Consider the following 57,461-nt stretch of genomic DNA (forward strand, 5'->3'; position numbering starts at 1 on the left):
CTCCGTTGCGAAAGAGGTAGCCTGCCGCTGTCTTAGAAGCAAGCAATGACGCTGAACTTGGTACTGGCGTCGTTGTGGTGACATCACTCAGCGGCACCTGGGTCGGGTCAATGCCATGGATACGCCGCAAGTGACGTCCCATATTTTCTCTATTCACCATATTCCTGCAATGCATGCAGGCGACCCGGTCTTGGGGCTTTAGTAACTTGCTTAAAATAGGAGGACTGTACGGTGGTAACTCCGGGCGTACCTGCCGATGTGCGCAGACATCGTCGTGCACAAGAAAACGCTCGCTTACAACGTAGAAGCTACATCGGTTACATCGAGTGAAACGAATTCCTTCGCGTACCAAGTACATTGGCTTTTGCGCGTCGTCAGGTAGACGCAGCATCATCCTTGGCGGCGGTGGCAAGGCTTGCTGTTGCGGCTGAATCGCCGGCACTTCTTTCTTGACCGAACCAGAGACGCTGCGTATAGAAGCAACGCGACGCTTTGTCTTGAACTGCCGCATTACAATCCCGCCAGCCTTCAACGGCTTTGTAACGTGGCGCTCAGGCAGATAACCCGTCCCGTCACATTTGTAACAACGCTCGTTGTTACCCTGACAGCTGCATGGTCGGGTCATGTCCATCCCGCACTCCTCACCGAGTCTTCTTCCGATGATGTTATCAGATTAAAAATAAAACGGTTGAGATATCCACAAACCCAACCACGCCGATCCTATTCGAGCAGCTACAGGTTTGATCAGCAAATCAAGTGACGACGCAACGCGGGCTAATGTAGCTGAATATTCACGACCACAGCAACGGAGTCGGTCACGTATTGCGGCTTCTCTGCGTTCTAAATAGTTCGGACAATGGCGTTAAGCCATCTGTCAGCGCGGCCTGGCCGCTGATCGTCGGTCACCCACAGATCGTTGAGTTCACATCCACCAATTGTGGCCAGAATCTCATCTAGGCCCTGTTCGGTTAGGTCAGTGAATCGCCTCCCATCCTTTAGCCGAGCCGTTTCACCATACTTGAACGATACGTACATGATCCCATCCGGTGCAAGGGCATGACACAGTACGTCCATCACGGACGGCAGTCTGTCACGCTCGACGTGAAGCAAAGACGCACAGCACCAGATACCGTCGTACGTTTCCTGCAGCGGTGTGTCGAGCAGATTCTCAAACATCAGTTGCCTGACTTCGATCCCTGTGAGCGCCCTCGCGCGCCGCACCATTTCGCTGGACCCATCGAAGGCGTCGACTCGATAGCCGCGCTGCAGGAAAGCCAAGGAATCGCGTCCTGACCCACAGCCAGCATCTAAAATCCTTCCTCTCAGCCTGACGAGCGGCAGGAATCGCTCGTAGATCGGAGCCATGTCGGTGGTGACGGTATCGCCATAGAAGGCGTCAGCGTTGCGTTCGTAGAAGTCGGTGTTCCTCATTGTTCCATTCCTGACGGGGAAGCTACGAAGGTCGATGCAGACCGGTTGACGCCCTCGTCGTTGAGTAGGCTGTCGGGGAAGAGTTGCGCCGCCACGCCAATCAGCAAGTATTCCTGAAACGCCAAAAAACAGCTGCCGAACTCGGACCAGATGCTATACGAATCAGCGCTCCAGGCGGTCGCCCAGAAATAGACCGGACGCCGTAGGGTCGGCGTTGGCGCGGGCGCGTCAAGAAACAAGCGTTGAGCCCAGCGGCAGTACTTCTTTACCAGTTTGTCGCTTCCATGGCCAGTGCACGCCGCGGCGCTTAGATCTCCGATATGGTAAGCGTACCCCGACCCCCAACGGGCGAACTTTGAAGTATCCCGCTCGATGTCTCGCAAGTTCGCGGAGATGTTTCCGCCGCCCTTTCCGTACTTCCCAGCGCGGCCGATGTATAAAGGCGTGACCCGTCCCGCGTCCTGCCAGTGCATCATGTAGAGGATGCCTTCGTTGCGAGTATCTATTGACAGAGTCTTACCTACTTCTCGCACGATCAACGCCTCCATTTCCGGCGACCTTCGTAGGATCAGGCGACCGTCCTTGCCAAAGGGAACCGAAGCGGCTCTTCCGTTGTCGTCGCAGAGGAACAGCGGCACGCTAGCTTCCACGATGCGGTGTTCGGCGCAAAACCTGTCCCATAAAGCCTGCTTTTGTTCAGTCATCATATTGGTGTCGGACAAGAGAACACATTTATTACCAGCTGCACGACAGCTGAAAGACTAGATTGTAGTTGAGAAATAGTGCAAGCTAGACTCTTTACTTCTGCCTCGGCTATCGGCAATGCCATCACACGACGACTTTTCCGCCACCGATTACTGGAAGGCCCTGATCCTGTACGGCTTGAACCAGGCGACCTATAAGATAGCCCTGGGCAAAACACTACTTTCCCTGAGCGCCCAAGGATACAACCGGGTGTCGTGGGACATCCTCGCGAGCGAATTTTTCGAACTTTACCGTTCCCGCCTAGACGTGGCCGATCCGTTGCCTCAGCAGGCAACGCCTGGAAGACGAACCGCAATGGAAAGAATTGTCGCGAACTTCCGACTACGAAACGACATAGACACGGCGGTCGGCACGGTACAGGCCGATGCGTTTGATGACGTCATTCCACGCTTTCATAACCTCGCTGGAATCGAAAGCATCCAAGGAAAATTTTATCGGTTCGAGTTCGGACGAACACTCGAACTGACCGACGAGCTGCATATGGTTAGGGAAAAGCAAACCGACGCGCTGCACGCCGAGTTGGACGCGCGCTGGGGCTTGCTTGAGGGCGCGTTCCTGATCGCGACCGGTGAGCAGCGGCTTGCTAACGACGTGCGTTCGATCTATCTGGACGGCGCATATAAGAGAAGAACCTTGACTGGGAATATACCGTTTCTACAGGGCTACCAAGGAAATACCTGCTTCTATTGTGGTCTCGATCTACGCGCCGAAGACATCGATGTGGACCATGTCCTGCCGCGTCAAGTGCTCCAGCACGACGAGATATGGAACCTTGTTCTCGCGCACCGGGCCTGCAACATACGCAAGCTGGACCGCCTAGTCGGCGCGCATTTCATCCGAAAACTCATCGGCAGGAATGAGAACATCATGGGGAGTAACCACCCTTGGAAGAAGCGAATCGCTGATATGCTTGGATCTTCGCCAACCGCACGTGCGAAGAAACTGCACTGGCATTACGAGAATGTGAAAATGGTACTCGGCACGAACTATTGGGGAGGATCGGAGGGGTACAATCCGCAGACGGATCCCTTCTACCAAAGACTTATCACACGACTGAATAATCGCGGTTAGCTGCTTAAGGAAACCAAGATCCTCTCCTCGCTCGGCCTTGAACGTTGACAGCAGCCAGACTATATTTTTGCAGCATCCGGCAAGAGTGGACGCGGTGATTACGCTGACCAAATCCCGCCGTTACGACAAGCGTGAGCAGGTTTAAGGTGCGAAAATCTCATGCTGTGAGGGAGTCAGGAATCGCCGGAACAACGCCGACCACGTGCGTTCGCGCGAATCCTCGAATCCTATCGAAATCCCAGAACTCTACAACTCTGTCCGTAAGGTCAATTACAACGCGAGGTTCGTCAACCGTTCCTAGTACTCGGCAATATCCTCCAATACGTAGCGCTCCCCCCACGCGAGCTCCGCTTGACCAAAGATCCCCAAACTGAAGATGGCGCTTTAGCCAGGTGCTCGCACGCGTAGCAGCCTCTGGGGTACGATGAACAGTGAGCGAAATACTTCGCTCCAATTCCGCGCGAGCGGCCGATTGCGCGACAACGGGCGGAATCAACTTTAAGAAAATTGCATTGGCACAAAGCTTGGCTTTACGCTCACTTGCATCCCAAACTATCCTAACCTGTTCAGATAGCTCCTCTCCGAGGTCCCACGCGAGCCAAAGAAGAAGCACTTTCAACTGAACGCCTTCTTCAGTATCACAGCCCGTTGCGCGGTCGACTTCATCAAGCATGTGGAAGGTCGATCCAAGGAGGTATTTAAGGGCCTCATCTAACAAATAGCGCCGATCACGCACATCTACCAGAAGATGCCCTGCTGCTCTCCAGCGAGGTGTTTTATCAAGATGACGGAGCTCGCGCACGAGAGCTAGGACTGCAATCAGTTGTAATACAGCTGAAGCTCTTCGGTCAGTATCCTTCGACGCTAACTTCAGCTGATCAACCATACGTCTCGTTAATGCTCTCGCGCGACGGGAAACAGCGAGCGCAACTTCCCGATCACTCAGGGTCGTTCCCGGCAGAGCAGGCTCAGCCATTCTATTTTCCTCATCACCGTCAGCTCCTACCTGCTCTTCCTCCGTCCGGCCTGATGTGTCAGTTCCTGGAGCCGTAGTATTCAACCCTTCCGACAACCGGCGCAAAAGCACATCGATCAAGTAAGCAAGATCTCCAGATTTCAAGACTCGAACCTTTTTTTTCTCCTTCGGCATATCGGCGACACTAATAGCTAGAGTTTCTAGGTCTGAGTCCGTCTTAAGTCGGGAAGGTGTGGCCTTGTGCTCTCGCAGTCCCCGCTGAACTTCCTGGAACGCTTCTTCAGAAAATATCACACGCTCAACAGAAGCGATTACTTTTGAAATGTCGCCTTCACCTGATCCAAGACCGCTCAACGCGGCTCGAATCTGATGCTGCCGGGTAGATTGTGCGAGTGCTGAGATGATCTGCGGGTGGTGGATCATGGCGCGCGCGACGATTAGATCCCCCGAGTAAAGCAAACAAGACCGAACGCGATCTACGCCACCTGTAGTTATACCGATGAGTTCCTCTCCAGCCTTCTGATAACATTTTACCGTTTCAACCAGCTGCATATCACCACAAAAAAGATCTACCCGATCGATTGTGGGTTTTGTTCCTCGACATGAAATCTGTATCTTCCCGGTTTCGGAACATGCGGTTCCAGTCCACATCGGTGCCGAAGGTGATTCCGACAGCCTCACCTCGGTAGAGCTTCGTTCCACAATTGCATCAAAAACACCAGGATCTACCTCTGCAAGGCCAAAAATACGATCTAACCCGATCCCAGCCGCAGCTTCACGAGCGCCCGCGCCAATGCGTAACAAGACTGCTTCGACATTGGACGACGTCGCTGGCCCGATCCATGCTGGGCGACTAGGATTTGCGCTGCCGCTTACGAATGCGCTATTTTCATCTCCGCAATCGAAATAGATCGCCTTCGCATGTAAGTAACCTTTCTCTACAGGCCACATATGCCGTGTATCCACATAGCGTGCGCCACTGGAAACAGGTTTAGCTAGCAACTGCACCGACTGGGGATCGATACCGACGACTACCTCTGCCGTTGGCCAACGCCTTGTAAGTTCTCCTACCAGCGCTAGTTCCTTGTCAAAAAATGCGCCAATAACGCTTATTCTTCTAACACTCGCCGAAATCTTATTTGATATTTGGTCAAGCAACGGTAGGCCAAACGGAGTATGCGTCAACGCGAATACATCTGCCGATGGCTTAACTTTCGACGCTAAAGGCTCGATGAATTTTGCGAGAGATAAAGCCGCCTCAATTAGAGCATCAGAGGTCTTCCCACGCTCCATCTCGATCCATTGACGCGTCATACTCCAAGCGTCGCTAAGCAGCGCGGCACCCTCGGAGTCTTTGGCCCCTGCGATCTCTATCCAGTTGGTTATTTCACGGTTGTAGCCGAATCCCGATAGTGTCAGATTGTGGCTGCCTATCAAAACAGAAGCCTTCTTAGGACCGACAAGGATACAAAGTTTGGGGTGAAACGCCCCTGGTGCGGCTATCGGAAGCAAAGTGTAAGCATGTCCCGCGAGCCTTGGGCGTGTGGCCTCGCTTCTCCAAGAGACTGAGCATTGCGAACGATCCATCAACACAACGTTATGTCTACAACCGGAACCTACCAGTTTTCGTAGCAATACCTCTTCATAAAATGGGAGAGTTGCGTTAAATGTCGTGATCAACGACGCTTCGTAACCACCTCGCTTGATTACGTTGAAAATTGAAATAGGCTCAGACACTAGCTTCCTTCATCAGGCTCATGCCTATCGGAGATACACGCGTCTGGAGGTTTGGAGTCGAGCTGTCCCGTGTCAACGCACCGATGTCGCGCAGAATTTGAACCGCCTGACGGAAACGTGGCGTAGTGTTCGCAGGAGGCGGTATAACTCCGACAACTTCTAACCCACGTTCAGACGGCCGCATGTGAAAGGTAGAGCGCCCAGTTTGTCTCAGCTTACGTAAAGCAACGCGCAGATGCGTGTTTAAGCACCAAGTAATCAAATCAGAGACAACCTGTGAAAAGGTCATCGGCCTCCACGTGACAATACGTGCCCTGAAGCTTATCAAGTTTATTGGATAATCAGTTAAGGCATCGAGAGGAATTGCAAGGCCCTCATAAGGCGACAATGTTACATCATCCCGGCAGGACAATAAGGCAAGTAAACGCACCGAAAGTTCAATTAAAATTTCAGTGTCGCCACCGCGCGTCCAGCTCGTCATCATTTGCAGCGCAACCTGAAATTCGTGCGCCTCATCTTCCCAGGAACCAATTGGCGGAGCAGTCACCGCTAGATGATCGATATAATCGCCAAATGTTTCGATCTCGAGCTTGCTAGCAATGGCCATCACCGTAGCACTAGTTGAAAATTCTTCAGCAAAATTTTCGACCGAGGAATAGGTCGTCTTATTAGAAACGTCTTGCGGTTCCAATATACGAAGTGCAAGTCCAAGGACCGTTTGGCATGCGACGGAAAGCAGATCATTTCGCTCGTAAATCGACCAGCAAGCGAGTGTCGACCTCAGAGAATCTGGCAGCGGCCACGTAATACCGGCAGGAAGCTTTCCCGAATATGTGCACGCGCGAAAAACTGTCTCTGTCAAGTCTTGCCCCTTCCCGAGACAGAACGCTAAGTTTAATATTAGCCCCAGTGACTGTTTGCGTTGCTGCCCCTCGTGACCGTACACGTTATTGCGATCAAAATATAGGTCGGTAAGCGTCTGGCACTCGTCAACACTCTGCAACAATTGGCATGCACAAAATGCATCCAGCGCATCCAGATCAGCGAGCGAAACAATATCGCATTCAATCACATCCCAGAAGTGAGCTGCCGGTACGTTTGCATTGACGTGTTCTGCCAACGGGGCACCGAATTCCTTTGTGTACTTAATCCATGGCTTAGCTGACGCATCCATCAGGTTTAGGTTACTCAAAGTGCCGGCGTAATACTGCCCTAGGCCACCCATTGGATTCTTGAAGTATCTTGACGGCGACTCGTGTGCGGTATATTCGGAAAGGTGCAACGAGTGGCCTGCCTGAAGTAGGTCCAACGCCTGCACTAGTTGGTTCCGACCAACCATAGCAATGCCGTGTCGCTCGTTGTCGTGATCAGTGAGTCGAGCGTGACGCTCTGAAATCAAAGTGAACAGACAGTCGGCCCGTCGGAAAAATTCGACGAATTGCAGATGGTCGTTTTTAGGGTAGCGCTGGTCGAACGCCCAGACGATCCAAGGATAGAGCGAATAGTAGCGCGCCCGATCGGTGACGTTTGTAATTCCCGGCAACAATTGACTGTAGATTAGGACACAAGGTGCTTGTGTTCCAAGATGATCCAGGCCACCAATGGACATTGGTGGCTTCACCCATCCTGTTTCAATCTTCAAAAATCCTCCGAAAATCTTAATGTCATCGATGGGGGCAAAGCGGACAGCAGTCTAGAAGACATATTTTACGCTTGAAGGTTGCATTTTGGAACCAAACCTTCGAGTACGTGTTTCTTAGCCGCTCAAGACGTTGCATATCTACAAATGGAGCTAGGCATCATTGATGTGGATTGTTGTCGGTCCAAGAATTGATACCTTCAGATGACTCATCGGCCTTCGCTTTTGGAACCATTGACGTAGAGGGACAGCGCCCATGATTCGTGGGGTGCCGTTCGTGTTGGCTGTGCGGTTGATGTGACCCGTAACAGCAAGCTTCTCTCGTCCGCAATAGATCGTAATCTTCGCTGTGTCAGGGCCGAAGTACCTGTCGCAGTTGAGCGGGACGTTGAAGAAGCCGGTCCGGTGATAGGTGTTCTGTAGGGTTAGAACGAAGTAGGGAGCAGCTTCCAGGGTCTTCGATTCAGGGTTTGGCGTGTTCTTGTGCGGACGAGTCTCCGCTACAGGCGTCAGCAGGTGAACCGTCGGCTCTGGCCTAGTCTGAATTGCCTGTGCTGCTGGGTTGGCTTCCGTGCTGGTCACTACAAAAGTATGCTGCCTTGGCGGATTCAGCTCGGCAAGCTGCTGGGCTACCTCATGTACTTGCGCCTCAAGCTTGGCCTCCCCGCTTGTATCGGGGGGATTCGCCTCCGTCAGAGCCTCGATCGCTGCACTCGTGCGGCCTCCATTCCACTCGGGCTTGAGGGTTTGGATAATGCTGTCTTCCAGTCCTGCCGCAAGGTTGAGATGAAAGCTCCCATAGCGAAGTAGCCCGGCGTCGGCTAGGGCAAGAATCTCTACAGGCTGACCTCGCTTAAGAAGGTCAACGATTGCGATGCGATTCCGCCAGTTCGTGCGCTGATCTACATTAGGCTTCTGATAGCCGAACATCCGACGCTGAAGGGTCTGAGTGGTCTTGCCCACATATTTGAGGGTGTTACCGGTGACGAACGCATACAGGACGTTTTGGCGATCTGCCAAGTTCTCGAGCTGAAGAAAAAGCTCATTACCTTTCAGTGACCACCGTCCTGCTCGTTGAAAGCCGATCTCGTAAAGCCGTTGCATCGCTATCCCCACCAATGTAGATTTTAAAATAGTATTTTACTATTTTATTTTAATTGATTGATGAAAAATTGTCGATTAGCTTTAGAGCTTATCGTCTAGCCCGTTTATCATGATTACTTATTCGCTACCATGATAAACGAGATTAATCATGGTAATCATTGGCAGTGCAAGATTTTTCGGATTCCCCGATGAGCGCTTCCGATGTTAATACTTTTAACTCTTTAAACTCGAAAATACGACAAAGAGATATCATGGCATATTTCCATGCGAGGGATACTGCGACACCACCCTCAGCCATATCAGGCATGCCGCTTTTTCGTGTATTCAATCGTATAACCATCAACAATATGAAATCTATGACCGCTCAAGAAAATAACTTTGCATGTGACTGGACTGTCGTTGATCACCTGCTGAGGTATAGCCCGGAAGCCTGGCAACTGGGTTATAGTTGTGCCGACAACAAACCATCCGGAACTGAGCAAGACAGACATGCCCATCCCTGACTATCAAACTTTAATGCTGCCCTTACTTCGGCTCGCATCAGACGGAGCCGACCACACCACCCGCGAAGCAGTCGAAAAACTGTCGGTCGAATTTCAGCTTACGCAAGATGAGCGAGGCCAGCTTTTGGCTAGTGGGCAACAAGCGGTGATCAACAACCGGATCGGTTGGGCAAATTCGTACCTGAAGAAAGCTGGGCTGCTTGAGTCACCCCGACGTGGCGTCCTCAAAATCACGAAACGTGGCCGACAAATTCTCGAAGAAAATCCGCAGAAAATTGACGTCAAATTTCTCGACCGTTTCCCTGAGTTTGTTGAATTTCGCGATGCGGCAAAACTTAACAAAGAGAGCACGGTTGCAGAGTCAGTAGCACCGCCTTCGCAGCAGACCCCAGAGGAAGCTCTCGAGCTGGCAAACCAAAGTATTCGTGCAAGCTTGGCGCAAGATATCCTTAGCCGCGTCCTCCTATGTTCACCGGCCTTCTTCGAACATTTGGTTGTCGAGTTGCTGGTAAAGATGGGCTACGGGGGCTCTCGCCAAGATGCTGGCGAACGTATCGGCAAAAGTGGCGATGGCGGAATTGATGGGATTATCAAAGAAGATCGCCTTGGACTGGACACTATCTACCTGCAAGCTAAGCGCTGGCAGGGCACCGTCGGCCGTCCTGAAATCCAAAAATTCGTCGGCGCCCTTCAAGGCCAACGTGCGCGAAAGGGAGTATTCATTACGACCTCATCGTACACATCAGAAGCGACTGAGTACGCGTCTAGGATCGACACCAAAGTCGTGCTCATCGACGGGAAGCAGCTTGCAAGTCTAATGATCGACTTCGATGTGGGCGTTTCTGTTGTGACGACGTACCAGGTCAAGCGCATCGACTCTGATTATTTCGAGGACAGCGACGGCTTGTAAGGGTACCGAAGAGGCCTCGAAACTTTGATTGGTGGTCCTAAGGTGGGCGGAGTTTCGCATGGGCAGCCTCGACGGACCACCAAGAAGAAGATTGCGTCAGGAAGATACCTGATGCCCCAAATTCTCCTTGTGGAGCTTCGCTGGTCCATTGGCGGTCCGTGGGGCAAGAATCATGGGTATCAAAAGGCCTGCAGGCCGCGATGGAATCAGGCTGCGGCCGGGATTTTCCTACACGTGCAGCCCTGCAAACGCTGCATCAAGGAAGAACTATACTGCTTTCGCTGAGCAATAGGATATCCTTGAAGGATGCGTTTTTACTTGGCTTGACCCAGAGGGCAGCCGTCTTGAAAATCCTTGTGTCGGTGGTTCGATTCCGCCCCGGGCCACCAAGAATTCAGCAGTAAAGCAAAGCGCCACCTTCGGGTGGCGTTTTTGTTTTGTCCTTCCCCACCGTCGCCGCCCGCCGCGGCCACCTTGACTTCCACTCCTCCGGTACTACGCTGTTCTTGTCGGCCACCCGTGACACGAGCATGTGCGGACGCAGCTTCGGCGGCCCGTGGGTGCATGTGTTTTCTGTACGCGAAGGAAAAATAGCGCGGTTCCAGAGCTATGACGATACCGCGGCAGCCGAACGGGCCTTCCTGCCCGACCAACCGGGACAGCGGACAACGAGCGCAGCGCCGCTACGTCACTGAACGCGGCAAGCGCGCAGCAACAACGCCACCTCCGGGTGGCGTTCCTGTCTTGCATGCGCGCCTTCCGACGTCGCAGGCTCCGATCCTCAATCCTTCTTCTCCCTGAATTCGCCATCGATCACCATGTCGTCGGTGTTCCGGGCAGGGGCGCGGCCGCCGAATGGGAAGACGGACGACAGCATCCGGTCGAAAATGGCCCGCCGCGCCCAGGGATAGGCGAAAAGGAAAGCCATCGCGAAACCGGTGAACGCCGCGGGCACGTAGTCGGCTCGCGCCAGGAAATGCAGCATGCACAGTGCGAGCAGGCCGGCGATGAGCGGGCGGCGCACGGCCTTGGGCAACAGGCCGACGATGCGCAGCCGGCCCTGGCTGATCGAGGGGAAGCGCGCAAACAGAACGCCCAGCAGCAGTCCCGCCACGAAGCGCCCCGTGCCAAGGTAATCGGCCAGCACGCCGACGACCAGGAAACCGGTATAGGTCAAGGTGCTGGCGAGGGCAGCCAGCAGGAGCAATGCAAGGGCAATCGCCAGCTTTGGCTTGCGCATTGCCGCGAGGATGAGGAAACGCAGGATTTGGGTACTCCGCAAATGGGTAACGAAAAAGAAGCGCTAAGTGCTCGACCGGAAATAAATGTAAATTTTGGCAAACAGAGCCGAATGCGATGCAAGGCGGCGAGTGCGCCGCAGTGCGGGCACTGCAAGCGCGCGCCAACGCAGCAGCGCGTCGGTCATGGCAGCCAAAAACACATTTATTCTTGGGCGAGTACTTAGGGAAGCACTGATTCTAGCAGCACCTCGAAAGCACCGACGTCTTCGTCACGGCGCGCCACCGGTGCGCGGCAGCGCCAGTCCCTCGGCGCGCGCCAGCTGTTCCATCGCGTCTTCGAGGACGACGCGGGCCTGGGCCGCCGCGTTCCCGAGCGCGTGGTGCAGTTCGGCGTCCGCGCTGTCGCGGGAAGCGCACTGGGCGCTGTAGCGCTCGAAGCTGCCGACCATCAATAGCAGTTCGGTCAGGTGGCGCGGGCATTCGCAGGCCAGCTTCCCGCTGTTTACGCTCAGGCGGGCCAGCGCCTCCTCGTCGAACCGGGGCGGCGCCGGCTCGCTGCGTTGCGCCGGCAGCGGAAGGCGTTGCCCGTCCAGCGCGGTACGGCACAGGGACAGCAGCTCGCCCAGTTCGGCCGGCACGCGCGCCACCACCCAGCCCTGCGCCCGCAGGGCCCGGATGGTCGCGCTCGCGCAAAACCGGTACAGCACCGTTACCGCCCTGGCCCGCACCGCGTCGCGCGCCGCGGCGATCCGCGGCAGCGCGCTCTCGTCGAGCTCGGACAACTCGACCAGCAGCACGGCGGCCTCGGCTGCGTCGGGCAGCGGCGCGACCTGCTCCAGCCGTGCGTGGCTGGCCAGGATGTCGAGCTGCAATGCCGCGTTGCCGCCCACGGCCAGCCGGTGCGCCAGGCCGATGCCGACGGCAACCACGCTGATCGGGCCGCGCGCGGCCGTGCGACCGTCCGCACCGATGCCTGCCAGTTCACGCAGCCGGTCGATGGAGTGCCCGGCCAGCTGGCCGATCGGGTGCCCCAGATCGACCAGTTGCTTCAGCAGGCGCAGACGCTGCACCTGTTCGGCCGAGTACAGGCGCTGCCCATGCGAGGAACGCTGCGGGTCGGACAAGCCGTAGCGGCGCTCCCAGACGCGCAGCGTTTCGACCGGCAGGCCGGCGAGCCGGGCCGCCGCACCGCTGCGGTAGGTGATGTCGGACAACCGCGCATTGCGGTCAGTGGATTCAAAGACCTGTTTTTCACTCATCAGATTCGCCCCAAAGATTGCGTCCCAAGATTTCCAAGGACATGACCCGATATTGAACCATCTTATTCATTCTACACCTGTTCAAACCATAGACAACACGCCGCCTGCGGACTACATTGACAACATCAACATGTACACAGCATGGGCATCGGCCCCGCCAGGGCCGCCGGCGCGGACAGGCGCTCGTCCGGCGCCACGCGGTACGCGGGGCCGATGCCCGCCCTTTCCCTCACCTTTGATAAGGAATTTTCGATGAAAAAGCTCTTGCTCGGAACCGCATTCCTGTTCGCCTTCGGCGCCGCCCAGGCCGCCGATATCGTCGACACCGCCAAGTCGGCCGGTTCGTTCGACACCCTGGTCAAGGCCGTCGAGGCGGCCGGCCTGACCGAGACCCTCAAGGGCCCGGGCCCGTTCACGGTGTTCGCCCCGAGCGACGCAGCCTTCGCCAAGGTGCCGAAGGCCAAGCTCGATGCGCTGCTGAAAGACAAGGCGGCGCTCGCCAAGGTCCTGACCTACCACGTGGTGCCGGGCAAGGTCATGGCGGCCGACGTGAAGCCGGGCGAGGTCAAGACGGTCGAGGGTGGTATGCTCAAGATCAAGACGAACGGGGGCAAGGTCATGGTCGATGGCGCCCAAGTGGTCAAGACCGATGTCGCGGCCGACAACGGCGTGATCCACGTGATCGACAAGGTCATGATGCCGAAGTAAGGCATCAGGCGGGAGCCCTCCTCCCGCCCGCCGGGTCCGCATGGACCCGGCGTTTATTTGTTCGCGTCCCGTTTGCCGGCGTCCCATTTCGATCAACACAAGCTACCCGAGTCCATGCCGCCCCCCCACATCCTGCGCACCAGCCTGCTCGCCCTGCTGTGCGGCCCGCTCCTCTGCGCCGGCACTCCTGCCGCCGCGCAAGACACCGCGCCGCCCTTGGCCACCATCGCCACGCTCGACGTGCCGCGCTACATGGGCACCTGGTATGAAATCGCCAAATACCCGAACCGCTTCCAGCGGCACTGCGCCAGCGACACGCGCGCGCAATACAGCTTGAAACCAGGTGGCGACGTGCATGTCATCAACCGTTGCCGCCGCGCCGACGGCAGCATCGACGAAGCCGTCGGCAGCGCACGCCAACCCGGCGACGCGACCTCGCCCCGCCTCCAGGTACGCTTCGCGCCACGCTGGCTCTCCTTCCTGCCTTTTGTCTGGGGAAATTATTGGGTCGTCGATCTCGATCCGGACTACCAGCTGGCCGCGGTCAGCGAGCCGAAGCGGGAATACCTGTGGATCCTGTCGCGCACCCCGACCGTAGCGCCCGCGGCCTACGCCGCCCTGCTCGAGCGGCTGGCCTACCAGGGCTTCGACCTGTCCAAACTGGCGACGACACCGCAGGGACAATAAGCGGCCCCGGCTGCCCGCGGCATTCCGACATGCGCCAACGCAAAAAATCCGAGCTGCCGTCGAAGATCTGCGCCCACTGCGCGCGTCCTTTTACCTGGCGCAAGAAATGGGAGCGCGACTGGGAGCGGGTCAAGTATTGTTCCGAACGTTGCCGCCGCAGCGCCACGCCGCGGGAGGGCGCGGCTTGATCGTCTTGAGAGCGCTCAACAAAACCTTCAGGACAAGGCGCAGCGTCGAAGGCAGTACGCGGGTACGGCGAGACGATGCGACGCAGCCATGGAGGTTTTGTCAGGCGCTCTTTGCCGCGTCGGGTGAGCGGCAAGCGCACTCGCCCTGCATGCTTTAACGCCCACCCTGCGCCTGCGCCATCTCGAGCGCCGGCAAGGTCACCGTCAGGAACGACGACACCTGGCCGATCAGGTCGGCGGCCTGCTGGCGCATCTGCCCCATCTGCAGCATCGACAGTTCCGCCTGGCGCACCGCCTGCCCGATCAATGTGCGGCGCTGGATCAGCGCGTCCAGCAAGGCCGGGTCCGGCGCGCCGCCGGCCAGCTTCGTCACGACCGCGAGCACGGCGCCATGCAGGCTCAGTTCCCGTGCCGACGCCTCCAGCTGGCGCAGGACGCGCTCGCTGTCCGTCATCAGTTGCAGCAGCTGTTCGCGCGCCGAGGTCAACGCCGGCTTGTACTGGGCAGGCGCAAGCTGGCGGCGGAACAGCCTGTCGAATACGCCCGCCGGCGCGCGCGTGCTCTCGAGCGCGGCGTCGAGCAGCGCCGGCACCGCCAGCTGCGTCAATCTCAACACCAGCTCGGTCGCGGGCTGGAGCAGCGTGGCCTGCTCCATCAACGGGGCTTCTCCCCACTGCGTGACAGGCGCCAGGCTCACCGGCAGGATGCGGCGAAACAGCGCGGCCAGGCGCCCCTGCGCTTGCGCGAACAATTCGGGATGGTCGGCCTGGGCCGTCGCCAGTGCGTCGCGCACCGCCGGGTGATCCTCGCTGTCGAACAGCGCGCGGGCCGCGGCTGGCGGGGCGGCAGGCGCCGCCGCCGGCAGGTCGTCGAAGGCCAGCGCCCTGGGCGGACTGGCGCCGGCAGGCGCAGCGGCGCCAGCCCCCTCCTCATCGAAGTCGAGCGCGCGCGGCACGGCAGGCGGCCCGGCCGCGCGCTCGACCGGAACGGCGGGCGCTTCAGGCTCCTCGCCGAAGTCGAATGCCTTGGGCGTCTGCGGTGTCATCGTACGGTGTCGTGTTCACCCGGCGACTGGCGCCGGCAGGCCGCTCGTCGGCCGGAAGCGAAAACGGCCGCTCAGACCGTGCCGCCGAGCTTGCGGATGAAGGTCGCCAGGTTCAGCTTGAAGCCGGCGCCGACGGCGTGGAAGCGCCATTCGCCATCCCTGCGGTACAGCGAGCCGAACTGCAACGCGGTCTTGTCCGAGTAGTCCTCGGTCAGGTCGTATTGCGCGATCGTCTCGCCGGTCTCGTCGTTGTAGACCTTGACGTAGGCGCCGCTGACGCGGCCGAAGTTCTGCTTGCGCGCCTCGGCGTCATGGATGGTGACCACGATCGGCATCTCCATCACCGCCGGGTCGACCCTGGCCAGGTCGACGGTGATGACCTCGTCGTCGCCATCCTTGTCGCCGGTGCGGTTGTCGCCCGAGTGCACCACCGCGCCGTCCGGCGAAGTGGTGTGGTTGTAATAGACGAAGTGGGCGTTGCTGATCATGACCGGATTGTCGTCCGCGTCCTTGCGGCACAGGAATACCGACGAATCGAGGTCGAAGGCCTGGCCTTCGGCCGCGTTGACCTTCCAGCCGAGGCCGATACGCACGCGCTTCAGGCCGGGCGCCGATTTTTCGAGGTTGATGCGGTGGCCGGTTTCGAGCATGGTCGACATGGATCTTCCTTCTATGATGAAAATGTTATTGTCGCTGGAACCGCGGCATTGTCCATTCGCGGAGCAATGGACCGCTCAGATCGGTCCCGGCGCGCCGTTCACCGAAAAGCGCGCGATCAGTTCGCGCTCCAGTTCCTGCAGTTTCGGCAACTCGTCCTTGCGACGCTGCTGGCCTTCGTTCGAAATCTGCTCGAGCTTGTCGAAGGCGGTCATCAGCTGCGTCTGCACGTGCTGGGCGGTTTCCAGGCTGACCAGGGAACGCTGCTTGGCGCGGGCCACGGTCTCTGTATTTTCCAGCAACATGTCGGCCTGGGTACGGAAGGCGGCGTCGGTCGCATCGTAGGCGGCATTGGCGACCGCCGCGCTCTGCTTGGCTTCCAGCTGCAGCAGGTAGAGCGAGAACACGTTGCGCCAGGCCGGGATCGAGACGTTGACGATGTCGGTGAAGGTATCCGTCAGCGCGCGCGCATTGTCCTGCGACAGGCGGATCTGCGGCACCATTTGCGTGGCCATCAGCATGGCGCGCTTCAGGTCGTCGATGCGCTTTTCCAGGCGTTCCAGACGACGCTTCAGCTCGGTCGCCTGCTGCGCCTCGAAGGCGTTGGCCGGCGCGGCCTGCTGCGCCACCGCCAGCCGCAGCCGCTCGGCCCAGGCCTCGCCCTTCTTCACGTCGGCGTCCAGACCCTGGTAATACGTCTCCAGGCCCTTGTACATGGCGTCGAAATCCTGGATGCGCCCGCGGTGCACGTTCGCATGGCGCGTCATCTCCGCCACCAGGGTGTCCATGCGCGACTCGACCACCTGGTACTGCGACAGCATCTTTTCCTTGACCGAGCCGAACATGCCGGCGATGCGCGACACCAGGCCGCCGGAACGCAGCTTGGCCGGGTCCAGCCCCTTGGCGGTGGCGATCAGTTCGTTCAGCTGGGCGCCGAACACGTCCGCATCCGAGGCGCGCACGGTGCCGAGCAGCTTGGCCGACACCTTGGCCACGCCGGCGCCGGTGGAACCGCCCAGGGCCTCGATGGCCTTGTCGTCGATGCCGGAGATATCGACGCGCAGCGGCGGCGCCGCGTTCGCTTGCGGCTGCAAGGCGGGCAGCGCGCCCGGCGCGGCGGCCGGATCGAGCAGGGGCGGAAAGGCGGGCGCCGGCGTCGCGGATGCTGCCTTGGCTTCCTCTTCGGCGGAGAACAGCGGTTTCATGACGATCCCTCAGGTTTGGTATAGGAATAACGGTAGCTTACCACCGGTCAATCCGGCCGAGCGAGCATCCTTCGCGCCACGGCCGGGGCCGGCTTACCACATCAGGTCGTCGGGAATTTTGTAGGCCGCGTAAGGATCGTCCGGATCCTCCTCGACCGCCTTCCTGACCTGCACCACCAGCGAGGCGTCGCGCTCGGCGATTTTCTCGGCAATCACGCGCGGCACCAGTTCGGTGGCTTCGCCCAGGCGCACGATCACCAGGCGGCCGGCCATCAGGTGCTCCTGCACCTTGGGCGACACGTGGATGCGCTCGATCTTGCCGTTATACGTGAAGTTGTAGGCGATCTCGTCCTTGCCCTTGCCCTTCTCCTGGCGGTTCTGCTGCACCATCTGGACGATCTGGGCCATGATGGCCTTCTGGGTGGCGGCGGCGTCGCGCTGGGCGTTGAGCTCGCGCGCGCGTTCGGCCTGCTTGCGCTGCATTTCCGCCGCGGCCAGCTTGGCCTCGTCGACACTCTGGGTGCCGGTGCGGCGCTCGATCTTCTGCTGCTTGCTCTTTTCCTGCTGAACCTGCTTGGCCTTGCCCTTGTTGACCAAGCCCGCCTTCAAAAATTGTTCCTGCAACGATGCCATGTGTGGCGCTCCATCAATTAACTGCCGGCCTAGCTGCCGGTATCGAACCATCCCATAGGATAGCAAACCCCAGCCCTCTCCTTGCCGCAAGCTCCGCCGACCGTTTCATCGGGCGATACGCCCGACACACTGCGCGTCACTTTCGCAACACCGTTATGCACAATGACTGACAGACGCTGCAAGTCGGGCTAAACTATTTCGCCACAGAAAATATTTTGCCTTTTGTCAAGAGGCACATTCTTGCGTATCGAAGGCAACCCGTGGCTCCCCTGACCGACATCGCGCACTGGCGCACCCACATCTTTTCGCGCCTGCTCACGATCGTGCTGGTGCTGGGCATCGCCACGGCCGTACCCAGCATCGTCATCGCCGCGCGCGAAGGCCTGTGGGCGCTGATCGCCATCGACCTGACGGCGATCGCCTGGCTGGCCGCCATCTGGCGCCGCCGCAGCCTCCCGTACAGGACGCGGGTGCTGAACTTCATGGCGATCATGTTCTTCGTCGCGACCGGCATGATGGTGAATATCGGCCAGGTCGCCCAGCTCTACCTGATTGCGCCGCCGGTCTTCGCCGCGGTCCTGCTGGGGATGCGCCCGGCGCTGGCGGCGCTGGCCCTCAGCGCCCTCATCGTCGCCGGGCTGGGCCTGGCCGGGATCGTGAAAGCGGACGTCGCCGGCCTGCCGGCCAACGACCCGTTCTCGGCCCTGCTGGTCGCCCTGAACTTCCTGTTCGTCGGCTCGCTCATCACGATGTCCTGCGCCACCCTGCTGCAGCGGCTCTCGAAATCGCTGGGCGAGCTGCGCCGCTTCGCCGATTCGCTCGAGGAAGGCCAGCATGCACTGCAGGCCGCGAACGCCGAACTGCGCCTGGTCGCCGCAGCGGTCGCCCAGCTCAAGGACAAGGTGATCATCACCCGCGCTTCGCAGCAACCCGGCGAGCTGCGTCCGATCATCTTCGCCAACGACGCATTCGTGCGCCATACGGGCTATACGCGCGAGCAACTATTCGGGTGCAGCCTGACCATCCTCGCCGGCGCCGACACCGACAAGGACGAACTGGCACGCGTCATCGGCGCCATGGACCAGTGCCAGAGCGTATCGTCGGAGCTGCTGCTGTACGCGAAATCGGGCGAGCCGTCCTGGATCGAGCTCGAGATCAACCCTTTCCTGGACGAGCAAGGCGCGCATACCCATTGGGTGCTGGTCGGGCGCGACATCGGCGAGCGCAGGAAGGCCGCCAGCGCCATCCACCGCCTGGCCTTCTACGACGTGCTCACCGGCCTGCCGAACCGCCGCCTGCTGCTGGACCGCCTCGAGACGCAACTGGCGCAGGCCCAGGCCGGCGCCGAGGGCGGCGCCCTCCTGTTCATCGACCTCGACCACTTCAAGTACGTCAACGACGCCCGCGGCCACGCCACCGGCGACGCCTTGCTGCGGCAGGCGGCGCAGCGCCTGTCCGGCCTGATGCGCGGCGAGGACATGGTCGCGCGCATCGGCGGCGACGAATTCGTCGTGCTCCTGGCCGGCCTCGGTCCGGACGAAGCCACGGTCGCCGCCGCGGCGCTGGCGCGCGCCCAGCAGATCCGCGCCGCGCTCGACGAGGACGTCGAGATCGACGGCCACCACTACAACTCCTCGGCCAGCATCGGCGTGGCCCTGCTGCCGCGCCCGGGCCAGAGCGTTGAAGACCTGCTGCGCGAGGCCGACACCGCGATGTACCGCGCCAAGGCGGGCGGACGCAACGGCGTGGCGCTGTTCGAGACCACCATGCGCGCCGAGGTCGAGCAGCGCCTGACGCTGGAACGCGATCTCGGCCTGGCGCTCGAGCGCGGCGAACTGGCGATGCATCTGCAGCTGCAGTTCGATGCCGGCGCCAGCCCGGTCGGCGCCGAGCTGCTGATGCGCTGGCGCCGGCCGGATGGCGCCATGGTGCCGCCGGACGTCTTCATTCCGGTCGCCGAAGCCACCGGCCTCATCGTCCCGCTCGGCGAATGGGCGCTGCGCCAGGCCTGCCTGGCCTGGCAAGCCCTGGATGCGGCCGGCCACGCGATGCCGGTGTCGGTCAACGTCAGCCCCTCGCAGTTCCGCCAGGCCGACTTCGTGGGCACGGTGCGGCGCGTGCTGGCCGAGACCGGCGTCCCGGCCGGGCAGCTGATTTTCGAACTGACGGAAGGCCTGGAGGTCGGCAACCGCGACGGCATCATCGCCCGCATGCGGGACCTGGCCGCGCTCGGCATCCGCTTCTCGATCGACGACTTCGGCACCGGCTACTCGAACCTGGCCTACCTGAAGCGCATGCCGCTCTACGAACTGAAGATCGACAAGAGCTTTACGCGCGACATTCCGGACGATCCGGACGGCGTCGCCATCGTGCGCACCATGCTGTCGATGGCAGCGCACCTGCGCCTGCGCGTGGTGGCCGAGGGTGTCGAGACCGAAGTGCAGGCGCGCTTCCTGGCCGAGCACGGCGCGCCGCACATGCAGGGCTACCTGTTCGCGCGGCCGCTGCCGCTGGCGGAGGTGCTCGCGCTGCTCCAAGGCAGGGGCAAGCGCCGCGCCGCATGAGACGCGAGGAAGGCATGCGCGGCAGGCACCCACGGCGCTAGCGCGCTCCGGCCTTCCGGGGCGCGGCATATACTGGCCCTGAACCAACTTCGCGAGCGCACGATGCCCCCTCACCTCGGCCTGGTCTGTATTACCGCTTCGAAAGATATCCGCTACCGCACCATCACGCGCAAGCGATTGCTGGAGCAGTCGCTCGACACCCAGCGCAAGCTGCTGGAAGACATTTTCCGCGACAACATCCAGACCTTCGACGCGGCCATGCGCTACTGCAGGCAAGCCGGGATTTCCCTGTACCGCCTGCCCTCCTCGATCTTTCCCTTCGCCGACGAACCGATCGGACGCGAGATCCTGGAAACGCTGGCCCCGGCGCTGGAGCGCTCCGGCCAGCGCGCCACCGACGCCGGCATCCGGCTGGTGATGCATCCCGACCAGTTCGTGGTGCTCAGTTCGGATTCGCCGGCGGTGGTCGAGAACAGCGTCAAGATCCTGCAGATGCACGCCGACATCATGGACTTGCTGGCGCAGCCGCGCTCGCCCTGGGCGCTGCTGGAAATCCACGGCGGCAAGGCGAACCGCGCCGACGCCCTGGTCGCCAGCATCGGCCGCCTGCCGGATGCGATCCGCTGCCGCCTCGGCCTGGAGAACGACGAGTACGCCTATGGCGCCGAGGAGATCCACGCGATCTGCCTGCGCGCCGGCGTGCCGATGGTGTTCGACGCCCATCACCACATCGTTCACGACAAGCTCGACAGCTACGAACACCCGAGCGTGGCCGCGATGCTGCTCAAGGCGCGCGCCACCTGGGCGAATCCGGCCCACCAGCTGGTGCACATCTCGAACGGGCGCGAGGGTTTCAACGATCGCCAGCATGCGGACCTGATCGCCACCATGCCCTCGTCGTACGCGCAGGCGCCCTGGATCGAGATCGAAGCCAAGTCCAAGGAAGAGGCGATCGCCGGCCTGCGGCCCTGGCTGGGCGGCCTGGCGGCGCAGGCCGGCTGAACCTACACGCTGCGCTTGACGATCACGGCTTCCAGATAGTCCGACGGCGCCACCAGAGACGCGCTGCCGGCGATGTTGTGGCGTTCCAGCAGCGCCAGGATGTCCTGTTCGAGCGTGGCCTGGCCCTGGGCGTCGAGCGCATTGAAGGCCTTTTGCACCGGCCCGTAGAAGTCGCGGAACACCTGCAGCCAGTGGGCGGGCGAGGCATAGCGCATCATGAAGCGGCGCGGCTGGACGCGCAGCTCGGCCACGCTATCCCCGAACAGCTCCTCCAAGTAAGCCTGCGTACCCCACAGCGAGGGTGACTTCACGCCGGGCGGCGGCGGCACCAGGCGGCCGATGGTCTTGAACAGTTGGCCGATCATGCTGTCGGGCGTCCAGCTCGCCAGGCCGATGCGCCCGCCGGGACGCACCACGCGCAGCAGCTCGGCGGCCGTGCGGGCGTGGTTTGGCGCGAACATCACGCCGAAGGTCGACAGCGCCACGTCGAAGGCGCCGTCGGCGAACGGCAGGTCCTCGGCGTCGGCGACACGAAAATCGACATCCAGCCCCTCGGCCTCGGCGCGCGCGCGGCCCTTGTCGAGCAGCGCCGGCACTTAGTCGGTCGAGGTGACGCGTGCGAAGCGGCGCGCCGCCGCCAGGGTCGCGTTGCCGTTGCCGGCGGCCACGTCGAGCACGGTTTCGCCGGCGCGAATGTCGGCCGCCTCGGCCAGGTCCTCGCCGACGATCTGCAAGGTGACGCCGACGACGGCGAAGTCGCCGCTGGCCCAGGTGGCCTGCTGGCGCTGCTTGATCGCAGCAAAGTCCGGCTGGACCGGCGGCGGAGCCTGGGCTGCGGGCGGCGATTGCGTTGCTTTGTCCATGGTGGCATCCTCCATCTTCGAGATTGAAGAAGGCCAGTATCGCGCGCCAGCGCAAGGCGCGGCTTGTCCCATCGTCGCCCCCGTTTGCCCGCGCGTCCTGAAAATCGATGCAGACCGATACCCTGTCCGATGTGCTGCGCTCGGTGCGCCTGCGCGGCGCGGTGTTCTACCAGCTCAGCCTGCCCGCCGACTGGTCGGTGGAGGCGCCGCCCCTGCGCGACCTGGCCGGCCTGCTGTTTCCCGACGCCGAGCACGTCATGGAATACCACGTGCTCACGCACGGCGCCGGCTGGGCCTCGGTGGCCGGCCTGGCGCCGGTGCGCCTGCTGCCGGGCGACACCGTCATCCTGCCGCACGGCGACGGCCACGTGCTCTCGAGCGACCCGGCGCAGCGCCCGGCGCGCGTCGACCCGGCCTGGGTGGCGGCCACGCGCGACGCACCCAGGCCGATCCCGATCGTGTTCCACTCGCAATACGAAATCACCTGGGGCGAAGCGCCGGACAACGCCGAGAACCGGCTCACCTGCGGCTTCCTCAGCTGCGACCGCCACCCCTTCAATCCCCTGCTCGACGCCCTGCCGCGCCTGCTGCACCTGCCCGCCGGCGGCGCCAGCGCGCGCACCGACCTGCACACCCTGGCCGTGCGCGTGGAAAGAGGCGAGCCGGGCGCCGCCGCCCTGCTGGAACGCGCCAGCGAAACCATGTTCATCGATGCCTTGCGACGCTACCTCGAACAGCTGCCGGCCGGCAGCACCGGCTGGCTGGCCGGGCTGCGCGACCCGCAGCTGGGCCGGGCGCTGGCGCTGATCCACCGCGCGCCGGCGCGGCCCTGGACCATCGACGACCTGGCGCGCGCCGCCGCCCTCTCGCGCTCGGTGTTCTGCGCCCGCTTCCTGCGCCTGCTCGGCCAGCCGCCGATGCAATACCTGGCGCGCTGGCGCATGGAAGCGGCGGCCGGCCTGCTGCGCGACAGCCGGGCCCCGGTCGCCTCGGTGGCGCTGGAAGTCGGCTACGAGTCCGAAGCGGCCTTCGCCCGCGCCTTCAAGCGCGAGGTCGGCACCTCGCCGGCGCGCTGGCGGCGCGAGCATGTTTCGGCATGAAAGAACTTTAATGCAAGAAATTATGGACTTCGCGACAGTTCGTGCTACAATGCGCCGCCTTGGCCTGGTAGCTCAGTTGGTAGAGCAGAGGATTGAAAATCCTTGTGTCGGTGGTTCGATTCCGCCCCGGGCCACCAAGAATTCGGTATCGGCAATCAACGAACGATACAAACAACATTGCCACCTTCCGGGTGGCTTTTTTGTTTCCGGGGTCGGCAGGCCCTGGACATGACCCGGGCAACCCAACCGGCAGCCCGCGGACATCACATCGGCGACCCTGGTGTGGTTTTTCATGACGGACATCGCGCGCCAAGCGTCCATTGGTACTATCTCACTGCAAGCCATCGTCCGGACAGGCAGCGCCAGCGGCGCGGCACTTGGTGCATCGACCAATCGCGTCACCTGGAGCGCCCGGCAAAGCCGTCCGCTGCTCTCTTGCGACGTTTCCGCTCCGAGGACACACATGAAATACGCTTCCCTGCATCAATTTCTGCAACACGTCGCCGACCGCAACCCTGGCCAGCCCGAATTCCTGCAGGCCGTGACCGAAGTCATGGAGAGCCTCTGGCCCTTCATCGAGCAGCATCCCCGATATGCCGAGCACGGCCTGCTGGAGCGCCTGGTCGAACCCGAGCGCGTGGTCATGTTCCGTGTCTCCTGGGTCGACGACCATGGCCAGGTGCAGGTCAACCGCGGCTACCGCATCCAGCACAGCATGGCGATCGGCCCGTATAAAGGCGGCCTGCGCTTCCACCCGTCCGTCAACCTCTCGGTCCTGAAATTCCTGGCCTTCGAGCAGACCTTCAAGAATGCCCTGACCACCCTGCCCATGGGCGGCGGCAAGGGTGGGTCCGATTTCGACCCGAAGGGCAAGAGCCCGGGCGAAGTCATGCGTTTCTGCCAGGCGTTTGTCAGCGAATTGTTCCGCCACGTCGGCGCGGACACGGACGTGCCGGCCGGCGACATCGGCGTCGGCGGCCGCGAAGTCGGCTACATGACCGGCATGATGAAAAAGCTCAGCAACCGCGCCGACTGCGTCTTCACCGGCAAGGGCTTGAGTTTCGGCGGTTCGCTGATGCGTCCCGAGGCCACCGGCTACGGCACGGTCTACTTCGCCCAGGAAATGCTCAAAACCCGCGGCCGCTCCTTCGACGGTTTGCGCGTGAGCGTCTCGGGATCGGGCAACGTCGCCCAGTACGCGGTGGAAAAGGCCATGGCCCTGGGCGCGCGGGTCGTCACGGTATCGGACTCGAGCGGCACGGTGATCGACGAGGACGGCTTCACGCCGGAGAAGCTGGCGATCCTGATGGAGGTGAAGAACCACTTGTACGGCCGCGTCGGCGACTACGCCGCGCGCACCGGCAGCCGCTTCGAGGCGGGCGTGCGCCCCTGGCATGTGCCGGTGGACGTCGCCCTGCCCTGCGCCACCCAGAACGAACTGGATGCGGACGATGCCGCGACCCTGGTCAAGAACGGCGTGCTGTGCGTGGCCGAAGGCGCCAACATGCCTTCCACCATCGAAGCGGCCAAGGCCTTCGAGGCGGCGGGCGTGCTGTATGCGCCGGGCAAGGCCAGCAACGCCGGCGGCGTCGCCACGTCCGGCCTGGAGATGAGCCAGAACGCCGAGCGCATCAGCTGGCCGGGCGCGGAAGTCGACGCCCGCCTGCTGCAGATCATGCAGGGCATCCACGCGGCCTGCCTGAAGTACGGCGCGCGCGCCGACGGCAGCGTCAGCTACGTGGACGGGGCGAATATCGCCGGCTTCGTGAAGGTGGCCGACGCCATGCTGGCCCAGGGCGTGGTCTGAACTGGGCACCAGCCATCCAGCCAAGGGATGCCGGCTTCGATGACCAGCGTGTTGCTACGCCGGCCCCGTCAAGCGTGGGCGCCCGGCGAAGCCTGCCGGGTGCACCGCTATCGATGACCTGGGCAAGCGAAGCGCCAGCCTGCCGGGACGGGCTGCTCAGGCCTGCTCGCCGGCGGGCAGGCGTTTCACCAGCAACTGGTCGATACGATAATGGTCCACGTCCACCACTTCGAAGCGCATGCCTTCGTATTCGACGCTGTCGGTGGGCTTGGGAACCTTGCGCAGCATGTACATCATGAAACCTGCCGCAGTCTCGTAGTTTTCCTCTTCCGGCAAGGATTTCAGGTCCAGCATGCGCTTCATGTCGGACGTGGGCGTGCTGCCGTCGACCAGCCAGGAACCGTCGTCGCGCTGCATGACCTGCTTGTCTTCGTCGAGCGGAGTGCCCCATTTGCCCATGACGGTCAGCATGATGTCGCTCACCGTGATCACGCCCACGACCAGCGCGTACTCGTTGATCACCATGGCGAAGGTTTCCTTGCTGGCGCGGAAGCGGTCGAGCAGCTCCGACAAGGTCAGCGCATCGGGGATGATCAGGACCGTGCGGATGCTCGATTCGTTCAGCTGGAACACGGACTTCTTGTTCAGCAGCCTGACCAGGATATCGCGCGTGTCGACATAGCCGATCACGCGGTCGATGACGCCATCGCACACCGGAAACTTGGACAAGGGATAGCTGGCGATCTTCTGGCGGATGCTGTCTTCGGTTTCGTTCAGGTTGAAGAACACCACCTGGTCGCGCGGGGTCATGGCCGAGGTCACGGCGCGCGATTCGAGCTCGAACACGTTCTCGATGAAGTGCTGCTCCTGTTTCTGCAGGACGCCGGCCTGGGCGCCCGCCTCGACGATCGCCGAGATTTCGTCGAAGGTGATGCGGTCTTCGCGCGTGGTCTCGATACCGAACAGGCGGAACAGCATGTTCGCCACCAGGTTGAGCGCCCAGGACAGCGGCCGGCAGATGCGGATGAAGATCTGGACCGGACGGATGGCGGCGATCGCGATGCGCTCCGGCGCGATCATTGCCAGGCGCTTGGGCATCAGGTCGGCAAAGAGGATGAACAGGACCGTGACGAAGATAAAGGACAGGGCAAAAGCGATGTTGTCGATGCCCGGACCGCTGTAGAGCAGCGACAGCCAGGCCTTGAAATACGGCCGCAGCGCACCCTCGCCCAGGATGCCGCCGAGGATGGCGATGGTGTTCAGGCCGATCTGGGACGCGGCAAAGAAATCTGCCGACTGCGCTTGCAACTGCATGACCTTCAGGGCGCGTTCGTCGCCCGCCTCGGCCAGCAGCTTGAGTTTGATCTTGCGCGCCCCGGCCAGGGAGATTTCGGTCAGCGACAGGAAGCCTGCAGCAAGTACCAGGATTGCCAGAAGAGAGAGATGTTGGAACAGGCTCACAAGACACCCAGGATAATGTTGTAGAGTCCACTACCCGGATATCGTACGGCTGCGCAGGACAGCGCGGCATCCGGGCGGCAGGCGATGCTCTGCCCGTCCGATAGCGGAAAGCACTACTTTACCATCTTGCAAGTCATTCGGCCGGTGCCGGGTTCCCTCCTGTACGTCTCCCGGCAGTCCTGCCTGGGCTATGCTCAGGGACGCACTACCCGCAGCTTGACCTTCTTTCCCTGCCGGTAGGTGTACAGGGTCAGCGCCGCGTCGCGCAGGTCGCCTTTCGCATCGAAGGCGATGGCGCCGGTCACGCCCTGGTGGCGGATCTTCGCCAATGCCGGCAGATACTTGGCCGGTTTCACGGAACCGGCCTGCCGCATCGCGCCGGCCAGCACCATCGTCGCGTCGTAGGCATACGGCGCGTAGGTCTGCAGCGGGATTTTATAGCGCTGGCGATAGCGCTCGACGAAGTCCGCATAGCGCGCTTCCTCGGGGCCGGTGACGCCGCCGGCCACCACGCAGAACACCTTGTCCTCGCCCAGGGCGTCGCCGGCCAGCTGCGGCAGCTTTTCCGAACAGATGCCGTCGCCCGACACCAGTTTCGCGCGCATGCCGAGCGCCTTCATCTGCTTGAGCATGGGGCCGGCCACCGCGTCCATGCCGCCGTAGAAGACCACGTCCGGGTCCTTGCTTCGGATCTGGGTCAGGATCGCGGTGAAGTCGCTGGCCTTGTCGTTGGTGAACTGGCGGCTGACGATCGTCGCCGTGCCGAGGCGGCGCACGCCGCGGTTGAATTCGTCGGCCAGGCCCTGGCCGAAGGCGGTGCGGTCGTCGATCACCGCGATCTTCTTCGCCTTCAGGGTATCGATCGCATAGCTGGCCAGCGTGCTCCCGACCAGCCGGTCGCTGGCGACGACGCGGAAGGCGGTATTGAAACCCTGGCTGGTGTAGAGCGGCGTGGTGGCGGCCGGCGAGATTTGCGGAATGCCGGCGTCATGGTAGATCTTCGAGGCCGGCACCGTGGTGCCCGAGTTCAGGTGGCCGACCACGCCGGCCACGCGCGCGTCGACCAGCTTCTGCGCGACCGCGGCGCCGGTCTTCGGATCGCTGGCGTCGTCCTCGGCCAGCAGCACCCATTTCACCTTCTTGCCGCCGACGGCAACGCCCTTCGCGTTCAGCTCGTCGATCGCCATGCGGGCGCCGTTCTCGATGTCCTTGCCCTGGTGCGCGCCCGGGCCGGACAGGGGCGAGGCGCTGCCGATGCGCACTTCGATCTGCGCTTGTACGGGCTGCGCGGCGGCCAGGACCAGCAGGGACAGGACGGCGGCGGCGATACGCATGACGGCTCCTCTTCGAATGGCGACAAGCGATTGTACGCCGCCCCCACGCCTGCTCGTGTTCGGCTACACCCATCGGGAAATCGTCCTAGAATAAATCACACAGCGATTCGTGGTTTCGCTGTGCAAAACTACAACCGGAGACTTCGATGACACGACCATCCCACATGCCGGCGCTGCGGCGCTTGCTTCCACCCCTGCTGGCCACCCTGGCCCTGTCCGCCTGCGGCAACAGCGACGACGCGATCGTTGCGACACCGCCCAGCCAACCTGCGCCGCCGCCGGTCCAGGTCCAGCCCGAACCGGCGCGTCCGCAGGACGCGCGCAGCTTCTCCGTGGTGGAGACCGCCCTGCCGTTCGACGCGATGGCGAACGCGCCCGAGACCGACCGCTGGTGGGGCGTGCTGGGCAAGGCGGGTTACCAGATCGAGGTGCCGAAGAACTGGAACGGCATGCTGGTCATGTACGCCCACGGCTATGCCGGCACCGGCGACAAGCTGTCGGTGGCGCCGCCGGCGCTGCGGCGCCACCTGGTCAGCCAGGGCTATGCCTGGGCCGCATCGAGTTACAGCACCAACTACTACGACGTGCGCGCCGGCGTGGAAGACACGAATGCCCTGGCGCTGGCCTTCAGGGACATCGCGCAGAAGAACGGGCGCACGCTGGCGGCGCCGGCCAAGACCTATATCGTCGGCGTGTCGATGGGCGGCCACATCACGGCGGCGGCGGTGGACGAGGAAAACATCGCGGCGGCCAACAACAAGATCCGCTACAACGGCGCGGTGCCGATGTGCGGCGTGCTGGGCGACACCGAACTGTACGACTATTTTGCCGCCTACCAGACCGCGGCGATGCAGGAAGCGGGCATGCCCGCCACCAGCTGGCCGGTGGCGAACTGGGAGACGATCGGGCCCCAGGTGCAGGCGAAGCTGTTCTCCAGCTTCCCGGGCGGCAGCACCCCGGCCGCGCAGGCGGTGCCGACCGCACAGGGCCTGCGCCTGAAGCAGATCGTCGCCAACCTCAGCGGCGGCCCGCGCCCGCTGTTCGACTACGCCTACGCCGGCCCGCTGCAAAACACGGTCTGGGGCACCTTCGGCCGCGACGGCAAGGTGATGGGCATCCTCAACGAGGACGTGGTGAGCACCAAGGACATCGTGTTCCAGCTCGACGCCGACCCGGCCTTAAGTCTCGAGGAGCAGACCTACAACGCCAGCATCTTCCGCATGCTGGCCGTGCCGGACGCCAACCGTCCGCGCCGCGACGGCCTGCGCTGGATTCCGAAGACGAATGCCCGGATCACGGTGCCGGTGGTGACGATCCACACCCTGGGCGACCTGTACGTGCCGTTCAAGATGGAGCAGATCTACAAGCGCCGCGCCGATGCGGCCGGCACGTCGAACCTGCTGGTCCAGCGCGCGATCCGCGGCATCAGCCACTGCGATTTCACGATCGCCGAGCAGGCATCGGCCTTCGACGCGATGGTCAAGTGGGAACAGCAGGGCGTGAAGCCGGAAGGCGACGACGTGCTGACGCCGTCGGTGGTGGCCGATCCGCAGTACGGCTGCAAGTTCACCGACAACACCGCATCCGAGGGCGACAGCGCCAACCTGCTGGCCGTGCGTGCCCAGCTGCCGCAGTGTACTCGCTGACGTAGGCTGTAACGAGGGTTAACACCTGCGGACCCAGGCAGCCTTCAGGCTTTTATCGCTATCCTGAAAGCTGCCTGTCTTACGAACATCAATTCACATTAACGAACATATTCGCTGCACGGTAGGTGATCCCTTGCGTGCCGTGGTAGAACTGATAACGCACTTTCTTGGTTGCGGCCAGCAATGTCAACGTCGGGCTCTGGATACGGACATAGTCCGCTCCAGATACGGCGATTGGCACCGAGTCCGACTTCAACACATTGTTGTAGGCATCCATCTGCCAAAGCGCCAGGCTGGCACTACCGCTATGGCCGGCATCGGTTGCGAATTGGCCACCGAATGTAAAAGTGCGTCCACTATAGGCGGCTACGCTCACATCCTGGAAAAAACTTGATCCAGCAGGACAAGCACTCGTCCACGTGCCGCAATTGGTAGCCAAATATTGCGTCCCGTCCGGCGAGTTGTTCGGGAAGCGATAAACCGTATAGTTGGGAGCCGGCGATGCAGGAAGGCGCTGCCAATTCGTAACGTCGCCGGAACGCAGGTTGGCGTTTTTCAGGATGTTGTGGGAAGCATTCAGGCGATACAGGTACGTTCCGTGGTAGTTCTGGTCGGACGTCTCTCGCCCATACTTCAAATAGGTCACATGGGGAGTGGTCGATTTGTCGATAAAGAGCTGGGCATACTGGACATTACATGGGCGGATGACCCCATTCTCCACTGCAAGACTCGATAGCACCATGGGATTCGGTACTGAGGGCTGTTCCCATGTCGTCGACGCCACATTCGTGGTACGGAAAGGCCGATGTCCCAACGTTGATTGGCCGTGCAAGCCAGGTTCCTGTCGGCGAACTCGACGACTTGATACGTGTAGCCGCCAGTTTCGACAATACTTCCGGCACCCGCTCCGATATTGCCGCCGGCCCAGGATTCTTTCCAGTTGACTGCATCGCGCGCACTCATGGTAGGGCCGTCCGGCACGCCAAGCGACACATTGCCCGCAACCCATGTTCTAAAATCAGTGGTTTTTGCAATGCTCCGGTATCCATTCCGTCCATCGTAACCATGGAAGGCAATCCAAAAATATCCCGATGCATCCTTTCGGAAAATATTGAACGTTCCTTCTTCGGCTACCCGGATACCGTAGCAACCGCTTAGCTCATTCCCATAACAAATAGGACCCCATAATGCGCCTGACCGGATCACCGCCGTTTTGCGTTCCGGCGCCGGCTCCCCATACTGCGGATTGGAATCGAAGGGACCCATCGGATCGGCGCCGGCGCGTTCGGCATAGCAGCCTTGATAGACGTTATCGTCATTCAGGCATTGAAAAAGAAATCGCCATTTATTCTGATCAGCATCGTAGTATGCGTCGCCATCGGTCGCCTGGCAGGAATAATCCGCGCCTGGTCTTGGCGCCAAACTCAGCTGTGACGCCTGGGTCCAGGTTGCCCCTTTATCGTCCGAGCGATAGGCGCGCATCCCGAGCTGGTGAATGCCTTTGGTTTTTTCAGAAGTGCACGTGGCGCCGCCATTCACGAATTCTCGGACGAACATGTACCAGGTGCCGTTGACAACCGAGATATGCGAGGAAACATTACTCATTGCTCCAGAGTTGACAGGAGTCCATTTACGCACAAAATCCCACTGAGCATTGCCGACCCAATAGTCATTCAAGGTGGCAGGCGTTTGTGCCGAGGCCGGGCCGGTCAGCGCGACTATGGCAGCAAAACCCAGCAGTTTCTTCAATTTTCGCCTACCTGATACAAACATTGTTCGTTCTCCGGAAATAATAATTTGCTTGCAATGTGTAGCATTCCTGCAGGAAATATTAATCTGAAATACGTACAATGTGAAATGTTTTGCGATTTACCCTTTCTGCATTTATTTGCAGGAGTATTTCCGCAAGTTCCTTTGTTTCTCAAGCCCGCTTATCTCATCGCCCCTCTCTCAACAACTGTTCCAGGCAAGCTCCGCTCGAGAGCTCGGCCCATTCCGATGCGCCGCCCCCGCAGAGCGGGCGTTTCCTCAGATGAGCCGATCCACACTTATCTGCCGATCAACTTGACCTGCTTGACGTCGAGCGTGGACTCGCCGAAGGTCTCCTTGTCGAACTCGCCGATCAGCTCCACTTGCGTGTTCTGGTCGATGTTCACGCCTTGCGGGAAGTGCTTGGCGTCGATCTCGACCGTCATCTTGCCGCTCGCGTCGGTGAACTCGTAGTCCTCGCCGCCCTTGTGGCTGGTGATCTTGCCCTGCAGGCGTACGTACTGGTCGTCCTTGCCGTTGTCCAGCAACTGTTTCGTGGTCATCAGGGGCGCGCTGGTCGGGCCGGTATAGCCGGAGGCGGCCGGCTTGCTCGAAGGACCGGTGTAGGCGCCCGGCTGCTGGGCGATGGCGGCCGCCGAGCCGGCGACCAGGGCGGCGATGCAGGAAAGCTGGATCAGTCGTTTCATATCGATTCTCCGTTGTGGTGAGTGAATGACTGCATTACACCGTCCCGACATTAATCCCATCTTAAGATGCGGCGCCGCGCGGGAAGTCGAGCGTCACGCCCAGGCCACGGCCGTCCAGGCCAGCGCCAAAACCCAGTTCGATGCCGTGCAGCTCGGCGATGCGGCGCACGATCGACAAGCCCAGTCCACTGCCCGGCTGGCCCTGCCCCAGCACGCGGAAGAAGCGTTCGCTCAGGCGCGCGCGGCTGGCCTCGTCCACGCCCGGCCCGTCGTCGCGCACGCTGATCCGGCTGCGGTCCGCGTGGTGGAGGGCCGCGATCTCGATCCGGCTGCCGTCCGGGCAATAGCGCAGCGCGTTGTCGAGCAGGTTGCGCAGCGCGATCTCGAGCATGCGCGGGTCCGCCTCCACGCTCTCCAGGTCGCAGCGCAGGCTTAACGCGATGCCGCGCCGCTGCGCATCAGGCGTGTGCGCGGCCAGGACCTGCTCGAACAGCGGCGCCAGCGCGACCGGCTGGACTTGCAACTGCTCGCGCGCCAGCGGATCGAGCCGCGCCAGCGTCAGCAGGCTGTCGACCAGGGCCGTGCTGCGCGCGATGTCCTGGCGCAGCTTGCGGAAGGGCGCGGCCAGTTCCGGATGCTGGCGCCCCAGCAGCTGCACGTGCATGTGCAGGCCGGCCAGCGGCGTGCGCAGCTCGTGCGCGGCGTCGGCGGTGAAGCGGCGTTCCGCCTGCAGGGCCGCATCGAGGCGAGCCAGCACCCCGTTCAGCGCCTGCACGATCGGCAGCAGCTCGCGCGGCTGGCCCGCGAGCGGCACCTGGGCCAGGTCGTCCGGGGTCTTGGCCGCGATCATGGACGCCGTGCGGCGCAGGGGGCGCAGGACGCGGCCGATCAGCAACCAGCAGGACAGCGCCAGCACGGCCAGGATGCCCAGCACCGGCAGCCACAGGGATTCGGCCAGCTCTTCCAGGATGTCGAAGCGTTGGTCGAGCTGCTGGCCGACCTGCACCTCGATGCCGCGCGCCGCGTCGCGCACCACGAACACGCGCCAGCGCTCGCCGTCCACGCGCGGCTCGGCAAAGCCGTCGTCGTCGTGAAAACCGCGCACGAAGGGATCAAGCGGCGCCTCGCCGGTGCGCTGGATCACGCGGCCGCCGCTGACGACCTGGTACTGCATGTCGACCTTGCGCGCGGGTGCGCCGCCGGCGCCCGGGCGTGGCGGCAGGCCGCGCTCGTGCCAGTCGGTGGTGGCGGCCAGGATCAGGTAGCCGGCTTCTTCCAGCGCGTCGTCGAACACCTCGTTGGTTTCCTGCCAGGCGATCGCGGTGACGATGCCGAGACTTGCCAGCCACAGCACGACGCTGGCCGAGACGATCGCCAGCAGCAGGCGCCGCCGCAGCGAGGGCGGTGGAGGCGGCGCTTCAGGCGTCATCGCTCTTCAGGCGGTAGCCGAGGCCGCGCACGGTGACGATGCTGGCGGCGCCAAGCTTCTTGCGCAGGTTGTGGATGTAGACTTCGATGGCATTGCTTTCGACCTCGTCGCCCCAGCCGTACAGGCTTTCCTCGATCTGGGCGCGGGTCACGATGCCGTTCTTGCGCAGCAGGAGCGCGTGCAGCACGTGGTACTCGCGCGCCGTCAGCGCCACCGGGCGGCCCTGCAAGCTGGCCTGGCGCGTCTCGGGATCGAGGGCGATGTCGCCGTGGGCCAGCAGCTTGCCGGCCTGGTTGGCGCTGCGCCGCACCGCCGCCCGGATGCGCGCCGACATTTCCTCCAGCTCGAAAGGCTTGACCAGGTAATCGTCGGCGCCCAGGTCCAGTCCTTCAACCCGGTCGGCGAGCGCATTGAAGGCCGTGATCAGGAGTACGGGAACGGCGTTGCCGGCCGCGCGCAGCTCGGCCAGCAGGGCGTCGCCGGACAGGCCCGGCAAGCCGCGGTCGAGCAGCAGGCAGTCGTAATGGTGGGTGCGCAAGGCGGTGCGGGCCGTATCGCCGCGCTCCACCCAGTCGACCGCGTTGCCGTCCAGGCGCAGCCAGTCGCGGATGGTTTCGCCCAGCGAGGTGTCGTCTTCGGCCAGCAGGATGCGCATCAGGAAGCCCTCATCGAATGGATTGCGCCGGCATTGGACGACGCGAAGATGAAGCGCATCTTAAGGCATGGCCGCGGAGTACTTATGCCTTCTTGAGCGCCGAAGGCTTGTGCGCCGCTTCCGCCCCGGTCTTGTCGCTCACGACCAGGTATTCCGGGTTCTCCGGCGAGGCAGCCACCTCGTGCCCCTTGATGGTGGTGTGCCCGGTCAGCTTCTTCTTGACCGTGCCGTGCACCGTTCCCTGGGACGACTCCCAGGTGACCTTGTCGCCGGCCTTGAATTGGTTCGTCATGATGGCTTCCTTTCGGCGGATATTCGCCGCTCTATTTGAACACGGACAGGCGCACCGGGCGCGCATGAAAGGAAGCCGTAGGGCGGGCACGGAGTGCCCACCCTACATTGGCGCACTCGCGTACGGAGCGGGCGCGCATGATGGACGCACGAAACGAAAAAGGCCAGCCCGGAGGCTGGCCTTTGCTGGCATGCAGCGCTTGCTTACGCCGCCTTGTCGAGCGACGGATAGTCGATGTAGCCCTCTTCGCCGTGGCTGTAGAAGGTCTGCGGGTTCGGCGTGTTCAGCGGCGCGTTCAATTTGAGGCGCTGCACCAGGTCCGGGTTGGCGATGTAGGCGCGTCCGAACGCCACCGCGTCGGCACGGCCGCTGTCGACCGCCTCGATCGCCATCTCGCGGGTGTAGCCGTTGTTGGCGATGTAGGTGCCCTTGAAGGCCTTGCGCGCCCAGGCGTAGTCGAAGCCCGGAACGTCGCGCGGACCGCCGGTCGCGCCTTCGACGAAGTGGATGAAGGCAATGCCGCGCTTGTCCAGTTCTTCGATCAGGTAGCCGAACACCGCCTGCGGGTCGCTGTCCGACAAGTCGTTGGCCGGCGTCACCGGCGACAGGCGGATGCCGACCCGGCCGGCGCCGATCTCGGCCACCACGGCGTCGACCACTTCCAGCGCGAAGCGGGCGCGGTTCTCGATCGAGCCGCCGTATTCGTCGGTGCGCTGGTTGGCGCCGTCGCGCAGGAACTGGTCGATCAGGTAGCCGTTGGCGCCATGCAGCTCGATGCCGTCGAAGCCGGCGCGGATCGCGTTGGCGGCGCCGCGGCGGTATTCCGCGACGATGTCCTTGATCTCGGCAACCGACAGCGCGCGCGGTTCCAGCGCCTCGACCTTGCCGGCGCGGGTGTAGGCGATCACCTTCGGCGTCACGGCCGAGGGGGCCACCGGCTGCACGCCGCCGGTCAGGTTCGGGTGGGTGACGCGGCCGACGTGCCAGATCTGGGCGACGATCTTCGAGCCGGCGTCGTGCACGGCCTGGGTGATCGGCTTCCAGCCTTCGACCTGGGCGTCGGAATAGATGCCGGGCGTGGCCATGTAGCCCTTGCCGACCGGCGAGACCTGGGTGCCTTCGCTGATGATCAGGCCGGCGTTGCTGCGCTGGCGGTAGTATTCGACGTTCATCGGGCTGCCGGGAATGTCGCCGGCGGCTTCGTCGGCGCGGCTGCGCGTGAGCGGCGCCATCACGACACGGTTGGCGACCTCGATGTCGCCGATGCGGGCGGGTTCGAACAGTTTGTGGGTCATGGTGTCTGGTCCGTGAAAAAGGTAAGCGGTATCAGGGCCGCCGGTCTCCAGCCCATCAGGGCAATCGCCGGCGGCCGCTACAGTTGCTAGTATGAGTATTCCGAACATCGCTGGGTAGACCGTACGAATGATAAGATTTATTCCCGACAGGAATAGGTAAACATATGGACCGCTTACGCTTGATGGAAACTTTCGTGCGGGTCGTCGAGACCGGCAACTTCTCCGCCGTCGCGCGCGAGGAGCGCAGCACCCAGTCGGCAATCAGCAAGCAGGTACAGGCGCTCGAAACGATGCTGGGCGCGAAGCTGCTGGTGCGCTCGACGCGCAGCCATGCGCTGACCGAGGCGGGCAAGCGCTACTACGAGCGCTGCCGCCAGGTGCTCGACACGCTGGAAGACGCGCGCGCCGAACTGCACCGCACCGAGAACGAGATCGCCGGCGTGCTGCGGGTGGCGGCGCCGGTGTCCTTCGGACGCCTGCACATCGTGCCGCGCCTCGGCGCATTTTATGCGCGCTACCCCAAGCTGAAGATCGACCTGCAGCTCGACGACGGCTTCGTCGACCTCGTCGTCGGCGGCATCGACGTCGCCTTCCGCGTGGGCGAACTGAAGGACAGCCGCCTGGTCGCGCGGCGCATCGGCACCGCCCACCGCGCGGCGCTGGCCGCGCCCGGCTACCTGGCCCGCCACGGCGAGCCGCAGGAACCAAGCGAGCTGCGCCAGCACCAGTGCCTGGTCTACACCGGCCTGGTCAACCTCAACGAGTGGAACTTCCAGGACGAAGCCGGCGAACACATCGCGGTGCGCGTGGGCGGCAACTTCCAGTCGAACAGCTCCGAAGCCATCCGCCAGGCTGTGGTCGAGGGACTGGGCATCGCCTATTCGCCGCTCTGGATCTACGGCGACGACATCCGGGCGGGGCGCGTGCAACCCATCCTGACACGCTACCGCCTGCCGCCGCTGCCGTTGAACGTCGTGTTCCAGCCGGCGCGCAAGCCCTCGTTGAAGATCAGCCATTTCGTTTCCTTCTTCGCCGACGAATTCGCGCGCGACCCGGACATATCGCAGATGCTGGCCACGCCCGGCAGTTCGGGCAGCACCCTGGAAGCGCTGGGCAGCGGCGCCGGCTTCGACGGCAAGGCGCATCGATCCGGCAAGCGCCCCAGGGACGCATAGCGTCGGGGACGCCGCCGCGCGCGCGGCGCGGGTATCCTGCTCGCATCCGAACCGCTTTTCCTGACGCCGTGAACCGTTTGCCCTCCCTGTCCTGCCTTGTCCTGCTGGCCGGCCTCCTGTCCCCTGCCGGCGCCGCCCATGCGCAGGACGGCGCGCGCCTGATTGCCGCCATCAATGCCTGGCGCGCCGCGCCCGGCGACTGCCAGGGCCGGCAGGCGCTTGCCGCCCCGGCCCTGATGCCGCAGGCGGCGCTGGCGCGGGTGCGCATCGGCCCCGGCAGCTTTCCGGAATCGGCGCTCGAGCAGGCCGGCTACTACGCCGGCCGGGCCGAGGTGATCCACGTCGGCGGCGCGCCGGACGCGGAAGCGGCGCTGGAAGCGATCCGCAGCCGCTACTGCCGCACGCTGCTCGACCGGGAACTGCAGGACATCGGCGTCGCGCGCCAGGGAAACGAATGGACCATCGTGCTGGCGCGCCCGGCGCCGCCGCTGGCGCTGCCGGACCAGATGGAGGTCGGCCGCACCATCCTGGCGCTGGTGAACGAGGCGCGCGCCAGCGCGCGCCATTGCGGCGATCGCTATTTCCAGCCGGCGCGCCCGGTGGCCTGGAACGATGCGCTGGCGCAGGCGGCGCGCGAACACAGCGGCGACATGGCGGCGCACCGCCGCTTCAGCCACCGCGGCTCGGACGACAGCGAGGTGGCGCAGCGCGCCACGCGCGCGGGCTACCGCTGGCGCCACATCGGGGAAAACATCGCGGCCGGCCAGACCTCGGCGCAGGAGGCGGTGGCCGGCTGGCTGGAGAGCCCGGGCCACTGCGCGAATGTGATGAACCCGGATTTCAGCGAGATGGGCGCGGGTTACGCCATCAGCCGCGCGCGCATGCCGGGCTTTGCCTACTGGACGCAGGTATTCGCGATGCCGTAAGTCGGAAGCGCTGCGGTTTTTCGTAGTACGACCGCGTGTACGCAGGTGTCCACCCTACGAAAAACCAGACCCGGATATTCGGAACGACGTGACAAAAAAAAGGAGCGCCGCGGCGCTCCTTTCGCATCAACCGATCAATCGGCGCTTACCAGAAGATCACGCGCTCTTCCGGCTTCAGGTACATCTTGTCGCCCGGCTTCACGTCGTAGGCTTCGTAGTAGCCCGGATGGTTGCGCAGGCTGCCGTTGACGCGGAATTCCGACGGCGAGTGCGGGTCCGACTTGACCTGGGCGATCAGGGCGGCGTCGCGCGCCTTGCCGCGGCGCGCCTGGGCCAGACCCATGAACAGGCGCTGCTCGCCGGTGAAGCCGTCGATCACCGGGGCCGGCTTGCCGCCCAGGGAAATCTTGTAGGCGCGGCTGGCCATGATGGCGCCGGCGTTGTCGGCGATGTTCTCGCCCAGCGTCAGCTCGCCGTTCAGGTTGTAGCCCTGCAGCGGGCTGTAGCCGGCGTACTGGGCCACCAGCACCTTGCCGCGCGCCGCGAATTTTTCCGCGTCTTCCTTCGTCCACCAGTTGCGCAGGTTGCCGTCGCCGTCGAATTGCGAACCCTTGTCGTCGAAGGCGTGGCTGATCTCGTGGCCGATCGAGATGCCGACCGCGCCGTAGTTGACCGCCGGCTCGGCGTTGGCGTCGTACAGCGGATACTGCAGGCGCGCCGCCGGGAACACGACTTCGTTCATGCTCGGGCTGTAATAGGCGTTGACGGTCTGCGGGCTCATGCTCCAGGCCTGGCGGTCGACCGGCTTGCCCAGCTTGTTGACGCCGTATTCGTGGCCGAATGCGCGCGCACGCATCACGTTGCCGACCAGGTCGCCGCGCTCGATGGTCAGGGACGAGTAATCGCGCCACTTCTCCGGATAGCCGATCTTCGCGTTCATCTTCGACAGCTTGATCTGGGCCTGCTTCTTGGTTTCCTCGCTCATCCAGTCCAGGGTCTGGATGCCTTCCTTGAAGGCGGTGACGAAGTTCTTCACCATCGCCTCGACCTGCGCCTTGCGCTCGGCCGGGAAGTGGCGCTCGACGTAGACCTTGCCCACGACTTCGCTCAGGTCGCGGTTGACCTGGGCGATCGCGCGCTTCTCCAGCGGACGGTTTTCCTTGGCGCCCGACAGCACGGTGCCGCGGAAGGCGAAGTTCTCGTCGACGAAGGGCTGCGACAGGTAGGACGCATAGCTGCTCAGCAGGTGGAAGGAGAAGTACGACTTCCAGGTCTCGAGCGGCGTGGCCGCGATGATCTTGTCCAGGCCGGCCAGGTAGCTCGGCTGGCCGACGATCAGGGTGTCGACCTTGCCGGCCACGCCGACGTCCTTGACCCAGGTGGTCCAGTCGAAGCCCGGCATCAGGTCCTTCAGCTGGGCGAACGTCATCTTGTTATAGCGCTTGACCGGGTCGCGGTTCTCGACGGCGCTCCACTGCACCTTGGCGATCTCGGTTTCCAGCGCCAGGATGTTGCCCGCTTCCCTGGCGGCGTCCTTGTGCCCGGCCAGGGTCAGCATCTTCTCGATGTGGGCCTGGTACTTGGCGCGGAAGTCCTTCATGCGCGCCTCGTCGGCCAGGTAGTAGTCGCGGTTCGGCAGGCCCAGGCCCGACTGCGACACGCTGACCACGTAGCGGGTCGAATCCTTCGCATCCTGGCCGACGTACATGCCGAGCGGCGCCTCGCCGCCGATGCGCTCCATGTGGGCCGACAGCGCCGCGATGCCGCGCTTGTCCTTCAGGGCGGCGATGCGCGCGAACTCGGCCTTCAAGGGCGCCAGGCCGAGCGCGTTGCGGCGCGCCTCGTCGACGTAGCTGGCGTAGTAGTCGCCCATCTTTTGCGCGGCCGAGCCCTTGGCCGCTTTCTTGTCGGCGGCGGCCTCCTCGATGATGGTGCGGATCTGGTTCTCGACGTTTTCCTGGGCCACGCTGAAGGCGCTCCAGCTCGAACGATCCGACGGGATCTCGACATCCTGCAGCCATTTGCCCTGGCTGTAGCGGAAGAAGTCGTCCTGCGCGCGCACGGCCGGATCGATCGCCGCCTTGTCCACGCCCGACACGGCATTGGCCGTCGCCGTCGATGGTGCGCTGGTGGCGGCCTCGCCGTGGGCGCCGGCGTGTCCGGCGACGGCGAACAGCCCCGCGATCAAGGTGCTGCACAGGGTACGCTTCATGTTTTTCTCCGTTGTTGGAATGATTGGAAACCGGAGGATGCTAATGCAAAAGAGCAAGGACTGCCAAGCATAAAAATTGCCTGTAAATATGGAAGCGTGTTTTGCAGAAACCCTGTACTGACGGGCTTTCTTTCGATTTTCGCGTCGAATATTTTTACAGCTCAAGCATAATTTCTTGATCTCATCAATTGCAAGTCCCTGATTTACAAAGCCGGACACGGCCGGGCCCGGTTTATGCTTAACGAATATCGCTGTACTTACAAAGAGGAAGTCATTCTCATAAACAAAGATTCGTTTTTCAAGGGGATGTCGCATGAACGCTCTGAAAAAAGCAGTGGCAGCACTCGCAGTGGCAGCAAGCCTTCCCGCTTATGCCAGCTTGATCCCTGTCGATGGCAACCAGGTGCCGGGTACGGGACTCGGCAAGGTCAACACGCTGGTGACGATCCAGGACAACGGCAACGGCAGCCGCCAGGACGATCTCGAGTCCGGTTGCGTCAGCTATACCGGTAAGCTCAAATCGCCCAGCTTCGACTGCCAGGCCGGCCTGGCGGGGGGCGACAACCAGGCGATCAACCGGCTGTACCTGGCCTCCAGCATCGCTGGCCTGACGCAAGCCGGCAACCTGGCGCTGGTCGTCAACATCAGCGAAGGCAGGCCGGGCGATACGCTGACCCTGACCGACCTCTACCTCAGCCTGTACCGGACTGATACCGACGAGCGGATGATATTCACCTATGACGACGATCCGCTCGAGCTGGGCGACAGCGGCGGAGTCGGCCAGTCGGGCGCCAACCTGTTCGTCCTCGACGACATCCAGGCGGGCATGGCCAACACCTTTTGCCCGGTGCTGAGCGTGTGCGTCATCGGCGGCGGCATGCAGTTCGCGCCGGGCAGCACGAATGCCACGCCCGAGACGCTGTACGTCGGCGCGGTCCGCAGCGCCGAGGTGCCGGAGCCGTTCTCGCTGGCCCTGCTCGGCGCCGGCCTTGCCGGCCTGGGCGCGGCGCGCATGCGGCGGCGTTAAGCGCGGGCGCAGGATGGGATACGCGGCGGCGCGCGCGCGGCCGCGTATCCTTGCATCGTCCTGCCCTGGCCTCCGCTGATATTTCGTCATTACACGTTTTTCTAAGCGATAATTGACCCATCCTGGTCACCGATCGCTGCGATGCCGCGCCACCGCCCTGCCCCATCTTCTTCCTCCGCCCTGCCCGCGGCGCCAGCCGTCGAGCGCAGCGGCGTTGCCGAGGCGCCGCTGAAGACGGCCTCGCGCATCGCGCGCGCCTCGCGCCTGTACGAAGTGATGGACCTGATGCTCGATTCGGTGGGCGATCCGCTGGCGCTGAAGAACCTGGCCGCCTCGGCCAGTTACTCGTCCTTCCACTTCGACCGCATCTTCCGCGAGCTGACCGGCTTCTCGGCCGTCGAATACCAGCGCAAGCGCCGCCTGCGCCGCGCCGCCCACTTGCTGCGCCACGAGCCCGACGTACCGGTGCTGCACATCGCCCAGGACTGCGGCTTTCCCTCGAACGCGGCCTTCGCGAAAGCCTTCAAGCAGCAGTTCTCGATGTCGGCCAAGGCCTGGCGCGAAGGCGGCTGGCGCACCTACATGGACCAGCAGGTCGGACGCGAGAGCGACGTCAGCTTTTTTGTCGCGGAGCCCGGCAATCTGGACGTGCTGCTGGCGCCCTACTGCCCGCCCGAACCAGGCAGCGTGGCCGCGCGCATCCGCGTCCAGACCCTGCCCGCGGTCACGCTGCGCTACCAGCGTTTCTTCGGCCAGTCCGGCGCGGCGCTCTCGATCGCCTGCAACAATTTCATCTGCGAGCGCGAGAGCCTGGGCGCGGTGAACCGGGCCACCGCCTGGTATGGCGTGTTCGACGAGGACCCGGGATTTACGGGCGAGCGCGAATACTGCTACGACTTCGGCTTTGGCGGCGAGGTCAAACCGCATCCGGGGCCGAACGCGGCGTCCGACCCGGCGTCCGACCCGGCGCTCGGCATGCGCGTGCTGCCGGCTGGCGCCTACGGCGTGCTGGAATTCCACGGCGACTGGCCGCGCTTTCGCTCGATGTACGAGGACTGGCTCGACAGGCAGGCCTTCTGGCGGCTGGACAGCACGCGGCCGCACATCCAGAAGGTCGAGCGCGATGCGAACGGTAAATGGCAGGGCTGGTTGGCCTTGCCGGTCAAGAAGCGTTAAGCGGCGACGGATTCCGCGGTCTTCTTCCGCTTCTTGCTCATAGCTTTTTCCTCATCAGAAAGTTGTCCAGACCGGCGAACGCTGCCCGCATCGCCAGGCTCCTCAATGCTTGCGCCAGCTCGCCTTGAAGGCACGGGATTTTGTCGACAATCGCTCCAAGGGCCACCCGGTACCGACTGCGAAACCGGATACACAAACCTCGGTTTTCGCTAAAAAATTTCCCAGGACAGCAGTGAACGCAGTGCCAGTCATGCAGCGGTTGGCGAGTCGAGCGCCGCGACGCGCCAGCCGATGAGGACGCAGGCCATGCAGGCCGGCGCCCCGTTCGGCGCACATCCTTCTCCGAGGAGATCTTCATGCATATGCACCAGCGCATGTCCCTGGTCCTGCTGTCCTTTGCCGTCGCCGGCGCGGCCTGGGCCCATCCCGAGTACAAGGTCACGGTCGTCGGCCCGGCCGGCAGCCTGGCCATCGACATCAACGCGGCCGGGGTGGTGGTCGGCAATTATCCGGTCGGCGCGGGCGTTACCCGCGCTTTCCTGAACCGCGGCAAGGGCCTGGTCGACCTCGGCGCCCTCAAGGGCACGTCCAGCACCGCCGCCGCCATCAACGACAGGGGCCAGGTGCTGGGCCACTGGACCACCCGCGGCGGCCAGGTGCGCGGCTACATCTACGACAAAGGCAAGCTGCGCGACCTCGGGACGATCGGCGGCCGGGCGACCACCTGGACCGACATCAACAATGCCGGCTATATCAGCCTCCACGCCGTCGACCCGCCGCTCCCGGACGGCGAAGGTGGCGGCAGCACCAGCTACCTGCGCGCGCCGAACGGCACGCTGACCCAGCTGGCCGACCTGCCGTTCACGGATCCGCTCTATCCACCACTGACCGAGGCCCGCGCGCTCAACAACAAGAACCAGGTCACCGGCGGGTCCGGACCGGCGGAGCCCATCGACTTCTTCCTGCGCGGCTTCATCTGGACCAGGGGCCAGACCCGCGACATCGGCGACCTGGGCTTTGGATCGCTTCCCGTCAACCCCGAGGCCATCAACGACCGTGGCCAGGTAACCGGCAATGCCGCCGGGCCCGGCATCGGCCGGGTCCCTTTCCTCTACTACCGCGGCCGCATGGTGGCGCTCGACACATCCACGGACGCGCTCAGCAGCGGCACCGGCATCAACAACCGCGGCCACGTGGTCGGTTACGACCTTAGAACCGGGCCGGGTCCAGCCAGCGGCTTCATCTGGCGCGGCAAGCGGATGGAGCTCCTGAACGCGCTGATCGACCGCAGGCAGGGCTGGAATATCACCGATGCACAAGCGATCAACGACGCCGGACAGATCGCCGCGACCGCCTTCCGCAACGGACGGTCCTACGCGGTGCGGCTCGACCTGATCAGGCCATATGCGAATGCGGTGCCGGCGGCCGAGCCGGACGAGGAAGCATCGGTCGAGCCGGCCTTGTCGGCCGAGGCGGCGGCGGCGCGGGCGAAGGCCGAAGCCGAGGCGGCGACGCGCGAGGTGGCGCAACCGGTGAAGCAGTAGATCGCGCAGGCGCATGACAACCCGGGGCCAGGCCTGGCCCCGGGTTGCCGGCGTTTCGACGCGCGCATGACGGTCATCGTCTAATTGAAGGTGTACGACTGCCCGCCCACCGTCACCCTGTGGCTGGTGATCCTGCCGTTGACCACCACGGGCGGATCGACGGTCACGGCCGGGTTGTTGCAGCCGACATCGAGCAGGATCAGGAACTCGGCCGTCGTTCCATTGCCGGCATTGTTCAGCGTGAACGCGTAATGGTCTTCGCTCACGCCCGGCAGCGTGCTGCCGCTACCGAGCGGGCGGATGAAGCCCGTATTCCCGTTCAGGTCGCGCAGGCAGACGGACTGGGCGCCGCTCCCGATCCTCACGCCCCGTTTGCCGTCGTAGGGGTTGTCGGTGATCGGCAGGCGCGCATGGATGTTGAATTCGTAGGTGTGCGGCTGCGCCGCCGCCAGCTTGTCGCGCACGATGATGATGTTACGACCGATGCCATTCGCATCGCGCGGGTGCCAGACCTGGCGCGTCGCCATCTCGAGCTTGCCGGCGTAGGCATTCTTCGCGTCGCCTTCCGCGAAGTCGTAGCCGGGTGGCGCCGTGAAGTACTTGATGCTGCCGTTGTTCTTCATCCTTTCCTGGTCGCTGCCATCGACCTTCTGGCCCTGGCCGCCGTCGAAGGTGATCGCGTTTTGCGATGTCGTCTGCCGATACCAGCTGTTCCATTCCGGCGAGTCATACCAGTCGTAGCGGCCGGCCTTGACGAGCAGCGGCTGGTCGCCCACCGACAGCAGAATGCCGTTCTGGTCGCCGTGGCTGTGGTTGTACGAACCATAGGGGCTGGACTTGAAGAAGAACGACGTGCGCTGTACCGTCGTGCTGTCGCGGGGAATCGCGATGTCGTTGTGCATCGCCACCCAGCCGATGCTGGGGAAGAAGGCGGAGCTCGACGGCGGCCCCCTGAAGGTCGTGTCCGACACCGGCAGCGGATACGGCGCCTGGAGCGCCGACAATGCGTCCTCGAACGGTCCTTCGCCCAGTTCGTCGACGTACCAGGCGGCCCGCGGCGACCACATGCGGGTGGCGAAAGCACGCAGCAACGTCGGTCCGCGCGAGCTCCCGTCCGGGGCGCGCCCGGGCTCGGTCTCGGAGCCGTCGCCGAATGCGTGCACGGTAATGCCGGGCGGGATGAACTGCGTGAGGAAATCCATGAAACCGGTCGACCAGCGCTTCGCGTACATGTTGACGCCGGTGGCCTGCAGCATCGGATCCCACATCGACAGATAGTAGCCGACCGATTCGTAGGCATACTTCGTGCCGTTGGCATAACCGCCCTCCTGGCCCGACCATGGCGAGGGATAGCCCACGTAGTAGCGGAACGCGAAATCGAACCACTTCTGCGCGTCCGGCGCTTCGTTCTGCCCCAGTGCCAGCGACGACAGCAGCGCCAGGTAGACGAGATTGGTGGTGCCGTGCGAGTCGAGCGGATTCTGCTCCAGATGGGCCAGGCGGTTGTACATCTCGTTGGCCCGCACGCTCGCGCTGCCCAGCCACCTGGCCTTGCGCGCCGCATCGAGCGTTCCATCGAGCAGATCGGCGGCCTTGACGAGCGACAGCGCAATCTGGCGCGTCGCCTGGTCCTGGTTGTCGTAACTCGTGCCGCCGTTCGGGTTGAGCGCGGCCAGCTCGTCGCCGCGCTTGATGGCCTCGTTCAGGAAGGTCTGGGCCGACGATGGATCCTTGTTCAGGCGCCAGACGATGGCGGCCGCCTCCAGCTGACGCGTCAGCGCTTCTATCCGGCTGCGCACATGGTTCTGCTGGTCCACCATCGCTTGCGTCATCGGTGACGAGATCACCAGCGGCCATTCGGTTTCGGAGGGCGCAGCCAGGCCGCTTGTCTGGCGCATGACTTCGTTGATGAGGCGGCTCGCAAAGGGCTCGAGGTCGCTCCTCTTTTGCGTGCTCCAGCCGGCGAACGCGAATGTCGATAAAGGCGGCAGCGACCGCGGGCGGGCTTTTCCGTTGATGCGCGTTCGCAGCGCCTGGTTGTCCGGCACCTCGAATACGGCCGAGTTGGCTGTGATCGAAAACGTCCGCGCGGGCGACCACATCGTCGTTCCGCTCGGCCGCACGCGCCAGGTGTAATTACCCTGTGGCAGAGCCTTGGTCGGCAGGTACCAGTTTCGATTTACAGTCACCAGCGGCAGCGCACCGCTCGGAGACTGGATCTCGACGTCGTACGCGCCCGCCCCATTGCGCGGCCACGCGAACCTGGGCGGATTCTGCAGCTGCGCTTCGCCGTTCGCCGGGCTGGCCCGCACGACCAGGGGATTACCGGAGACGGTCCAGTCGGTCTGCGCGATGGCAGGAGACGACAGGCAAGCGTGAGCGCGACGGCGGCGCTTCTTCGAAGAAGACGCATAGAGACACTCCAGGGACGACGGCGACGGACCGGATGAGGAATACTCTTGCTCAACAACCTCGGTCACATCAGTGACTTCCGGTAATTGCGCCGAGTATAGATCCACCTCGCAAGGACGTGGCGCACATCAGCCCGCCTTGCCGTCAGGATGTCCCCACGCATGCCAGGCTGGAGGTGTACACTGCGCCGATAGTCCGCTCGCCAACCCGGAGGGTCGCCATGCTTGCCATGCTGATGTGTTTCTTGATCACGCTCCTGGCCCTGGGCTGGGTTCTTCGCGTCAACGCAAAGGACCGCAAGCGCCTCGAGAAGGAACTCGCGGCGGACAGGGTCTACGATTAAGCGCGTGTGCGCATCGCCGGTCGCTCAGGCCTGGCCCCGGCTGTTCTCTTCAGGCGCCAGCCGCACGAAGCGCGTCAGCACCAGCACCGGCAGCGCGCAGGCCAGCACCCACAGGAAGAATTGCTGGTAACCCAGCGCCTGCTGGATATCGCCGCTGATCATCTTGAACAGCACGAAACCGAGCTGCATGAAACCGCTGCCCAGCGCATAGTGCGCGGTCTGGTAGGGGCCGCTGGCAATCACCTGCATGATGAACAGGATGATGCCGACGAAACCGAAACCGTAGCCGAACATCTCTACGCCGAGGGCGGTCGCGATCAGGCTCAAGGAATCGGGCTGGGCCGCGCTCAGGTACCAGAACACCAGGTTCGGCAGGTTCATCGCCAGGATCAGCACCGGCATCGCGCGCCGCAATCCCAGCCAGGACGTGAAATAGCCGCCGGCGATGCTGCCGACGAGAAAAGCAACCGTGCCCGCGGTGCCGTACACGGCGCCCACCTCGGCCGTGCTTAAGCCCAGGCCGCCGACCGCGCGCGCGTCGCGCAGGAACAGCGGGCCGATGGTCTGGATCTGTCCTTCGCTGGCGCGGAACAGGATGATGAAGAGGATGCCCAGCCAGATGCCCTTCTTGGCGAAGAAGGCGCGGATCACGTCCGCCAGCGTGGCCGCGATGCCGCGCAGCGTCGTGCCGCCTTCGCCACGCACGGTCAGCGTCCCGGGCAGCGCCCAGGCATGGTACAGGCCGAGCGCCGCCAGCGCCGCGCCGAGCAGGCCGAAGACGACGGTCCAGGCCGGTGCGGTGCCGATCCGGTCCTCCAGGTAGCCGGCCAGGATCACCAGCCCCCCCAGCGACAGGAACTTGGCGGCATTGAAGAAGGCGCCCTGCCAGCCGGCATAGGCGGCCTGCTGGCGCGCCGACAGGCTGGCGATGTACAGGCCGTCGGCGGCGATGTCGTGCGAGCTCGATGCCAGCGACACGACGGCCAGCAGCGCAATGCACAGCGCGAACCACATCGGCAGCTGCAGCGCCAGCGCCACCGCGGCCAGGCTGGCGCCGCCGATCAGCTGGAAGGCGACCACTGCGCGCTTCTTGCTGCGCGCCAGTTCCAGCAGCGGGCTCCACAAGGCCTTGAACACCCAGGCGAAACCGAGCAGGCCAGTCCAGCGCGCGATCTGGTCGTTCGGCACGCCCATGCTCTTGAACATCAGGCCCGCGACCAGGGCCACCGCGTAGAACGGCAGGCCCTGGGCGAGGTAAAGGGTCGGGACCCAGGCCAGCGGATGGCGCACGGGCCGCGGCGGCGCGGCAGCCATGGCGCCGGTCGGAGCGGAGGCGGAGGCGGCGGTGGCGTCAGGCATGGTCGGCGTCCTTCAGGGCGATGGTGGCGCTGCGGCTGCGGCGGCCGCGCGTATCGAAGCTGGCGATTGTAAATGCAGTGGCGCCCGGGGGAACCGGCAGCGGCCCGGTGTAGCGCGGACTGTCGGCGTCCGGCTCGCCGCCGTCGAAGGCATAGCGCAGCGCCAGGCCGGGCAAGGCGACGCTGGCGCGGATCTCGCCCTCGCGCAGCTCCACGCCTGGCGGCGGCAGGCGGTAGCCATAGGCCAGCGGCGCGCGGTCCAGGCGCGGCAGCGCGCGCTGGCCCAGGCGGTTGGCGAACTCGTTCCAGTCGGCGTCGATGCGGCGCGCGCGCACAAGCGGGTCGGCGATCAGGCGCCAGCCGGGGTCCGGGCTCCAGGCCCGCTCGGCCAGCGCCAGCAGGCGCGGCGCCACCAGGTATTCGATGCGGGCGCGCGAGTGCGCGTTCTCTCCCCAGAGCTGGCCCTGCAGGCCGGCGATACGCCCGCCCTCGAGTTTTTCCAGGCGCGCCAGCAGCGCCGCCGGCACCGCGCGGCCCATGGCGTCGAAGGCGGGCACGGCGCCCTGGTCCAGCGGGCAGAAGGCGAAGGCCTGGCGCATGCCGACGAAACCGGCCCAGTAATAGCCCGGCTCCTCCGGGTCCTTGGCGCAGGCGAGGTCGAAGTAGAGGTTGGCCGCGTTCGACAGCACCACGCCGTAGCCGGCGTTGGCGAGGCGGTAGGCGATGTCTTCCTGGCCCGAACCCCAGGCATTGTTCCAGACGTAGGCGTGGAAATCGGGACCGGCGAAGCGCGGCTCGGGCGCGGGTGCGCCGCCCGCCGCGTGGGTCAGCGCGGTGTCGTCCCAGCCCGCGAACTGCAGGCCGTGGCGCCGCAGGATGGCGCGGCAGCGCGCGACGAAATCGGTGCGCAGCTCGGCCACATCGACCCAGCCCCGCTCCTCCATGCGCGCGCGGCACAGGGGCGAACCGAGCCAGGCGCCGTTCGGGACCTCGTCGCCCCCCAGGTGGATCGCGCGCAGCGGCACGCCGGCGCGGCTGTACAGCTCCTTCACCTCGGCCACGACGGTGTCGACGAAACGGTCGACGGACGGCCGCGCGATGCAGATCACGTTGTCGCGCCACAGCTGCACCGATTCGTAGCGCGAGATGTCGTCGGGATCGTCCAGGCGATAGGCCAGCGCGCCCGCGACGTCGCCGGCCGCCAGCAGGCGGTCGTGGCGCACGCGCATCGCCAGCACCGCCGCGCGCGCGTGACCCGGCATGTTGAACTCGGGGATCACCTCGATGTGGCGCGCATGCGCATGGCGCAGGATCGCAATGAAGTCCGCATGGCTGTAGTGGCCGGTGCCCGCCGAGGCGCCGATATCGGCGCCGGAGCCGAAGGACGGCGGCAGGCAGGGACTTCCGTCCAGGCTGACGCCACGGCGCGCGCCGACCTCGATCAGCTCGGGCAGCGCCGCGACCGGCAGGCGCCAGCCTTCGTCGTCGGTGAGGTGGAAGTGGAAGCGGTTCAGCTTGTAGCTCGCCATGCAGTCGAGCAGGCGCAGCACGGTCTCCACGCCGGCGAAGTGGCGCGCGACGTCGAGCATCATGCCGCGGTGGGCAAAACGCGGCGCGTCGAGCACGCGCCCGGCCGGCAGGTGGCCGTCGATCTCCACCAGCTGGCGCAGGGTCTGGATCGCGTTGAAGACGCCGTGCGCCGCCGCGCCGCGCAGGCGCACGCTGTCGATGGCGATGTCGAGCAGGTAGGCTTCGCCGGCCGCCTCTTCCGGCACGCCGTCGACCGCCACCGGCCCGGTCTCGAGCATCACCGGCACGGCGTCGGCGCGAGCCGGCGGCAGCGTGTCCAGCAGCGTGCGCAGGAAGGCCGCCTCCCTGGTCAGCCCCGGTTCGTGCGCGACGGCGCTGTCGCATCCGAGCCGGCAAAGGTCCGTGCCGAAGCGCGCCGACAGCGGCCGCGGCGTAATGCGGCCGACCAGCGCCTGCGGCAGCAGGTGGACGGCGGCGTTGTCGGCATGACGCTGCGCCGCGTCGTCCGGCGGCACCCGGTCCTCGGCATGGCGCATGCGCTGTTCGACGCGCGCGAACGGCAGGATGCGCGGATCGCCCAGGTCGATCACGCCGCCCTCCTTCGTCAGCAGGTAGAAGCCGAGCGGCGCGTCGGTCAGGCTGATGACCCAGAACTGCGCGCGGTAGCCGATCTCGAGCACCTCGCCCGGCGCCCACGGCGCGTCGCCCAGCGCCGTCAGGCGGAACAGGTCGCCGTTCACGTGCTCGATCGCGAAGCCCGCGCTCACGCTCCCGGGGACCACCTTGCGGCAGGCGTTGAAATACAGCTGCCAGCCCGGCGCGATCGCCTGCGCGGACACGTTGGCCAGCGCCAGGCGCGCCGCGAAGACGCCATCGCCGGCGAGATTGCTCAGGCATTCCCAGTCGATCGCGACCGGTGCGCCTGCTTGTGTTGTCGGCATGTGTTCCTCAATCGCCAGAAAAAAGGGCAAGGCCGCCGCCGGCCTTGCCCGAACGCCACAGAGAAGCGAGGGTTCGCGTTTACAGCTTGCCGCGCAGACCGAGGTAGAAGGTGCGGCCATTCGCATAGAAGGCGCGCGGGCGGTCCTTGTTTTCGGCATACATCTTGATGATCTCGTTGGTGAGATTGAGCGCGTCGAAGGTCAGCGTGAAGCGCTCGCTCAGCTTGACGTTGAGCGAGGCCGCCAGCGACGGCATGTCGTCCACGTGCTGGCTGGCGCCGCGGTCCACGCCCGCCTTGTAGGCCGAGCGGAAGCTGTAGGCCAGGCGCGCGCTGAAGCGTTCGTTCTCGAAGTAGCCGGTCAGGTTGTAGGTGCGCTTCGAGGAGTTCAGCAGTTCGCTGCCGTCGTCGAGTTCGCCGTCGGCCCAGGTGTAGTTGGCCAGGAAGCCGAAGTTGTTCCACAGCGGCTGCTGCCAGCTCAGTTCCACGCCCTTGTTGGTGCCGCTGCTGTTGAAGGGCGAGGTGATCTGGTACTCGGCCGGCGCGCTGCGCTTGTTGTTGTAGTAGGTGCCGAAGCTGGTGCCCTGGGCCACGATCGAGCGCAGGTCCATGTAGAACAGGCCGGCCGAGAGCAGCGCCTTGGGCGCGAAGTACCATTCTGCCGAGAGGTCGACGTTGGTCGAGCGCACCGGGTCGAGGTTCACGTTGCCGCCGCTGCCGCTCAGGGCGTCGTCGTTCAGCGACACCGAGCCGCCCAGGGCCGAGTAGTCCGGGCGCGCCATGGTTTTCGCGACCGCCGCGCGCACCACCAGGTCCGGGCGCACGTCGAACTTGACGTTCGCGCTCGGCAGGTAGTCGCGGTAGGTGCGCTTGAACACGGTCGGCGTGTAGGCGCCGAAGGCGGAACCGGTGATCGGGTTCGGGCCGCCCGGCAGGTTCACCACCGTGCTCTGGCGCGTCTGCACCGCGCGCAGGCCGATGTTGCCGCTCCAGTTGTCGCCGCCGCCCTCCAGCATCGCGTACAGCGCGGCGGTCTTCTCGCCGACCCGGAATTCGTCCATCCAGTTGTGGCGCAGCGTGTAGTCGAGCAGGCGGTTGCCCGGCACCGCGCCCCACTGGCCGAGCGCCCAGCCGGGGTACTTGAAGTAGTTCGACGACAGGTTGCCGCCCAGGTCGCTGGCGAAATCGGACGGGTACTTCTCGCCGTTCCAGGCCGGGCCGGGATTGGTGAAGCCGACCGGGCCCGGACGGGTTTCCAGCGGGTGCTCGGCGGTGCGGTCGTGGTCGGTGAGGCGGGCGCCGAAACGCACGGCGCTGATCACGGAATCGCGCACGCGCCAGTCGGCGTCGACCTGGGCATAGTTTTCCTGGTCGACCGACTGCGCTTCGCCGCCGCCGGCCCAGGCGGTGGAGCCAGGCGAGACGGTGTTCCCGCCCGGGTAAGTCACGGTGGCCGGCGACATGCCGTTCAGGGCGTAGACCATGCCGCCGTCGACGTTGTTCTGGTAGAAGACGTCGTTGCGGTCGTAGCCCACGCCATGGGTGCGGCCGACCCGGCCCGAGAGGTTCAGGTCGTCGTTGACCCGGAACTTGCCGTTCAGGTCGAGGTACCAGGACTCGCCGCCCGCATCCGGCCGCCAGATGTTGTCGACCTCGCCCGCATTCTGGGCGAAGCCGGCCGCCACCAGGGTATTGTTGCGCACCACCGGGTTCTGCGGAATCCAGCCGCGGTCGTTGATCGAGTACATGGGCGCGGCCAGCCAGTTGGTGTTCTGGTGGCCGGCCTTCAGTTCCGAATAAAAGCCGTTCAGGTCCAGCGATACGCCGCGCGCCGGACGCAGCTCGAGGTCGAAGGCGCCGCCGCTGCGCTCCTTGGTCTGCTCGAACAGCGAGGCGCCGATAAAGGTCGGCATCAGCACGCCGGCCAGCGACGGGTTGGCGATGGCCGCCGCGCTGTTCGCGTTGATCGGGGTGTAGCCGAGGATCTCCTGGCCGTCGCGCCGCACCGCCGCCTTTTCCGAGAAGCCCTGCAGCAGGAAGCCGGCGCTATTCGCCTGGTTTTTCATCGCCACCAGCGCCGAGACGTGGGGCTTGGTTTTACCGGACAGGTCGTTGTGGTTGGCCTGCACCGAGGCCTCGAAGGTCAGCGGCTGGCGGAAGTCGAGCGGACGGCGGGTGATGACGTTGATGGCGCCCGACACGCCGCCTTCGACCAGGTCGGCGGTGGCGCTCTTTTGCACCAAGATCGAGCCTACCAGTTCAGAGGGCAGCAGCGAGAAGCTGCTCGAGCGGCCGACGTTGCCGCCGATCTGGTTCAGCAGGAACCAGTCGCCGGTGCTGATCGCGTGGCCGTTGAACAGGGTCTGCTGCAGGCTGGGGCTGGTGCCGCGCAGGCTGACGCGGTCGTTCTCGCCGAAGCCGCCCTCGCCGCCGGCCGACGACTGCGTGTTCACGCCGGGCAGGCGCTGGATGGCGTCGGCCACGTTCTTGTCGGGCATCTTGCCGATGTCCTCGGCGGTGACGACCTCGACCACCGAATCCGCATTGCGCTTCTGGCGCAGCGACTGCTCGAGCGCGGCGCGCACGCCGGTGACGACCACCGTCTGCATGCCCGGGTCGGGTTCTGCCTGCCCTGCCTGCCCTGCCTGCCCTGCCTGCCCTGCCTGCGTCCCCTGCGCCTGCTGGGCGTGCGCCTCCAGGGCCGCGCCCATCGCCAGGATCATGACTGCGGCCGCGATCGCGGTGTGCCTGGTGTGCTGCCGTGCCATCAACTCGTTCATGTTCTCTCCAAAACATTCATGGTTTCGATCTCCGATCCGGGCCGGTCTTGCCCGGTGGGCGCTGGACGCCTCTGCGGTTCGTATGGACGGCATTGTGTCGTTAGTTGAATGGCCGTGTTTGTCAAATCTTGCTCAAGGTGAGGCGGTGTCACGTTTTGGACATGCGGGTGTGGTAGGCGCGACGGCAAAAAAAAGCGCCACCCGCAGGTGGCGCCTTGTGGTGCGCGAGGAAGATCAGCGCAGGTTGACGGCGGCCAGCTTGCCGGACCGTGCAACGATGTACAGCACGCCGCGGTCGGAGATCGCCAGCTCGCCGCCCAGCGGATACGTCCATACCACCTGGTGCGTGGCGAGGTCGATCGCCACCGTCGTTGTCGCCGAGCTCGCGAACAGCAGGTTCGAGCTGACGACCATCCGCATGAAAGCCGCCTCGACCGTTCCGTTGCTCAGCGCGGGCGATTTCCATTGCAACATGCCGTTCGTGCTTGCGCGTGCTTCGACCAGCGAGCCGCCCTCGGCCAGCGAATACACGACGCCCTTGGCCACGATGGGCTGGCCGATCGTGCTGCCATTGGTTTCCCAGGCACGGGTGCGCGCCTGCAGGTCGAATCCGAGCAGGCGTCCGTTGTGGACGACAAAGCCCATCTTGTCGTCCAGCGCCAGCGTCGAGGTGCTCCATCCCATCCACTGGCCGCTCGGGTTCGCGATGGTGAAGGCGATGCCGCCGCTGGCGGTATCGACGGCGTACACCTGGCTGTTCATGTAAGCGTAGGCATAGCCGCCGTCGACCGCGGGCGTCCACCCGTCGTATTGCGGCAGGGTCGTGTTGCGCCATTCGACCAGGTTGGTCGCCGCATTGAACTTGACCATTCCACCGTAGGAGCCGCTGTTGGTGTACACCATGTCGCCAACCACAGTCGGCGCCATGTAGCGATCCCATTGCGAGGACAGGGCCGTCTTGCTGATCAGCTGCCCCGTCGCCTGGTCGAACACCCACAAGAAGCTGTCCTCGTGGCCGGTCGAGGTCACGAACACCTTGCCGTTGGCGGCGGCCGGCGGATTGACGTTGTAGAGCCGGCTCATGTGGTAGCGCCATGCCACCTCCCCGTCGGCCTCCTTGGCGGCGATGAGCTCCCATTTGCTTTCGCTAAGGCCCGCTACGGTGAAGACCCGGCCCTGGTCGATCGCGACCGCCTGCCCGAATCCCGTGCCGGTTTCCGGACGGTTCCAGCGGCGCGTGAAGTTCGCCGGGTCGAAGCTTGCGGGAACATAACCGGTATGTGTGGCGTTGCCGTTGTAGGTGCTCCATGGCGCCACGCCCGGCAGCGCGGCCAGCGCGGTCAGGTTGATTCCCGACTTCACGGTGACCTTGGTCGGGACGCGCCAGGGCGAACCGCTGACCGGCATACGGCACTCGCGCGGCTCGTCGTAACAGGCGCGCACCTCGAGCGAGGCGCTGTGTTCGCCCGGCGTCAGCACGGATGAGGTGGTGAGCTTGGCGCGGTAAGTGGTGCTGCCGTCCTGGCTCATCACCGTCCCTTGGGCGAGGACACCGGCGTTATCGACGACGGCGATCTGCACCGGTTTCGAGGCGCCAGCCATTTGCGCGACGAGCTCGAACGACAGGGGCTCGCCCTGGTAAGTGGCGAGGTCGAACGCGGCGGGCATCAGCGTCAGGCGCTGCTGAGCCTGGGCATGGGGCGCGACATTGACCGTGACCGGGATGTACCACGGCGAACCCGGCAGCGGCTTGCTGCACACGGTGGGCACGTCCTCGCACAAGCGTACTTCCAGATTGGTAGTATGGCTGCCCGCTGCGAGCGCCGGCGCGGTGCGCAGGTCGGCCGCATATTCGAACTGGGAAAGCGCGCTGATGGTCACGTCGGTCGTGACGACGCCCTTGCTGTCGATGATCGCCATGTTGACAGGCTTCTCGAAGGTCCGGCTCGAAGTACCGATGACCCGGAAACCGGTGCTTTCGCCTTCGATGGCCGACAGCGTCACCGTAGCCGGTGTCAGCGCCAGCCAGGTGCCGCCCGGGGTCGCCGCAGGCGGCGCTCCCGGAACAGTGTCCGTGCCCGGCGTACCGCCCGTGCCTGGGGTACCGCCCGAACCCGGCGTGGTGCCGGGTCCCGTTCCTGGAGCCGCGCCAACAGGACTGGACACCGCTGGCGTATCGCTTCCCCCACCACCGCCGCACCCTGCAAGCAGGGCCGCGCCCAGCACGGCTGCAGCCTTCAGTTTCGTGAATCGCATTCTCTCCACCTATTATTCTTATTATAAAAAAGAAAATAGAATTATAGAGAATGCAATTTATTATCGGAAAGAAAATATGCAAGCATGTGTTGGCGCGACAACATATCGGCACGGGCAAGGCGTGCTTTCAGCGCCGGAAGATCCAAAGAATCAGCGTGATGACGATCGAGACGACGATGCAGGTCACGATCGGAAAGTGAAAACTGAAGCCCTCGCGCACGACGTGGATGTCGCCCGGCAGGCGGCCGAAGGGCAGGCGCCGCAGCCAGGGCCAGGCCAGGCCGGCCGCGAGGATGAGGGCGCCGAGGATGATCAGCAGGCGTTGCATGCGCATGGGTGGATGGAGCGGAATCTTCATTCTGCCGAAAGCGTCTCCGGCGCGGCGCGCAAGAGGGCGCACGACGCGACGCACACGGGCCCGGGCGCCGTGCGTCGGGGTTGGCAACCCCTATGCTATATTGAATTTACGCGACGATCGGCAGCGTTTCGCGGGGCTTGACGCAACTTGCGGCAACGCGGCCGGACATCACTCACTCATACATTGACAGGGGGAGGTAGTATGCCAACAACCTGGATTATCACGGCCAACGCCGGCCGGGCACGGATCTTTTCCGAGAATGACCCAACAGCACCACTGCAAGAAATCGAGGACATGGTCAACAACGCGGTACGCCTGCGCGAGTCGGAGGTCCTGACCGACAGGCTCGGCCCGACCGCGGCCGCCGGCAGCGGCCACAACATCGGCGGCACGCAGGGCGGCGGCGCTTCCCATAACAGCGGCGCCGGCGCCCCGAACAAGCAATACCAGCCGGCCCATACGCAAGCCGAGCAGGAAGCCGACCAGTTTGCGCGCGACATCTCGGGCTACCTGCTGAAAGCCCACCAGGAGGGCCGCTTCGACAAGCTCGTGCTGTCGGCCTCGCCGCAGTTCCTGGGGGCCCTGCGCGCCGTCATGGACCCGCACGTCAAGCCGCTGATCAAGCTCGAATTCAACAAGGACTATACCCAGGTTCCGCCGAACCAGCTGCGCGAGCAACTGCGCGAGCAGCAGGCCAAGACCGCCGAATAAGCGGCAAGGCCAGCGACTGCGGGCACACGCCAACCGCGCCGGTTGGCGTTTTTTTTGGACGCCGGGCGCGCCGCCACCGGACGCCGGTCAAGCCGCCGCCTATTCGTGCGGCCGAGTCCGCCACAGCGGGCTACCATGGAGAAGTCATCGACAAACGAGGGTTTTCCATGAACCGACGACTCGCTCCCGCCTTGGTCAAAGGCACCATGCTTGCCTCCGCCGCCCTGCTGGGCATGAAGGCTTACGCGGCCGGCAAGGCCGCCGCCAGCGACCTGGCCACCGTCTCCCGACTCGACCTGCCGCGCTACATGGGCACCTGGTACGAGATCGCGCGCTATCCCAACCGCTTCGAGCGCAAATGCGCCGGCTTCACCACCGCCACCTACACCGCCCTGCCCGACGGCCGCGTGAAGGTCGAGAACCGCTGCCGCCTCGAGGATGGCGGCACCAATGTCGCCGAGGCCATCGCGCGCCGGGTCGGCCCGGCCGGCTCGCCACGCCTGAAGGTGCGCTTCGCGCCGGCCCTGCTGTCCTTCATACCGGCGGTCTGGGCCGATTACTGGGTGATCGACATCGACCGCGACTACCAGCTCGCCGCGGTCAGCGAGCCGGGGCGCGACTACCTGTGGATCCTGGCGCGCACGCCCACGGTCGAGAAGGCCGCCCTCGACGCCCTGCTGGCGCGCCTTTCCGGCCAGGGCTTCGATCCGCGCAGGCTGCTGTACACCCGGCAGGAGTGAACACGGTGTACGTGGCCACGGCTTGCAATATCACTCACAGTGTTGACGACAAAACAAACATTCACCTCATCAATAACTGCAATTGGAAATGTGAATTAGGAATTCCACGGCGCAGCGGCTACAGTGGTCTTTTCGTCCAGCCGGCGCCGGACGTCGCGGTCCCGCGCCGCGTGCCCGCGTGCGGCCGGCAGATTCACATTTCCGTCCCGATGCGGTACCGAGCATGAACGATTGCAGCAGCAGCCTGTCCCATGAACCACTCGAGGGGGCGGCATGATCGTCCGTGAACGCCCCAACGGCCTGCGCCTGT

At 63.9% G+C, this 57,461-nt stretch carries 48 protein-coding genes, 1 tRNA gene and 1 pseudogene (1 of these 50 running past the window's edge); 21 read left to right on the forward strand and 29 right to left on the reverse strand.

Annotation, left to right across the window (positions count from 1 at the left end):
* The 3 genes from RT688_RS17485 to RT688_RS17495 all read right to left on the reverse strand — a co-directional run.
* Positions 1 to 631: hypothetical protein (locus RT688_RS17485; RefSeq protein WP_313706126.1), on the reverse strand; the 631-nt coding region annotated here is incomplete at its 3' end.
* Between the two features lie 209 nt (positions 632 to 840).
* The gene (locus RT688_RS17490) at positions 841 to 1,431 is read right to left on the reverse strand and encodes a class I SAM-dependent methyltransferase (protein ID WP_313706127.1); all 591 of its coding nucleotides are present in this window, start codon (positions 1,429 to 1,431) and stop codon (positions 841 to 843) included.
* Positions 1,428 to 2,138: a hypothetical protein gene (locus RT688_RS17495; RefSeq protein WP_313706128.1), complete on the reverse strand. Its 711-nt coding sequence runs from the start codon at positions 2,136 to 2,138 to the stop codon at positions 1,428 to 1,430. The genes RT688_RS17490 and RT688_RS17495 overlap by 4 nt, the downstream gene beginning before the upstream one ends.
* 115 nt (positions 2,139 to 2,253) lie before the next feature.
* Between RT688_RS17495 and RT688_RS17500 the strand changes: the two genes are divergently transcribed.
* Entirely contained in the window at positions 2,254 to 3,267 is a 1,014-nt protein-coding gene (locus RT688_RS17500; RefSeq protein ID WP_313706129.1) for an HNH endonuclease domain-containing protein, read from the forward strand.
* Between the two features lie 157 nt (positions 3,268 to 3,424).
* Here RT688_RS17500 and RT688_RS17505 read toward each other — a convergent pair whose 3' ends face one another.
* The 3 genes from RT688_RS17505 to RT688_RS17515 all read right to left on the reverse strand — a co-directional run bounded on the left by RT688_RS17505 (position 3,425) and on the right by RT688_RS17515 (position 8,723).
* Positions 3,425 to 5,755 (reverse strand): hypothetical protein, encoded by a 2,331-nt coding sequence (locus RT688_RS17505; RefSeq protein WP_313706130.1) that lies wholly within the window; start codon positions 5,753 to 5,755, stop codon positions 3,425 to 3,427.
* A 217-nt stretch (positions 5,756 to 5,972) separates the two neighbouring features.
* On the reverse strand, positions 5,973 to 7,622 hold the full coding sequence (locus RT688_RS17510; protein ID WP_313706131.1) for a hypothetical protein: 1,650 nt from the start codon (positions 7,620 to 7,622) through the stop codon (positions 5,973 to 5,975).
* Positions 7,623 to 7,772: 150 nt separating this feature from the next.
* Entirely contained in the window at positions 7,773 to 8,723 is a 951-nt protein-coding gene (locus RT688_RS17515) for a GIY-YIG nuclease family protein (protein WP_313706132.1), read from the reverse strand.
* Between the two features lie 188 nt (positions 8,724 to 8,911).
* Here RT688_RS17515 and RT688_RS17520 point away from each other — a divergent pair, with 188 nt between their 5' ends.
* The gene (locus RT688_RS17520) at positions 8,912 to 9,226 is read left to right on the forward strand and encodes a hypothetical protein (protein ID WP_313706133.1); all 315 of its coding nucleotides are present in this window, start codon (positions 8,912 to 8,914) and stop codon (positions 9,224 to 9,226) included.
* Entirely contained in the window at positions 9,213 to 10,136 is a 924-nt protein-coding gene (locus RT688_RS17525) for a restriction endonuclease (RefSeq protein WP_313706134.1), read from the forward strand. The genes RT688_RS17520 and RT688_RS17525 overlap by 14 nt, the downstream gene beginning before the upstream one ends.
* Before the next feature lie 781 nt (positions 10,137 to 10,917).
* Here the strand turns inward: RT688_RS17525 and RT688_RS17530 are convergent.
* Together RT688_RS17530 and RT688_RS17535 are read right to left on the reverse strand one after the other, a co-directional pair.
* Positions 10,918 to 11,376, reverse strand: coding sequence for a hypothetical protein (locus RT688_RS17530; protein WP_313706135.1), 459 nt, complete (start codon positions 11,374 to 11,376; stop codon positions 10,918 to 10,920).
* Between the two features lie 270 nt (positions 11,377 to 11,646).
* Entirely contained in the window at positions 11,647 to 12,636 is a 990-nt protein-coding gene (locus RT688_RS17535) for a MerR family transcriptional regulator (protein ID WP_313706136.1), read from the reverse strand.
* Between the two features lie 252 nt (positions 12,637 to 12,888).
* Here RT688_RS17535 and RT688_RS17540 point away from each other — a divergent pair, with 252 nt between their 5' ends.
* The 3 genes from RT688_RS17540 (at position 12,889) to RT688_RS17550 (ending at position 14,219) form a co-directional block, all read left to right on the forward strand.
* Positions 12,889 to 13,344, forward strand: a complete 456-nt coding sequence (locus RT688_RS17540) for a fasciclin domain-containing protein (protein ID WP_313706137.1) — start codon at positions 12,889 to 12,891, stop codon at positions 13,342 to 13,344.
* 114 nt (positions 13,345 to 13,458) lie between these two features.
* Entirely contained in the window at positions 13,459 to 14,031 is a 573-nt protein-coding gene (locus tag RT688_RS17545; protein WP_313706138.1) for a lipocalin family protein, read from the forward strand.
* A 29-nt stretch (positions 14,032 to 14,060) separates the two neighbouring features.
* A complete protein-coding gene (locus RT688_RS17550) occupies positions 14,061 to 14,219 on the forward strand; it encodes a DUF2256 domain-containing protein (protein ID WP_313706139.1) in 159 nt (52 codons plus the stop codon).
* A 154-nt stretch (positions 14,220 to 14,373) separates the two neighbouring features.
* On the opposite strand, the gene RT688_RS17555 is transcribed toward RT688_RS17550, so the two are convergent.
* The 4 genes from RT688_RS17555 to RT688_RS17570 all read right to left on the reverse strand — a co-directional run bounded on the left by RT688_RS17555 (position 14,374) and on the right by RT688_RS17570 (position 17,759).
* Positions 14,374 to 15,264: a hypothetical protein gene (locus tag RT688_RS17555; protein WP_313706140.1), complete on the reverse strand. Its 891-nt coding sequence runs from the start codon at positions 15,262 to 15,264 to the stop codon at positions 14,374 to 14,376.
* A gap of 71 nt (positions 15,265 to 15,335) precedes the next feature.
* A complete protein-coding gene (locus RT688_RS17560) occupies positions 15,336 to 15,923 on the reverse strand; it encodes a TerD family protein (RefSeq protein ID WP_313706141.1) in 588 nt (195 codons plus the stop codon).
* Between the two features lie 75 nt (positions 15,924 to 15,998).
* The gene (locus tag RT688_RS17565; RefSeq protein WP_313706142.1) at positions 15,999 to 17,126 is read right to left on the reverse strand and encodes a toxic anion resistance protein; all 1,128 of its coding nucleotides are present in this window, start codon (positions 17,124 to 17,126) and stop codon (positions 15,999 to 16,001) included.
* Positions 17,127 to 17,219: 93 nt separating this feature from the next.
* Entirely contained in the window at positions 17,220 to 17,759 is a 540-nt protein-coding gene (locus RT688_RS17570) for a DUF2058 domain-containing protein (RefSeq protein ID WP_313706143.1), read from the reverse strand.
* A 260-nt stretch (positions 17,760 to 18,019) separates the two neighbouring features.
* On the opposite strand from RT688_RS17570, the gene RT688_RS17575 reads away from it, so the two are divergent.
* A complete protein-coding gene (locus tag RT688_RS17575; protein ID WP_313706144.1) occupies positions 18,020 to 20,323 on the forward strand; it encodes a putative bifunctional diguanylate cyclase/phosphodiesterase in 2,304 nt (767 codons plus the stop codon).
* Between the two features lie 102 nt (positions 20,324 to 20,425).
* Positions 20,426 to 21,325: a UV DNA damage repair endonuclease UvsE gene (gene uvsE / locus RT688_RS17580; RefSeq protein WP_313706145.1), complete on the forward strand. Its 900-nt coding sequence runs from the start codon at positions 20,426 to 20,428 to the stop codon at positions 21,323 to 21,325.
* A 2-nt stretch (positions 21,326 to 21,327) separates the two neighbouring features.
* Here uvsE and RT688_RS17585 read toward each other — a convergent pair.
* A pseudogene (locus RT688_RS17585) lies at positions 21,328 to 22,188 on the reverse strand (class I SAM-dependent methyltransferase).
* Positions 22,189 to 22,295: 107 nt separating this feature from the next.
* Between RT688_RS17585 and RT688_RS17590 the strand changes: the two are divergent.
* The 3 genes from RT688_RS17590 (at position 22,296) to gdhA (ending at position 25,095) form a co-directional block, all read left to right on the forward strand.
* Positions 22,296 to 23,288: an AraC family transcriptional regulator gene (locus tag RT688_RS17590; RefSeq protein WP_313706146.1), complete on the forward strand. Its 993-nt coding sequence runs from the start codon at positions 22,296 to 22,298 to the stop codon at positions 23,286 to 23,288.
* A 61-nt stretch (positions 23,289 to 23,349) separates the two neighbouring features.
* Positions 23,350 to 23,425: transfer RNA gene (locus RT688_RS17595), tRNA-Phe, on the forward strand.
* A gap of 326 nt (positions 23,426 to 23,751) precedes the next feature.
* Positions 23,752 to 25,095 carry an NADP-specific glutamate dehydrogenase gene (gene gdhA, locus RT688_RS17600; RefSeq protein WP_313706147.1) on the forward strand — a complete coding sequence of 448 codons (1,344 nt, stop codon included), beginning with the start codon at positions 23,752 to 23,754 and terminating at the stop codon, positions 25,093 to 25,095.
* Between the two features lie 156 nt (positions 25,096 to 25,251).
* Here the strand turns inward: gdhA and RT688_RS17605 are convergent, their stop codons facing one another.
* Together RT688_RS17605 and RT688_RS17610 are read right to left on the reverse strand one after the other, a co-directional pair.
* Positions 25,252 to 26,556, reverse strand: coding sequence for a hemolysin family protein (locus RT688_RS17605; RefSeq protein ID WP_313706148.1), 1,305 nt, complete (start codon positions 26,554 to 26,556; stop codon positions 25,252 to 25,254).
* 194 nt (positions 26,557 to 26,750) lie between these two features.
* A complete protein-coding gene (locus tag RT688_RS17610) occupies positions 26,751 to 27,890 on the reverse strand; it encodes a branched-chain amino acid ABC transporter substrate-binding protein (RefSeq protein WP_313706149.1) in 1,140 nt (379 codons plus the stop codon).
* A gap of 146 nt (positions 27,891 to 28,036) precedes the next feature.
* On the opposite strand from RT688_RS17610, the gene RT688_RS17615 reads away from it, so the two are divergent.
* Complete coding sequence (locus RT688_RS17615) at positions 28,037 to 29,536, forward strand: alpha/beta hydrolase (RefSeq protein WP_313706150.1); 1,500 nt, start codon at positions 28,037 to 28,039, stop codon at positions 29,534 to 29,536.
* Between the two features lie 88 nt (positions 29,537 to 29,624).
* Here RT688_RS17615 and RT688_RS17620 read toward each other — a convergent pair whose 3' ends face one another.
* The 7 genes from RT688_RS17620 to RT688_RS17650 form a co-directional block, all read right to left on the reverse strand.
* Complete coding sequence (locus RT688_RS17620; protein ID WP_313706151.1) at positions 29,625 to 30,182, reverse strand: hypothetical protein; 558 nt, start codon at positions 30,180 to 30,182, stop codon at positions 29,625 to 29,627.
* A complete protein-coding gene (locus tag RT688_RS17625; protein ID WP_313706152.1) occupies positions 30,179 to 31,285 on the reverse strand; it encodes a hypothetical protein in 1,107 nt (368 codons plus the stop codon). The genes RT688_RS17620 and RT688_RS17625 overlap by 4 nt, the downstream gene beginning before the upstream one ends.
* A gap of 299 nt (positions 31,286 to 31,584) precedes the next feature.
* Positions 31,585 to 31,992 carry a NirD/YgiW/YdeI family stress tolerance protein gene (locus tag RT688_RS17630; RefSeq protein ID WP_313706153.1) on the reverse strand — a complete coding sequence of 136 codons (408 nt, stop codon included), beginning with the start codon at positions 31,990 to 31,992 and terminating at the stop codon, positions 31,585 to 31,587.
* 61 nt (positions 31,993 to 32,053) lie between these two features.
* Positions 32,054 to 33,421 carry an ATP-binding protein gene (locus tag RT688_RS17635; protein WP_313706154.1) on the reverse strand — a complete coding sequence of 456 codons (1,368 nt, stop codon included), beginning with the start codon at positions 33,419 to 33,421 and terminating at the stop codon, positions 32,054 to 32,056.
* The gene (locus RT688_RS17640) at positions 33,411 to 34,076 is read right to left on the reverse strand and encodes a response regulator transcription factor (protein ID WP_313706155.1); all 666 of its coding nucleotides are present in this window, start codon (positions 34,074 to 34,076) and stop codon (positions 33,411 to 33,413) included. Before RT688_RS17640 ends, RT688_RS17635 begins: the two co-directional genes overlap by 11 nt.
* 82 nt (positions 34,077 to 34,158) lie before the next feature.
* Positions 34,159 to 34,368 carry a DUF2945 domain-containing protein gene (locus tag RT688_RS17645; RefSeq protein ID WP_313706156.1) on the reverse strand — a complete coding sequence of 70 codons (210 nt, stop codon included), beginning with the start codon at positions 34,366 to 34,368 and terminating at the stop codon, positions 34,159 to 34,161.
* Between the two features lie 203 nt (positions 34,369 to 34,571).
* Complete coding sequence (locus RT688_RS17650) at positions 34,572 to 35,663, reverse strand: alkene reductase (protein ID WP_313706157.1); 1,092 nt, start codon at positions 35,661 to 35,663, stop codon at positions 34,572 to 34,574.
* A 164-nt stretch (positions 35,664 to 35,827) separates the two neighbouring features.
* Between RT688_RS17650 and RT688_RS17655 the strand changes: the two genes are divergently transcribed.
* Positions 35,828 to 36,838, forward strand: a complete 1,011-nt coding sequence (locus tag RT688_RS17655) for a LysR family transcriptional regulator (RefSeq protein ID WP_313706158.1) — start codon at positions 35,828 to 35,830, stop codon at positions 36,836 to 36,838.
* Positions 36,839 to 36,906: 68 nt separating this feature from the next.
* Complete coding sequence (locus tag RT688_RS17660; protein ID WP_313706159.1) at positions 36,907 to 37,764, forward strand: CAP domain-containing protein; 858 nt, start codon at positions 36,907 to 36,909, stop codon at positions 37,762 to 37,764.
* A gap of 145 nt (positions 37,765 to 37,909) precedes the next feature.
* Here RT688_RS17660 and RT688_RS17665 read toward each other — a convergent pair whose 3' ends face one another.
* Positions 37,910 to 39,976: a M13 family metallopeptidase gene (locus RT688_RS17665; protein ID WP_313706160.1), complete on the reverse strand. Its 2,067-nt coding sequence runs from the start codon at positions 39,974 to 39,976 to the stop codon at positions 37,910 to 37,912.
* A 379-nt stretch (positions 39,977 to 40,355) separates the two neighbouring features.
* Between RT688_RS17665 and RT688_RS17670 the strand changes: the two genes are divergently transcribed.
* From RT688_RS17670 to RT688_RS17680, 3 genes are all read left to right on the forward strand, one after another.
* Complete coding sequence (locus RT688_RS17670; RefSeq protein WP_313706161.1) at positions 40,356 to 41,003, forward strand: PEP-CTERM sorting domain-containing protein; 648 nt, start codon at positions 40,356 to 40,358, stop codon at positions 41,001 to 41,003.
* Between the two features lie 141 nt (positions 41,004 to 41,144).
* Entirely contained in the window at positions 41,145 to 42,179 is a 1,035-nt protein-coding gene (locus tag RT688_RS17675; protein WP_313706162.1) for an AraC family transcriptional regulator, read from the forward strand.
* A 356-nt stretch (positions 42,180 to 42,535) separates the two neighbouring features.
* A complete protein-coding gene (locus RT688_RS17680; RefSeq protein WP_313706163.1) occupies positions 42,536 to 43,723 on the forward strand; it encodes an HAF repeat-containing protein in 1,188 nt (395 codons plus the stop codon).
* An 80-nt stretch (positions 43,724 to 43,803) separates the two neighbouring features.
* Here the strand turns inward: RT688_RS17680 and RT688_RS17685 are convergent, their stop codons facing one another.
* The gene (locus tag RT688_RS17685; RefSeq protein ID WP_313706164.1) at positions 43,804 to 46,242 is read right to left on the reverse strand and encodes a heparinase II/III family protein; all 2,439 of its coding nucleotides are present in this window, start codon (positions 46,240 to 46,242) and stop codon (positions 43,804 to 43,806) included.
* Positions 46,243 to 46,355: 113 nt separating this feature from the next.
* Between RT688_RS17685 and RT688_RS17690 the strand changes: the two genes are divergently transcribed.
* A complete protein-coding gene (locus tag RT688_RS17690; RefSeq protein WP_313706165.1) occupies positions 46,356 to 46,478 on the forward strand; it encodes a hypothetical protein in 123 nt (40 codons plus the stop codon).
* Between the two features lie 24 nt (positions 46,479 to 46,502).
* Here the strand turns inward: RT688_RS17690 and RT688_RS17695 are convergent, their stop codons facing one another.
* From RT688_RS17695 to RT688_RS17715, 5 genes are all read right to left on the reverse strand, one after another.
* The gene (locus RT688_RS17695; RefSeq protein WP_313706175.1) at positions 46,503 to 47,792 is read right to left on the reverse strand and encodes an MFS transporter; all 1,290 of its coding nucleotides are present in this window, start codon (positions 47,790 to 47,792) and stop codon (positions 46,503 to 46,505) included.
* 37 nt (positions 47,793 to 47,829) lie between these two features.
* Complete coding sequence (locus RT688_RS17700) at positions 47,830 to 50,307, reverse strand: family 20 glycosylhydrolase (protein ID WP_313706166.1); 2,478 nt, start codon at positions 50,305 to 50,307, stop codon at positions 47,830 to 47,832.
* Positions 50,308 to 50,386: 79 nt separating this feature from the next.
* On the reverse strand, positions 50,387 to 53,086 hold the full coding sequence (locus RT688_RS17705) for a TonB-dependent receptor (RefSeq protein WP_313706167.1): 2,700 nt from the start codon (positions 53,084 to 53,086) through the stop codon (positions 50,387 to 50,389).
* A 234-nt stretch (positions 53,087 to 53,320) separates the two neighbouring features.
* Positions 53,321 to 55,342 carry a PQQ-binding-like beta-propeller repeat protein gene (locus tag RT688_RS17710; RefSeq protein ID WP_313706168.1) on the reverse strand — a complete coding sequence of 674 codons (2,022 nt, stop codon included), beginning with the start codon at positions 55,340 to 55,342 and terminating at the stop codon, positions 53,321 to 53,323.
* 127 nt (positions 55,343 to 55,469) lie between these two features.
* Positions 55,470 to 55,700, reverse strand: a complete 231-nt coding sequence (locus tag RT688_RS17715; protein WP_313706169.1) for a DUF2905 domain-containing protein — start codon at positions 55,698 to 55,700, stop codon at positions 55,470 to 55,472.
* A gap of 201 nt (positions 55,701 to 55,901) precedes the next feature.
* Between RT688_RS17715 and RT688_RS17720 the strand changes: the two genes are divergently transcribed.
* The 3 genes from RT688_RS17720 to RT688_RS17730 all read left to right on the forward strand — a co-directional run.
* On the forward strand, positions 55,902 to 56,411 hold the full coding sequence (locus RT688_RS17720) for a host attachment protein (protein ID WP_313706170.1): 510 nt from the start codon (positions 55,902 to 55,904) through the stop codon (positions 56,409 to 56,411).
* A 167-nt stretch (positions 56,412 to 56,578) separates the two neighbouring features.
* On the forward strand, positions 56,579 to 57,151 hold the full coding sequence (locus RT688_RS17725; protein WP_313706171.1) for a lipocalin family protein: 573 nt from the start codon (positions 56,579 to 56,581) through the stop codon (positions 57,149 to 57,151).
* 273 nt (positions 57,152 to 57,424) lie between these two features.
* On the forward strand, positions 57,425 to 57,461 hold the 5' end (the start) of the coding sequence (locus tag RT688_RS17730) for a bestrophin family protein (protein ID WP_313706172.1). The gene runs 887 nt beyond the window's last position; the window shows 37 of its 924 coding nt (coding positions 1-37); the start codon lies at positions 57,425 to 57,427; the stop codon falls past the right edge of the window.

Origin of the sequence: Massilia sp. (assembly GCF_032106685.1) — a bacterium.
Lineage (GTDB): Bacteria > Pseudomonadota > Gammaproteobacteria > Burkholderiales > Burkholderiaceae_D > Telluria.

Excerpts from the sequence above, each read along its gene's own strand:
- RT688_RS17545 (WP_313706138.1), top strand. The coding sequence starts at position 13,459 with ATGCCGCCCCCCCACATCCTGCGCACCAGCCTGCTCGCCCTGCTGTGC.
- RT688_RS17635 (WP_313706154.1), bottom strand. The coding sequence starts at position 33,421 with ATGACGCCTGAAGCGCCGCCTCCACCGCCCTCGCTGCGGCGGCGCCTG.
- gdhA (WP_313706147.1), top strand. The coding sequence starts at position 23,752 with ATGAAATACGCTTCCCTGCATCAATTTCTGCAACACGTCGCCGACCGC.
- RT688_RS17495 (WP_313706128.1), bottom strand. The coding sequence starts at position 2,138 with ATGATGACTGAACAAAAGCAGGCTTTATGGGACAGGTTTTGCGCCGAA.
- RT688_RS17705 (WP_313706167.1), bottom strand. The coding sequence starts at position 53,086 with ATGAACGAGTTGATGGCACGGCAGCACACCAGGCACACCGCGATCGCG.
- RT688_RS17540 (WP_313706137.1), top strand. The coding sequence starts at position 12,889 with ATGAAAAAGCTCTTGCTCGGAACCGCATTCCTGTTCGCCTTCGGCGCC.
- RT688_RS17500 (WP_313706129.1), top strand. The coding sequence starts at position 2,254 with ATGCCATCACACGACGACTTTTCCGCCACCGATTACTGGAAGGCCCTG.
- RT688_RS17710 (WP_313706168.1), bottom strand. The coding sequence starts at position 55,342 with ATGCGATTCACGAAACTGAAGGCTGCAGCCGTGCTGGGCGCGGCCCTG.
- RT688_RS17700 (WP_313706166.1), bottom strand. The coding sequence starts at position 50,307 with ATGCCGACAACACAAGCAGGCGCACCGGTCGCGATCGACTGGGAATGC.
- RT688_RS17555 (WP_313706140.1), bottom strand. The coding sequence starts at position 15,264 with ATGACACCGCAGACGCCCAAGGCATTCGACTTCGGCGAGGAGCCTGAA.
- RT688_RS17490 (WP_313706127.1), bottom strand. The coding sequence starts at position 1,431 with ATGAGGAACACCGACTTCTACGAACGCAACGCTGACGCCTTCTATGGC.
- RT688_RS17725 (WP_313706171.1), top strand. The coding sequence starts at position 56,579 with ATGAACCGACGACTCGCTCCCGCCTTGGTCAAAGGCACCATGCTTGCC.
- RT688_RS17665 (WP_313706160.1), bottom strand. The coding sequence starts at position 39,976 with ATGAAGCGTACCCTGTGCAGCACCTTGATCGCGGGGCTGTTCGCCGTC.
- RT688_RS17615 (WP_313706150.1), top strand. The coding sequence starts at position 28,037 with ATGACACGACCATCCCACATGCCGGCGCTGCGGCGCTTGCTTCCACCC.
- RT688_RS17680 (WP_313706163.1), top strand. The coding sequence starts at position 42,536 with ATGCATATGCACCAGCGCATGTCCCTGGTCCTGCTGTCCTTTGCCGTC.
- RT688_RS17525 (WP_313706134.1), top strand. The coding sequence starts at position 9,213 with ATGCCCATCCCTGACTATCAAACTTTAATGCTGCCCTTACTTCGGCTC.
- RT688_RS17640 (WP_313706155.1), bottom strand. The coding sequence starts at position 34,076 with ATGCGCATCCTGCTGGCCGAAGACGACACCTCGCTGGGCGAAACCATC.
- RT688_RS17650 (WP_313706157.1), bottom strand. The coding sequence starts at position 35,663 with ATGACCCACAAACTGTTCGAACCCGCCCGCATCGGCGACATCGAGGTC.
- RT688_RS17535 (WP_313706136.1), bottom strand. The coding sequence starts at position 12,636 with ATGAGTGAAAAACAGGTCTTTGAATCCACTGACCGCAATGCGCGGTTG.
- RT688_RS17565 (WP_313706142.1), bottom strand. The coding sequence starts at position 17,126 with ATGAAACCGCTGTTCTCCGCCGAAGAGGAAGCCAAGGCAGCATCCGCG.
- uvsE (WP_313706145.1), top strand. The coding sequence starts at position 20,426 with ATGCCCCCTCACCTCGGCCTGGTCTGTATTACCGCTTCGAAAGATATC.
- RT688_RS17630 (WP_313706153.1), bottom strand. The coding sequence starts at position 31,992 with ATGAAACGACTGATCCAGCTTTCCTGCATCGCCGCCCTGGTCGCCGGC.
- RT688_RS17715 (WP_313706169.1), bottom strand. The coding sequence starts at position 55,700 with ATGAAGATTCCGCTCCATCCACCCATGCGCATGCAACGCCTGCTGATC.
- RT688_RS17690 (WP_313706165.1), top strand. The coding sequence starts at position 46,356 with ATGCTTGCCATGCTGATGTGTTTCTTGATCACGCTCCTGGCCCTGGGC.
- RT688_RS17610 (WP_313706149.1), bottom strand. The coding sequence starts at position 27,890 with ATGCGTATCGCCGCCGCCGTCCTGTCCCTGCTGGTCCTGGCCGCCGCG.
- RT688_RS17720 (WP_313706170.1), top strand. The coding sequence starts at position 55,902 with ATGCCAACAACCTGGATTATCACGGCCAACGCCGGCCGGGCACGGATC.
- RT688_RS17530 (WP_313706135.1), bottom strand. The coding sequence starts at position 11,376 with ATGCGCAAGCCAAAGCTGGCGATTGCCCTTGCATTGCTCCTGCTGGCT.
- RT688_RS17560 (WP_313706141.1), bottom strand. The coding sequence starts at position 15,923 with ATGTCGACCATGCTCGAAACCGGCCACCGCATCAACCTCGAAAAATCG.
- RT688_RS17590 (WP_313706146.1), top strand. The coding sequence starts at position 22,296 with ATGCAGACCGATACCCTGTCCGATGTGCTGCGCTCGGTGCGCCTGCGC.
- RT688_RS17645 (WP_313706156.1), bottom strand. The coding sequence starts at position 34,368 with ATGACGAACCAATTCAAGGCCGGCGACAAGGTCACCTGGGAGTCGTCC.
- RT688_RS17675 (WP_313706162.1), top strand. The coding sequence starts at position 41,145 with ATGCCGCGCCACCGCCCTGCCCCATCTTCTTCCTCCGCCCTGCCCGCG.
- RT688_RS17515 (WP_313706132.1), bottom strand. The coding sequence starts at position 8,723 with ATGCAACGGCTTTACGAGATCGGCTTTCAACGAGCAGGACGGTGGTCA.
- RT688_RS17550 (WP_313706139.1), top strand. The coding sequence starts at position 14,061 with ATGCGCCAACGCAAAAAATCCGAGCTGCCGTCGAAGATCTGCGCCCAC.
- RT688_RS17520 (WP_313706133.1), top strand. The coding sequence starts at position 8,912 with ATGAGCGCTTCCGATGTTAATACTTTTAACTCTTTAAACTCGAAAATA.
- RT688_RS17655 (WP_313706158.1), top strand. The coding sequence starts at position 35,828 with ATGGACCGCTTACGCTTGATGGAAACTTTCGTGCGGGTCGTCGAGACC.
- RT688_RS17570 (WP_313706143.1), bottom strand. The coding sequence starts at position 17,759 with ATGGCATCGTTGCAGGAACAATTTTTGAAGGCGGGCTTGGTCAACAAG.
- RT688_RS17695 (WP_313706175.1), bottom strand. The coding sequence starts at position 47,792 with ATGGCTGCCGCGCCGCCGCGGCCCGTGCGCCATCCGCTGGCCTGGGTC.